The 56,115-nt window shown below is 68.9% G+C and carries 53 protein-coding genes, 5 tRNA genes and 5 pseudogenes (1 of these 63 only partly in view); 27 read left to right on the top strand and 36 right to left on the bottom strand.

The window, feature by feature from the left end; translation table 11 throughout:
* The 6 genes in view from D473_RS0110805 to deoC are tightly spaced (at most 43 nt apart) and all read right to left on the bottom strand, a layout consistent with a single transcriptional unit that may run on beyond the window.
* Positions 1–478: the 5' end (the start) of a phospho-sugar mutase gene (locus D473_RS0110805; RefSeq protein WP_017609086.1), read on the bottom strand. It extends 1,181 nt beyond the left edge of the window; only the first 478 of its 1,659 coding nucleotides appear in the window; the start codon lies at positions 476–478; its stop codon lies off the left edge, out of view.
* The gene (locus D473_RS0110800) at positions 475–1,284 is read right to left on the bottom strand and encodes a purine-nucleoside phosphorylase (RefSeq protein ID WP_017609085.1); all 810 of its coding nucleotides are present in this window, start codon (positions 1,282–1,284) and stop codon (positions 475–477) included. Before D473_RS0110800 ends, D473_RS0110805 begins: the two co-directional genes overlap by 4 nt.
* Positions 1,284–1,925 carry a GNAT family N-acetyltransferase gene (locus tag D473_RS0110795; RefSeq protein ID WP_017609084.1) on the bottom strand — a complete coding sequence of 214 codons (642 nt, stop codon included), beginning with the start codon at positions 1,923–1,925 and terminating at the stop codon, positions 1,284–1,286. Before D473_RS0110795 ends, D473_RS0110800 begins: the two co-directional genes overlap by 1 nt.
* A 43-nt stretch (positions 1,926–1,968) precedes the next feature.
* Positions 1,969–2,898, bottom strand: a complete 930-nt coding sequence (locus tag D473_RS0110790) for an aldehyde dehydrogenase family protein (RefSeq protein WP_017609083.1) — start codon at positions 2,896–2,898, stop codon at positions 1,969–1,971.
* Positions 2,891–4,327, bottom strand: a complete 1,437-nt coding sequence (locus tag D473_RS0110785; protein WP_017609082.1) for an aldehyde dehydrogenase family protein — start codon at positions 4,325–4,327, stop codon at positions 2,891–2,893. The genes D473_RS0110790 and D473_RS0110785 overlap by 8 nt, the downstream gene beginning before the upstream one ends.
* Positions 4,328–4,332: 5 nt before the next feature.
* Positions 4,333–5,280 carry a deoxyribose-phosphate aldolase gene (gene deoC, locus D473_RS0110780; protein ID WP_033353170.1) on the bottom strand — a complete coding sequence of 316 codons (948 nt, stop codon included), beginning with the start codon at positions 5,278–5,280 and terminating at the stop codon, positions 4,333–4,335.
* Between the two features lie 301 nt (positions 5,281–5,581).
* Between deoC and D473_RS0110775 the strand changes: the two genes are divergently transcribed.
* Positions 5,582–6,265 (top strand): hypothetical protein, encoded by a 684-nt coding sequence (locus D473_RS0110775; protein WP_017609080.1) that lies wholly within the window; start codon positions 5,582–5,584, stop codon positions 6,263–6,265.
* Between the two features lie 131 nt (positions 6,266–6,396).
* Here D473_RS0110775 and D473_RS0110770 read toward each other — a convergent pair whose 3' ends face one another.
* The 5 genes and pseudogenes from D473_RS0110770 to D473_RS0110750 form a co-directional block, all read right to left on the bottom strand.
* The gene (locus tag D473_RS0110770) at positions 6,397–7,656 is read right to left on the bottom strand and encodes a heparan-alpha-glucosaminide N-acetyltransferase domain-containing protein (protein WP_026126822.1); all 1,260 of its coding nucleotides are present in this window, start codon (positions 7,654–7,656) and stop codon (positions 6,397–6,399) included.
* Positions 7,657–7,737: 81 nt separating this feature from the next.
* Positions 7,738–9,735 (bottom strand): acetoacetate--CoA ligase, encoded by a 1,998-nt coding sequence (locus D473_RS0110765; protein WP_017609078.1) that lies wholly within the window; start codon positions 9,733–9,735, stop codon positions 7,738–7,740.
* A gap of 118 nt (positions 9,736–9,853) precedes the next feature.
* Complete coding sequence (locus tag D473_RS0110760; protein WP_017609077.1) at positions 9,854–10,528, bottom strand: HAD family hydrolase; 675 nt, start codon at positions 10,526–10,528, stop codon at positions 9,854–9,856.
* 41 nt (positions 10,529–10,569) lie between these two features.
* Positions 10,570–11,219: pseudogene (locus tag D473_RS25685) on the bottom strand (DUF4126 domain-containing protein).
* A gap of 75 nt (positions 11,220–11,294) precedes the next feature.
* Positions 11,295–11,540 (bottom strand): DUF2630 family protein, encoded by a 246-nt coding sequence (locus D473_RS0110750; protein ID WP_017609075.1) that lies wholly within the window; start codon positions 11,538–11,540, stop codon positions 11,295–11,297.
* A 306-nt stretch (positions 11,541–11,846) separates the two neighbouring features.
* Here D473_RS0110750 and D473_RS0110745 point away from each other — a divergent pair, with 306 nt between their 5' ends.
* Complete coding sequence (locus D473_RS0110745) at positions 11,847–12,137, top strand: metal-sensitive transcriptional regulator (RefSeq protein ID WP_017609074.1); 291 nt, start codon at positions 11,847–11,849, stop codon at positions 12,135–12,137.
* A gap of 43 nt (positions 12,138–12,180) precedes the next feature.
* Positions 12,181–12,837, top strand: coding sequence for a hypothetical protein (locus tag D473_RS0110740; RefSeq protein ID WP_026126821.1), 657 nt, complete (start codon positions 12,181–12,183; stop codon positions 12,835–12,837).
* Here D473_RS0110740 and D473_RS0110735 read toward each other — a convergent pair.
* Positions 12,828–14,198 carry an NAD(P)/FAD-dependent oxidoreductase gene (locus tag D473_RS0110735; RefSeq protein ID WP_033353166.1) on the bottom strand — a complete coding sequence of 457 codons (1,371 nt, stop codon included), beginning with the start codon at positions 14,196–14,198 and terminating at the stop codon, positions 12,828–12,830. The genes D473_RS0110740 and D473_RS0110735 overlap by 10 nt on opposite strands.
* Positions 14,199–14,495: 297 nt before the next feature.
* Between D473_RS0110735 and D473_RS0110730 the strand changes: the two genes are divergently transcribed.
* A complete protein-coding gene (locus D473_RS0110730; protein ID WP_152436814.1) occupies positions 14,496–14,912 on the top strand; it encodes a hypothetical protein in 417 nt (138 codons plus the stop codon).
* Positions 14,913–15,146: 234 nt separating this feature from the next.
* Here the strand turns inward: D473_RS0110730 and D473_RS0110725 are convergent, their stop codons facing one another.
* The gene (locus tag D473_RS0110725; protein WP_017609070.1) at positions 15,147–15,719 is read right to left on the bottom strand and encodes an SACE_7040 family transcriptional regulator; all 573 of its coding nucleotides are present in this window, start codon (positions 15,717–15,719) and stop codon (positions 15,147–15,149) included.
* A 116-nt stretch (positions 15,720–15,835) separates the two neighbouring features.
* Here D473_RS0110725 and D473_RS0110720 point away from each other — a divergent pair, with 116 nt between their 5' ends.
* From D473_RS0110720 to D473_RS27665, 6 genes and pseudogenes are all read left to right on the top strand, one after another.
* On the top strand, positions 15,836–17,446 hold the full coding sequence (locus D473_RS0110720; protein ID WP_017609069.1) for a carboxyl transferase domain-containing protein: 1,611 nt from the start codon (positions 15,836–15,838) through the stop codon (positions 17,444–17,446).
* 44 nt (positions 17,447–17,490) lie between these two features.
* Positions 17,491–19,535, top strand: a pseudogene (locus D473_RS25680) (ATP-binding protein).
* The gene (locus D473_RS0110710; RefSeq protein WP_017609068.1) at positions 19,532–20,656 is read left to right on the top strand and encodes an acyl-CoA dehydrogenase family protein; all 1,125 of its coding nucleotides are present in this window, start codon (positions 19,532–19,534) and stop codon (positions 20,654–20,656) included. The pseudogene D473_RS25680 and the gene D473_RS0110710 overlap by 4 nt, the downstream one beginning before the upstream one ends.
* 68 nt (positions 20,657–20,724) lie before the next feature.
* Complete coding sequence (locus tag D473_RS28410) at positions 20,725–20,856, top strand: PIN domain-containing protein (RefSeq protein ID WP_161626419.1); 132 nt, start codon at positions 20,725–20,727, stop codon at positions 20,854–20,856.
* Between the two features lie 225 nt (positions 20,857–21,081).
* Positions 21,082–21,741 carry a hypothetical protein gene (locus D473_RS0110700; protein WP_017609066.1) on the top strand — a complete coding sequence of 220 codons (660 nt, stop codon included), beginning with the start codon at positions 21,082–21,084 and terminating at the stop codon, positions 21,739–21,741.
* Positions 21,742–21,828: 87 nt separating this feature from the next.
* Complete coding sequence (locus D473_RS27665; RefSeq protein ID WP_193373268.1) at positions 21,829–21,978, top strand: hypothetical protein; 150 nt, start codon at positions 21,829–21,831, stop codon at positions 21,976–21,978.
* 84 nt (positions 21,979–22,062) lie between these two features.
* Here D473_RS27665 and thrS read toward each other — a convergent pair whose 3' ends face one another.
* The gene (gene thrS / locus D473_RS0110690; protein ID WP_017609064.1) at positions 22,063–24,036 is read right to left on the bottom strand and encodes a threonine--tRNA ligase; all 1,974 of its coding nucleotides are present in this window, start codon (positions 24,034–24,036) and stop codon (positions 22,063–22,065) included.
* A 401-nt stretch (positions 24,037–24,437) separates the two neighbouring features.
* Here thrS and D473_RS0110685 point away from each other — a divergent pair, with 401 nt between their 5' ends.
* The gene (locus D473_RS0110685) at positions 24,438–24,752 is read left to right on the top strand and encodes a PGPGW domain-containing protein (RefSeq protein ID WP_193373270.1); all 315 of its coding nucleotides are present in this window, start codon (positions 24,438–24,440) and stop codon (positions 24,750–24,752) included.
* A 104-nt stretch (positions 24,753–24,856) separates the two neighbouring features.
* On the opposite strand, the gene D473_RS0110680 is transcribed toward D473_RS0110685, so the two are convergent.
* Positions 24,857–24,930: transfer RNA gene (locus tag D473_RS0110680), tRNA-Val, on the bottom strand.
* A 470-nt stretch (positions 24,931–25,400) separates the two neighbouring features.
* Between D473_RS0110680 and D473_RS0110675 the strand changes: the two genes are divergently transcribed.
* A complete protein-coding gene (locus D473_RS0110675) occupies positions 25,401–25,820 on the top strand; it encodes an SsgA family sporulation/cell division regulator (protein WP_017609062.1) in 420 nt (139 codons plus the stop codon).
* 79 nt (positions 25,821–25,899) lie between these two features.
* On the opposite strand, the gene D473_RS0110670 is transcribed toward D473_RS0110675, so the two are convergent.
* A complete protein-coding gene (locus D473_RS0110670) occupies positions 25,900–26,742 on the bottom strand; it encodes an aminotransferase class IV (RefSeq protein WP_017609061.1) in 843 nt (280 codons plus the stop codon).
* A 382-nt stretch (positions 26,743–27,124) separates the two neighbouring features.
* Here D473_RS0110670 and D473_RS0110665 point away from each other — a divergent pair, with 382 nt between their 5' ends.
* From D473_RS0110665 to D473_RS0110645, 5 genes are all read left to right on the top strand, one after another.
* Positions 27,125–27,553 (top strand): roadblock/LC7 domain-containing protein, encoded by a 429-nt coding sequence (locus D473_RS0110665; protein WP_017609060.1) that lies wholly within the window; start codon positions 27,125–27,127, stop codon positions 27,551–27,553.
* A 157-nt stretch (positions 27,554–27,710) separates the two neighbouring features.
* A tRNA-Gly gene (locus tag D473_RS0110660) sits at positions 27,711–27,783 on the top strand.
* Between the two features lie 75 nt (positions 27,784–27,858).
* Positions 27,859–27,931, top strand: a tRNA-Gly gene (locus D473_RS0110655).
* Positions 27,932–27,981: 50 nt separating this feature from the next.
* Positions 27,982–28,056: transfer RNA gene (locus D473_RS0110650), tRNA-Cys, on the top strand.
* Between the two features lie 23 nt (positions 28,057–28,079).
* Positions 28,080–28,156 (top strand) — tRNA-Val (locus D473_RS0110645).
* Positions 28,157–28,252: 96 nt separating this feature from the next.
* Here the strand turns inward: D473_RS0110645 and D473_RS27860 are convergent.
* The 6 genes and pseudogenes from D473_RS27860 to D473_RS0110610 all read right to left on the bottom strand — a co-directional run bounded on the left by D473_RS27860 (position 28,253) and on the right by D473_RS0110610 (position 33,528).
* Complete coding sequence (locus D473_RS27860) at positions 28,253–28,558, bottom strand: hypothetical protein (RefSeq protein ID WP_026126819.1); 306 nt, start codon at positions 28,556–28,558, stop codon at positions 28,253–28,255.
* A 42-nt stretch (positions 28,559–28,600) separates the two neighbouring features.
* On the bottom strand, positions 28,601–29,461 hold the full coding sequence (locus D473_RS0110635) for a tyrosine-type recombinase/integrase (RefSeq protein ID WP_017609058.1): 861 nt from the start codon (positions 29,459–29,461) through the stop codon (positions 28,601–28,603).
* A gap of 19 nt (positions 29,462–29,480) precedes the next feature.
* A pseudogene (locus tag D473_RS26560) lies at positions 29,481–29,657 on the bottom strand (helix-turn-helix domain-containing protein); the annotation flags it as partial.
* A gap of 450 nt (positions 29,658–30,107) precedes the next feature.
* Positions 30,108–30,953 carry an aldo-keto reductase family protein gene (locus D473_RS0110630; protein ID WP_017609056.1) on the bottom strand — a complete coding sequence of 282 codons (846 nt, stop codon included), beginning with the start codon at positions 30,951–30,953 and terminating at the stop codon, positions 30,108–30,110.
* Positions 30,954–31,261: 308 nt separating this feature from the next.
* A protein-coding gene (locus D473_RS26930) for an IS5 family transposase (protein ID WP_241474762.1) occupies positions 31,262–32,058 on the bottom strand; the annotation gives its coding sequence in 2 pieces (ribosomal slippage) (positions 31,262–31,722 and positions 31,722–32,058; 798 coding nt in all).
* Positions 32,059–32,583: 525 nt separating this feature from the next.
* Complete coding sequence (locus D473_RS0110610) at positions 32,584–33,528, bottom strand: LysR family transcriptional regulator (RefSeq protein ID WP_017609052.1); 945 nt, start codon at positions 33,526–33,528, stop codon at positions 32,584–32,586.
* Positions 33,529–33,616: 88 nt separating this feature from the next.
* Between D473_RS0110610 and D473_RS0110605 the strand changes: the two genes are divergently transcribed.
* The 3 genes from D473_RS0110605 (at position 33,617) to D473_RS28400 (ending at position 35,066) form a co-directional block, all read left to right on the top strand.
* Positions 33,617–34,168, top strand: a complete 552-nt coding sequence (locus tag D473_RS0110605) for a sugar O-acetyltransferase (RefSeq protein ID WP_026126815.1) — start codon at positions 33,617–33,619, stop codon at positions 34,166–34,168.
* Between the two features lie 185 nt (positions 34,169–34,353).
* Positions 34,354–34,644, top strand: coding sequence for an AMP-binding protein (locus tag D473_RS28405; RefSeq protein WP_017609050.1), 291 nt, complete (start codon positions 34,354–34,356; stop codon positions 34,642–34,644).
* 233 nt (positions 34,645–34,877) lie between these two features.
* A complete protein-coding gene (locus D473_RS28400; protein WP_017609049.1) occupies positions 34,878–35,066 on the top strand; it encodes a hypothetical protein in 189 nt (62 codons plus the stop codon).
* Between the two features lie 158 nt (positions 35,067–35,224).
* Here D473_RS28400 and D473_RS0110590 read toward each other — a convergent pair whose 3' ends face one another.
* From D473_RS0110590 to D473_RS25670, 3 genes are all read right to left on the bottom strand, one after another.
* Positions 35,225–37,693 carry a glycoside hydrolase family 2 TIM barrel-domain containing protein gene (locus D473_RS0110590; RefSeq protein WP_017609048.1) on the bottom strand — a complete coding sequence of 823 codons (2,469 nt, stop codon included), beginning with the start codon at positions 37,691–37,693 and terminating at the stop codon, positions 35,225–35,227.
* 320 nt (positions 37,694–38,013) lie between these two features.
* Entirely contained in the window at positions 38,014–38,352 is a 339-nt protein-coding gene (locus tag D473_RS28115; protein ID WP_241474761.1) for a family 1 glycosylhydrolase, read from the bottom strand.
* 5 nt (positions 38,353–38,357) lie between these two features.
* A complete protein-coding gene (locus D473_RS25670; RefSeq protein WP_241474760.1) occupies positions 38,358–39,209 on the bottom strand; it encodes a family 1 glycosylhydrolase in 852 nt (283 codons plus the stop codon).
* Between the two features lie 244 nt (positions 39,210–39,453).
* Between D473_RS25670 and D473_RS0110575 the strand changes: the two genes are divergently transcribed.
* The gene (locus D473_RS0110575; RefSeq protein ID WP_017609046.1) at positions 39,454–40,398 is read left to right on the top strand and encodes a LacI family DNA-binding transcriptional regulator; all 945 of its coding nucleotides are present in this window, start codon (positions 39,454–39,456) and stop codon (positions 40,396–40,398) included.
* 141 nt (positions 40,399–40,539) lie between these two features.
* Here the strand turns inward: D473_RS0110575 and D473_RS28690 are convergent.
* From D473_RS28690 to D473_RS28110, 4 genes and pseudogenes are all read right to left on the bottom strand, one after another.
* Positions 40,540–40,851, bottom strand: a pseudogene (locus D473_RS28690) (MFS transporter); the annotation flags it as partial.
* A 400-nt stretch (positions 40,852–41,251) separates the two neighbouring features.
* Positions 41,252–41,446, bottom strand: coding sequence for a hypothetical protein (locus D473_RS0110560; RefSeq protein ID WP_017609043.1), 195 nt, complete (start codon positions 41,444–41,446; stop codon positions 41,252–41,254).
* A gap of 44 nt (positions 41,447–41,490) precedes the next feature.
* On the bottom strand, positions 41,491–42,150 hold the full coding sequence (locus tag D473_RS24655) for an IS3 family transposase (RefSeq protein WP_017609042.1): 660 nt from the start codon (positions 42,148–42,150) through the stop codon (positions 41,491–41,493).
* A gap of 951 nt (positions 42,151–43,101) precedes the next feature.
* Positions 43,102–43,335, bottom strand: coding sequence for an SbtR family transcriptional regulator (locus D473_RS28110; protein ID WP_017609041.1), 234 nt, complete (start codon positions 43,333–43,335; stop codon positions 43,102–43,104).
* Between D473_RS28110 and D473_RS28105 the strand changes: the two genes are divergently transcribed.
* Entirely contained in the window at positions 43,300–43,533 is a 234-nt protein-coding gene (locus D473_RS28105) for an aldo/keto reductase (RefSeq protein ID WP_241474759.1), read from the top strand. The two genes, D473_RS28110 and D473_RS28105, sit on opposite strands and share 36 nt — an antisense overlap.
* Positions 43,534–43,707: 174 nt before the next feature.
* On the opposite strand, the gene madM is transcribed toward D473_RS28105, so the two are convergent.
* Genes madM through D473_RS28100 form a run of 3 tightly spaced genes read right to left on the bottom strand, consistent with a single transcriptional unit; the run spans position 43,708 to position 47,909 of the window.
* A complete protein-coding gene (gene madM, locus D473_RS0110540) occupies positions 43,708–44,469 on the bottom strand; it encodes a malonate transporter subunit MadM (protein ID WP_017609039.1) in 762 nt (253 codons plus the stop codon).
* A gap of 1 nt (position 44,470) precedes the next feature.
* Complete coding sequence (madL, locus tag D473_RS0110535; RefSeq protein ID WP_017609038.1) at positions 44,471–44,872, bottom strand: malonate transporter subunit MadL; 402 nt, start codon at positions 44,870–44,872, stop codon at positions 44,471–44,473.
* Between the two features lie 28 nt (positions 44,873–44,900).
* Positions 44,901–47,909, bottom strand: a complete 3,009-nt coding sequence (locus tag D473_RS28100; protein WP_241474758.1) for an AMP-binding protein — start codon at positions 47,907–47,909, stop codon at positions 44,901–44,903.
* Between the two features lie 55 nt (positions 47,910–47,964).
* On the opposite strand from D473_RS28100, the gene D473_RS0110525 reads away from it, so the two are divergent.
* Entirely contained in the window at positions 47,965–48,633 is a 669-nt protein-coding gene (locus D473_RS0110525) for a GntR family transcriptional regulator (protein WP_026126814.1), read from the top strand.
* Between the two features lie 628 nt (positions 48,634–49,261).
* On the opposite strand, the gene D473_RS0110510 is transcribed toward D473_RS0110525, so the two are convergent.
* On the bottom strand, positions 49,262–49,498 hold the full coding sequence (locus D473_RS0110510; protein ID WP_017609034.1) for a hypothetical protein: 237 nt from the start codon (positions 49,496–49,498) through the stop codon (positions 49,262–49,264).
* Positions 49,499–49,651: 153 nt separating this feature from the next.
* Entirely contained in the window at positions 49,652–50,491 is an 840-nt protein-coding gene (locus D473_RS0110505) for a DeoR/GlpR family DNA-binding transcription regulator (RefSeq protein WP_017609033.1), read from the bottom strand.
* Positions 50,492–50,654: 163 nt separating this feature from the next.
* Here D473_RS0110505 and D473_RS0110500 point away from each other — a divergent pair, with 163 nt between their 5' ends.
* The 4 genes from D473_RS0110500 to D473_RS0110485 all read left to right on the top strand — a co-directional run bounded on the left by D473_RS0110500 (position 50,655) and on the right by D473_RS0110485 (position 55,413).
* Entirely contained in the window at positions 50,655–52,043 is a 1,389-nt protein-coding gene (locus tag D473_RS0110500; protein WP_017609032.1) for a hypothetical protein, read from the top strand.
* Between the two features lies 1 nt (position 52,044).
* Complete coding sequence (locus D473_RS0110495) at positions 52,045–53,433, top strand: GntP family permease (protein WP_017609031.1); 1,389 nt, start codon at positions 52,045–52,047, stop codon at positions 53,431–53,433.
* 85 nt (positions 53,434–53,518) lie between these two features.
* Positions 53,519–54,766 (top strand): 3-oxo-tetronate kinase, encoded by a 1,248-nt coding sequence (gene otnK / locus D473_RS0110490; protein ID WP_017609030.1) that lies wholly within the window; start codon positions 53,519–53,521, stop codon positions 54,764–54,766.
* A complete protein-coding gene (locus tag D473_RS0110485) occupies positions 54,763–55,413 on the top strand; it encodes a class II aldolase/adducin family protein (RefSeq protein ID WP_017609029.1) in 651 nt (216 codons plus the stop codon). The genes otnK and D473_RS0110485 overlap by 4 nt, the downstream gene beginning before the upstream one ends.
* On the opposite strand, the gene D473_RS28095 is transcribed toward D473_RS0110485, so the two are convergent.
* Entirely contained in the window at positions 55,355–55,804 is a 450-nt protein-coding gene (locus tag D473_RS28095) for a transposase (RefSeq protein WP_241474757.1), read from the bottom strand. The genes D473_RS0110485 and D473_RS28095 overlap by 59 nt on opposite strands.
* Positions 55,777–56,115 (bottom strand): annotated as a pseudogene (locus D473_RS28090) (hypothetical protein); the annotation flags it as partial. The gene D473_RS28095 and the pseudogene D473_RS28090, both read right to left, overlap by 28 nt.

The raw sequence follows: 56,115 nt of genomic DNA, 5'->3' as shown, positions 1-56,115 counted from the left end.
CCTTGTAACCGTTGTCCTGGGGAGGGTTGTGGCTGGCGGTGACCATGACCCCCGCGTCGGCACCCAGCTCGCGCACCGCGAAGGCCAGCACCGGGGTGGGCAGCGCCCCCGGCAGGACCGAGACCCGGTGCCCGGCCCCGTTGAGTACGGCGGCGGTGTCGACGGCGAAGTCCTCGGACCGGTACCGGGCGTCGTGGCCGACCACCACGTGGCGCGGTCCCTCACCGAGCCAGGAGCCCAGTCCGGCCGCGGCACGCATGACCACCACACGGTTCATCCGGTTGGGGCCCGCGCCCAGAGCACCGCGCAGCCCGGCGGTGCCGAACTCCAGACGGGCGCCGAAACGGTCCTCGAGGTCGGCGACGGCCTCGGGCACGTCCGCCTCCACCTGTTCCAGAAGAGCGGACAGCTCCTCACGGGTGCGGGGATCGGGGTCCTGGGCGAGCCACGTCCGGGCCGCGGTGAGGGTCTCGGTCATCGGACGGGCTCGATCTCGGCGACGATGTCGGCCAGCATGCGCCCGACCCGGCCGGCGGAGTCGCGACCGGTGGCCAGGACCTTCTCGTGGTCGAGGTCGGCCCCTTCCAGCCCGGCGGCGATGTTGGTGACCAGGGACATCCCCAGGACGCGGGCCCCGGCGGCCCGGGCCGCGATCGCCTCCAGGACGGTGGACATCCCGACCAGGTCGGCGCCCATGGCGCGCAGCATCCGGATCTCGGCGGGGGTCTCGAAATGGGGACCGGGCATCGCCGCGTACACACCCTCGGCCAGGTCGGGGGCGACCGAGCGGGCGATCCCGCGCAGTTCGGTGCTGTAGGTCTCGGACAGGTCGACGAAGGTGGCCCCGCTCAGCGGCGAGAGGGAGGTCATGTTGAGGTGGTCGGCGATCAGGACCGGCGAGCCCACCGAGTAGCCGGGGTTGATGCCGCCGGCGGCGTTGGTCAGCACCACGGTGCGGGCCCCGGCAGCAACAGCGGTGCGCACCCCGTGCACGACGGCGTCGGTGCCGTGGCCCTCGTACAGGTGCGTACGGCCCAGGAAGGCCAGCATGTGGCGGTCGCCGGCGGAGATGCTGCGGAGGGTGCCGCTGTGGCCTTCGACCCCGGGCGGGCGGAATCCGGGCAGCTCGGCGGCCGGCAGTTCGTGCTCGCACTCGCCCAGCAGGTCGGCGGCAGGGGCCCACCCGGATCCCATGACGAGCGCGACGTCGTAGGCGTCCACACCGGTGTGCGAGCGCAGTGCGGCTGCGGCCTCCTCGGCGGCGGCCTGAGGTGTGCGGGTCACTACGTGTTCTCCGTTCGTTCGTTCCGGTGGTTCGCTCCCCTGCTCGTCCCGGGGTCCATGGGACGGGACAGGATCTGCTGCGGCCCGTTCGGGCCGCCATGGTGGTCGCGGCCGGTCGGGGCGAACCCCGCGGCCAGGTAGGTGCGTCGGCCCGCTTCGTTGGCACGGTTGACGCACAGCACGATCTCGGTGGCTCGCGGTGCGACCTCGGCAACCAGGGGATCGAGTGTCGGAGCCGAGCAGGCCGCCCGTCCGATGCCGCGGCCCTGCCATTCCGGCGTGAGGTAGTAGGCGCGCAGCAGAGCGGCCCGTTCCGGTGTGTCGACCAGGTCGCGCAGGTGTCCGCGCAGGTCGACGATGCCGAACCCCGCACAGCGGTCCAGGGCTTCGGCCCGGTCACGGGGCCGGGCGCCGGCGAGCACCACCGCGAACGGGGTCCGGTCGGGGTCGGTGTCGGCCCGGGGCAGGGTGTGGACGGCCTCGGTGACGAACCGGCGCTGGTCCGGGGCGACCCGTTGGCGCACCACCGCCTCGCGCAGTGCCCGGGTCTGGTCGGTGTCGTGGTCCAACCGGACCAGGCGCAGGGCAGGGGTCCGCCCCGCGTCCTGGCCGGACGACGTATCGGTCGTCGAGGTCGACACGCCGCTCCTTCCCTCGGGCGGGCCGTCACCGGCCCGCGGACGCTCACACCCCGATCGGGTGCCAGACCGTCTTGGTCTCCAGGAAGGGTGACATACGCGAGGTACCCGGGTCGGGGTCCAGCCAGGCCCGTTCATCCCCGCCGGCCTCGGGCCCGGGACGCAGGACCCGGGTCAGGCTTTCGGCGGCGGCCTCCTCGAAGCCGGTGGCGTGTTCCCCGGCCCCGGCCAGGTCGAGGGCATCGACGTCGGCGTGCGCGGCCAGGTGCGGGCCGATCTCCCCGGCCCGCCCGGTCAGCAGGTTGATCACCCCACCGGGCACGTCGGAGGTGGCGAGCACCTCGGCCAGGTCGACGGCGGCCAGGGGCTCGGTCTCGGAGGTCACCACCACTGCGGTGTTGCCGGTGGCCACGACCGGGGCGAGGACCGAGGACAGCCCCAGGAGCGGGGCCTCCTGTGGGGCGAAGACCACGACCACACCGGTCGGTTCGGGCGCCGAATGGTTGTAGTAGGGGCCCGCGACCGGGTTGGAGCCTCCGATGACCTGGGCGAACTTGTCGGTCCAGCCGGCGTAGTACACCCAGCGGTCGATGGCGGCCGAGACGATCGTCTCGGCCTCGGCCCGGTCGGTGCCCCGGGCCACCGCTAGTTGGTCGGTGAACTGGGCGCGGCGGCCCTCCATGACCTCGGCGACCCGGTACAGGATCTGGCCGCGGTTGTAGGCGGTACGGCCCGACCAGCCGGTGAAGGCCTTGCGGGCGGCGACCACCGCGTCACGGGCGTCCTTGCGGGAGGCGAGCGAGGCGTTGGCCAGGTGGTCTCCGTCGGCGGAAGTCACGGGGTAGCTCCTGCCCGATTCCGAGCGGGGGAAGGCCCCGCCCAGGTAGAGCTTGTAGGTCTTGCGGACCGCGAGGCGGGCCGGGGCCCGTGTGGCCTTCCGGGCCGTCTTCTTCGCGTCGGTGCGCCGCTCAGCCAAGGTAGGCCTCCAATCCGTGCCGCCCGCCCTCGCGGCCGTATCCCGATTCCTTGTAACCACCGAAGGGGCTGGTCGGGTCGAGCTTGTTGAACGTGTTGGACCAGACCACACCGGCGCGCAGGCGCTCGGCGGTCCAGAGCATGCGTGAACCCTTCTCGGTCCACACCCCGGCGGAGAGGCCGTAGGGGGTGTTGTTGGCCTTGTCCACGGCCTCCTCGGGGGTGCGGAAGGTCAGCACCGACAGGACCGGGCCGAAGATCTCCTCGCGGGCGACCCGGTGGGACTGGCTGACGCCTGTCAGGAGCGTGGGCGCGAACCAGTAACCGTCCGTGGGCAGGTCGCAGGCCGGGGACCAGCGTTCGACACCCTCGGCCTCTCCGCTGTCGGTGGCCTCGCGGATACGGCGGAGCTGGCCGGCGGAGTTGATCGCACCCAGGTCGGTGTTCTTGTCGAGCGGGTCGCCCACACGGATGCGGGAGACACGCTCCTTCAGGCGGGGCAGGAGTTCCTCGGCGATCGACTCCTGCACGAGCAGGCGCGACCCGGCGCAGCACACGTGGCCCTGGTTGAAGAAGATGCCCTGGACGATGCCCTCGACCGCCTCGTCCAGGGCGGCGTCGTCGTAGACGATGTTGGCGCCCTTGCCGCCCAGTTCCAGGGTCAGTCGCTTGTCGGTGCCGGCGACCGCGCGGGCGATGCCGCGCCCCACGTCGGTGGAGCCGGTGAAGGCGACCTTGTCCACCCCCGGGTGTTCCACGAGAGCCTGCCCGGTCTCGCCCGCGCCGGTGAGGATGTTGACCACACCGGGAGGCAGGTCGGCCTCCTGGCAGATCTCGGCGAAGACCAGGGCGGTCAGGGGTGTGGTCTCGGCCGGTTTGAGGACCACGGTGTTGCCGGTGGCCAGAGCCGGGGCGATCTTCCACGCCAGCATGAGCAGCGGGAAGTTCCACGGGATGACCTGGGCGGCCACACCGAGCGGGCGCGGGTCGGTGCCCAGGCCCGCGTGGTGGAGCTTGTCGGCCCAGCCCGCGTGGTAGAAGAAATGCGCCGCGGCCAAGGGCAGATCGGCGTCGCGGGTCTCCTTGATCGGTTTGCCGTTGTCCATCGATTCCAGGACGGCGAGCTCGCGGGAGCGTTCCTGGAGGATGCGGGCGAGCCGGAACAGGTACTTGCCGCGTTCGGCCCCGCTCATGGGGCCCCACACGTTCTCCTGCGCGTGCCGGGCCGCCGCCACGGCACGGTCCACGTCGGTGGGGCCGGCCACGGCGACGGTGGCCAGTGCGCTCTCGTCGGCCGGGTTCAGGCTGGTCAGGTTCTCGCCGCTCTCGGCAGGGACGAACCCGCCGTCGACGAAGAGGTCGTAGTTCTCGCGCAGCGTGACGACGGAGCGGGACTCCGGCGCGGGCGCGTACTCGAAGATCTCTGCCACGTCTGTCAGTCCTGCGTGTAGTGGTCGGGGCCCGGATAGGTGCCCGTGGACAGCCTGGTGCGCTGCATGAGCAGGTCGTTCAGGAGGCTGGAGGCACCGATGCGGAACAGGTCCGGGGTGAGCCAGTCCGGTCCGGCGGTCTCGTTGACCAGGACCAGGTTGCGGATCGCGTCCTTGGTGTTGCGGATCCCGCCCGCGGGTTTGACGCCCACGTGGCGGCCGGTGTCGCGGTGGTGGTCGCGGACGGCCTCCAACATGACCAGCACCACGGGCGGGGTCGCGGCGGGCGAGACCTTGCCGGTGGAGGTCTTGATGAAGTCGGCGCCGGCACGGATCGCCAGGTGGGAAGCGCGGCGCACGTTGTCGAGGGTGGAGAGCTCACCGGTCTCCAGGATGACCTTGAGATGGGTGTTCCCGCAGGCCTCCTTGACCGCGGTGATCTCCTCGTACACCTTCGGGTAGTCGCCGGACAGGAACGCGCCCCGGTCGATGACCATGTCGATCTCGCTCGCGCCGTCGGCGACCGCTGCTCGGGTGTCGGAGAGCTTGGCCTCCAGAGGCGCGCGGCCCGACGGGAAGGCGGTGGCCACGGACGCGACGCCGATGCCGGTGCCGCGCAGGGCCTCCACGGCGTTCCCGACACGGTCGGGGTAGACGCACACCGCGCCGACGGAGGGCACCGTGCGGTCCTCGGGGTCGGGGCGGGCGGCCTTGGCGCACATGGCCCGGACCTTGCCCGGGGTGTCGGCGCCCTCCAGGGTGGTCAGGTCGACCATGGATATGGCCAGGTCGATCGCGCGGGCCTTGGCGGTGGTCTTGATCGACCGAGTGGAGAGGTCCTTGGCGCGGGCCGCGGCGCCGACCTCGTCCACGCCGGGGAGTCCGTACAGGTACGCCCTCAGTTCTCGGTCGGTCACCGCCTCGGGCACGGATGCTGTGTTGGGCACGGGCACCTTCAGGGTCGACGGTGTGCGGGGCTCCGGCGCGGGCCGGCGGGGTGGCGTGCACCACGTCCGACGCCGCCAGGCAGCACCCTAACGCCGGGGTGGGCGGCCGTCAGCACACCTGCGCTCCACACCCCCAAGGTTGGGTTCTTCTCCAGCCCGGATCCCGTCGTGTGCTTGTGCGTTCGTCCAACCAGACCGCCGAAATCCCCTCAAAACCGGCGCTTGTGCTCCGCGTGCGAGACGCGCCGCACAGGACCGGTCCAGACCGGACCACGCCCCTTCCCAGCTCTGGACTACCCTTGGGTGCATGGCGGAGTTCCGGATCAGCAGCGACGACGAACAGGTCGACCTGCGCAAGTTGGCGACGGCCCTGACCGAGTCCCAGGGATGGGCCCGCGACGAGGTGAGCATCTGGGACACGCGGCGCGGCGAGGTCATCGTCAACGTCGACGACACGCTGTTGCGTCCCCCCGAGGCCGACCCCCTGCACCGCCCGCGGCACACCCCCGCGGACGTGCACCGGGCCTGTGAACACCTGCGCCGCGAGGAGCCGTCCCTGCGCGGGGTGGACTTCGTGTTCCTGCGCGAGGAGACCGCCCGTTTCTTCTCGGCGGGATGGACCGTCGCCGACGTGCTCCACGCACTCGCCCACCGGCCCGACCACGTGGTGTGGCCGACCGGCCCCGAGCACCGCGGCGACGCGTGGCTGCGCCACCGCCTGACCGCCTGGCGCACGCCCGACGGCGACATCCGTCCCTCCCACTCCCAGGAGGCCGCGCAGCTGCGCGTGGTCAGCCGCGCGGGCCTGCCCATGGAGCTGGGCCTGCCCGAGGACGTAGAGCTCTCCGAGCGCCCCGTGGCCAGTCCCGAGGCCGCGCGCTCGGCCGCCGACGACGCGCGCCGTCTGATGCGGCAGAACTCCCGCACCACCACCAACTCCCTCGCCCACCAGGACCGGACCTCCGAGAACATCCACCGTCCGGACCGCTGAGGCCGCGAGGCCCCGGACCGCGCCCGCGCAGGCGCACACCTCGGCCCCGGGCGCACACCGGTGCGTGCGCGAGCGGCCAGGCGCTCTTCTGTGCGCGCGGGGGCAGGCGTCCCCCGGGTTCCGGGACGGAGTCAGGGAGCCGGCGGGCCGTGCCGTTCGCGGCGGTTCTCCTGGTAGAGGAGGGCGGTGTTGTCCGCGCACAGGCCCAAGAACCTCTCCAGCGGTCCGCGGCCGAGGAGGAGCCGCCAGGCCACCGCGAAGACCACCGCGCCAAGCACGAGCCACTCCAGGAGCCACGGCGTGTGCCAATCCATGGGTCCGAGCACACCGACCACCACGGCGAGCACGAACAGGTGCCCGGTGTAGACCGTCAGCGGCATACGCCCCACCGAGGTCAACGGATACATCAGGAAGCGCGCGCGCTCGGCGAGCCACAGGCACGCCACCAGCACCAGGAGGGCCTGGCCCACGGACTCGGCCATCTCGAAGTGGGTCCCGGTGTGCGGGGTGCCGACCGCCAACCACCACCAGGAGTCGGTGGGGACCTGGCCGGAGATCGAGTACGCCTCGTCCATGACCTGTTCACGCAGGTTCTCCCGCAGCTGCGGGTCCTCGGCGATCGAGGCCGGGTAGCCGAGGGAGGAACCGGACCCCTGCGCGAGCCGGTCCAGTCCGCCGAACACGTACAGCGCGGCCCAGGACCCCGCGTACCCGGACGCGGTCAGCGCGGCACCGGTCGCCAACAGCCGCACCCGGATCGCGGTCGCGCCCAGATCCAGCCGTCCCACGGCCATCCCCGCGAAAACGAACACCATGAAGGTGATCGCCGGATAATAACCGGTGAGCAGGAACTCCGACAGCGACGAGACCGCACCCTGCGGCGTGCGCGGAGGCACCAGGTCCTGCCGCAACAGGAACGACAACGGCGGCCCCACCGCAGCCAGGCCCGCGGCCACCGACACCAGAGCACCCGCCCGCAGCTTCGCCAAGGGCAACGCGAGCACGAAGAACCCGGCGTAGTAGGTGAGGATGACGGCCACCGGCACCGCCAGCGTATCCAGCATCAGCCCGAGCATGCCGATGACCAGCGCCCGGGTCAGCACCTTGACCACCACCAGGCGCAGGGGTTCACCGGAGACCGGCCGCGTGCGCCCGGTCATCAGCGCCAGGGACAACCCCGCCAGGAACGCGAAGAGCGCGGAGGAGTTGCCGCGCACCAGGTCGTGCACGGCCTGCCCCGCGCCGTCCGGGTCGAGCAGCCCGAACGAGTCCACGCTGACGTGGACCACGAACATCCCGAGGACGGCCAGGGCCCGTGCGGCGTCGATCCCGTCGATGCGGGTCCGTTCCTGTGTCTTCGGGGCGTGGGCGCCCGGTCGGTTCTCAGCCACGCCGGTCAGCCTACGCACACGTTCGTGCCCCGGCGCCCAGAGGCGCCGGGGCACGGGTCCGGGGGCCTTCCCGGCCGGGCCCTACCCGTCGGTGGTGAGGGAAGTGAAGTGGTCCAGCGCCTCAGGGTTGGCCAGGGAGTCGCGGCTGGCGACCTTCTCCGCGGGCTCGCCCATGAGGATGCGCTTGACCGGTACCTCCAGGACCTTGCCGGAGAGGGTGCGCGGCACCGACTCGATCATCCGCACCCGGTCGGGCACGTGGCGCGGTGAACAGTCGGTGCGGATCCGCCGGGCGATCTCCTTGGGCAGGTCCCCCTCCAGGTCGGCCCCTTCGCGCAGCACCGTGAAGAGTTCGATCCTGGAGGACCCGTCTTCCTGGGGCACGTCCACCACGAGCGCGTCGAGCACGTCCTCCAGAGCCAGGACGGCGCGGTAGATCTCGCTGGTGCCCATACGCACCCCGCCCCGGTTGATGGTGGAGTCCGAACGCCCGTAGATGACCGCGGTCCCGCGCTCGGTGATCTCGATCCAGTCGCCATGCCGCCAGACACCGGGGTACATGGCGAAGTAGCTGTCGTGCAGCCGCTCCCCCGACTCGTCTCCCCAGAAGAACACGGGCATGGACGGCGCCGGCTGTGTCACGACGAGCTCACCGACCTCGCCGGTGAGCGGGCGGCCCTCGGGGTCCCAGGCCTCCACGGCCATCCCCAGCGCCCGCGACTGGATCTCGCCCTCGTACACGGGCAGCGTGGGGGTCCCGCCCACCAGGCAGCTGCACACGTCCGTGCCGCCGCTGGTGGAGAACAGCCACAGGTCCGAACCGAACTCCTCGTAGACCCACGAGAACGCCTCGGGACTGAGCGGCGATCCGGTCGAGCCGATCCCCCGCAGCCGCAACAGGTCACGGCCGCGGGTGGGGCGCACGCCCTCCTTCATGCACGAGGACAGGTAACCGGCGCTGGTTCCGAACAGTGTCACCCCCGTGTCGGCGGCCAGGTCCCACAGCCCGTTGAGGTCGGGCGCGGCGGGGCTGCCGTCGTAGAGCACGATGGAGGACCGGGTCAGCAGCACGCTCACCAGGAAGTTCCACATCATCCACCCGGTGGTGGTGTACCAGAAGACACGGTCGTCGGGGCGTGCGTCCAGGTGCAGGTGGAGGTTCTTGAGCTGCTCGAGGAGGATCCCGCCGTGCCCCTGCACGATCGCCTTGGGCAGGCCGGTGGTACCGGAGGAGTACAGCACCCAGAGGGGATGGTCGAAGGCCACGGGGGTGAACTCCAGCTCAGCGCCCGCGCCGGAGGCCTCCAGGTCGGCCCAGGGGATGGTGCCCTCGGTGGTCTGCCCGGGACGGAGTTGGTCGAGGACGACGGTGTGCTCGACCGTGGGCATGGCCTCGCGCAGTTCGGCGACGACCCCGCGCCGGTCGAAGTCCTTGCCGCCGTAGCGGTAACCGTCGACGGCCAACAGGACCTTCGGTTCGATCTGCGCGAACCGGTCGATGACGCTGCGGACCCCGAAGTCGGGTGAGCAGGAGGACCACACGGCGCCGAGGGAGGCCACGGCGTAGAACGCGGCGACGGTCTCGGGCAGATTCGGCAGATAGGCGGCGACCCTGTCGCCGGGGCCCACCCCCTTCTCCCGCAGTCCGGCGGCGATGGCGGCGGTGCGCCGGCGCAGCTCGCCCCAGGTCCACTCCCCCAGCGGCCGCAGTTCGGTGGCGTGGCGGATCGCGACGGCGTCGGGATCGCGGTCCTCGAAGATCTGCCGGGCGTAGTTGAGGGCGGCCCCGGGAAACCACTCGGCTCCGGGCATGGCCCGTTCGGTGAGCACTCGCTCGTAGGGGGTGTCGGACTCGACCCCGTAGTACTCCCAGATCGCCGCCCAGAAGTCCTCGATGTCGGTGGTCGACCAACGCCAGAGGGCATCGTAGTCGAACGCCCCTTCCGCCCCCGTCTGCTCACCGAAGGCGCGCACGCCCTTGGTGCGCTCGGCCCAGCGGGCGAACTCGACGATGTTGGCGGACTCGAGCATGCTCTCGCCCGGTTCCCAGAGCACGCGGGGGACGCCGCTCTCCGTCATTGGTGCGCCTTCCGTTCGACGTGACATGTCGTGTTGTGAGACCCGTCTGACAACACATTATGGTCACGCTAACGTTCCGCCCGGCACCGGCGGAGACCGGGGTGGACGTCGGACCTGGTCAGACTCCCCGCAACGCTGCGACGGCAGCGACGGGGGTGTCCACGACGGGGGCCCCGGTGGCGACGAGCCGGTCGCGCGACATGAGCCCACTGGCGACCAGGATCGGCTGTGCCCCGGCCTGCTGTGCCGCTCGGGCGTCGTCGTCGATGTCACCGATGAGTACGACCTTGGCGGGGTCGATGCCCTGGTTGTCGAGGTGGTGGACCAGGTGCTCGGCCTTGGAGTCGTGCTCGGTGGTGAACCGGCGCCCGTCCATGCGGGTGAAGTGGTGGGCGAGGCCGCGTTCGGTCACCAGCGGGAGGAGGTGGTCGTGGCCCGCCATGGACAGCAGCGACTGGGTCCCGCCCCCGCCGGCCCAGGTGTGCAGCACGTCGGGGACCCCGTCGGCGAGCTCGCAGGTGGGCAGGTGGTGCCGGTAGCCCTCGTCGTAGAGCTGTTCGACCCGGTCCCACTCCCCGTCGGCGAAGGAGCGGCCGAGGAGTTCCTCGTAGCAGGAGATGAGGGGACGGCGGAACACCGTACGCCAGTGGTCCATCTCCACGGGTTCGCGGCCGAAGGTCGTGCAGACGGCGTTGACGGCGGCGAGGTTGGCGTGGTTGTCGTCCAGGAGTGTGCCGTTCCAGTCCCAGACGATGTGTGTGATGTCGCTTCGGTCAAAACTGAATTCAGTCATCGGATGAACTGTACGGCCCGGAGGCCGGGTGACGGTATGCGTTATCGGCCACTCCGGCCTCCCCCGGCTCCCGGGCCGTGGGGGCCGTAGGGCCCCGGGCCGTGCGGTCCGGGGCCGTCGGGAACGGGGGCCCCGTTCGAACGGAGCGCACGGGCACGGCGCCGCCGGCGCAGGAGGAGGAACCCGGCGAGCACCAGGAGCGGCAGGATCACGAGGACGAGCAGGGGGGCCACCACCGCGAACAACGCGGTCAGGAAGCTCACCACGTCCTCCACCGCGGAGAGCACAGGGGCGGCGCAGCCGAGCGTGGCGGTGTTGGCCGCGGGCCGGGCGAGGGTCTTGACGACGTGCAAGGCCAGGGCGACGAGGCAGCCGGCAAGGAGCGCGCCCCACGCGAGCCCGCCACTGTCCCCGACCGCTCCCGAGGCCTCCCCGACGATCTCGTCGAGCGGCACGGTCGCGGTACCCGCGGCGAAGGTGATACCGCCGGAGGTGGGGCGTACGAAGGTCTGGAGCGTGTCGTTGAGGCTGTCGAGGGCCGGAACCTTGTCGGCGNTCGGAGCCACTGCCACGTCGGCCCGAGAGGGAGGGCATCGGTGTAGCGGGCCATGAGGCTCACCATCAGGAGGGGGATGTAGGCGTTGAGCCCGGCCGAGGCCGACAGGCCGAGGCCGGTGAGGGTGGCGAGCATGCGGGGGCCCTTCGTGTGCTCCGGTCGTGTACTGGTAGGGACGCCTGAGGAGCACAGAAGGTTCGCCGCCCCCGGTTATTGCCAGTAACGCTCCACCTCGGAGACCGGGCGGGCCTGGGCCTCGTCGGGGTCCTGCCCGTACTCGGCGCGGGCGCGGCGTCGGCGCAGCAGGTCCCAGCACTGGTCGAGGGCCGCCTCGACCTCCTTCATCCGACGTCGTTCCTCGTTGTCCAGGCCCTCGGGGTCGGAGCGCAGGATGTGCTCCTCGTCGATCAGGCCCCGGATGGTGGTCATGATGTCCTTCTCGCCGGTGTCGCTCATAGGGCCATGGTCGGCGGGCCACCGGGCCCGAGCAAGAACCCCTGTACCGCGGTTGCCCGTCCCGTACCGAACATTTACGTGTGGGTGCGTGCGTGTGAGCACGACGCGCACTGCGCCCCGCACCGCCCGTCCCGCCAGGGCCGGGCGGTGCGCGCGGTCTGAGAAACTCCTCTTACGGACGGTTTTGGCGGACAACCACACGAACGGCGACCGGCTGCCGCGGAACAGGAGCGGGACCTCCGCCGTTTCATACCTTGAGGGGGTATTGTTATGGCACCTGATCAGGAACAACAGGGAAGCGGGACCATGGCGGGCAAGCACGGTTACAGCAACGACAAACAGAAGCACCTCAACCGGCTGCGCCGGATCGAGGGGCAGATCCGCGGACTCCAGCGCATGGTCGAGGACGACCAGTACTGCATCGACGTCCTCACACAGACCTCCGCGGCGAACAAGGCCCTGCGTTCGTTCGCTCTCTCGATGCTGGACGAGCACCTCAAGCACTGCGTCGCCCACGCTGTGGCCAACGGCGGCGACGAGGCCGACGAGAAGGTCCGCGAGGCCTCCGACGCCATCGCCCGCCTCGTGCGCTCCTGACCCGATCGGTACAACGGCACACGACCAGCGTTAGCGTTGTTGTATGCCCCCTGAGCAGCAACCTTCCCCAGAAGAAGCCAACCACCTCTCGCGCGTGCTGCAGCGCCGATTGGCCCTTCCCGTCCTGATCTCCGCGATCGTGTCCGTCCCGGCCGTGCTGTTGACCGTGTGGGCCGACGGCATATGGGCCGACATCGGATCCTGGGCCAACGTGGCCGCCGGGGTGATTCTGTGGGCCGAGTGGATCCTGCTGATCGTGTTCGCCGAGGACAAACTCCAGTGGCTACGCACGAACCGGTGGAGCACCTTCGTTGCGGCCGTGACCCTTCCGGCCGTGGTCTTCACCCTGGGCCCCGCCCAGCTGCTGCGTCTGCTGCGCGTCGCCGGGACTCTGCCCGTCATCCGTCTGACCAGGATCGTCGAGGCCGGAGGGGTGGTGCGCCGCCGCCTGGGCCTGTCCGGCGCCGCGAAGACCGCCGTGCTCGCCACCGCCGTGGCTCTGTGCATCCTCGCCGCGGGGGCCCTCCTGCTCGACCCGGAGTCCGCCACCCGCCGTTTCCTGGCCGATCTCGACGGCCGTTTCGAGCCGTGGCAGGTGATCACGGCCGTGACCGCACTCGGTGTGGCCACGACCGCCATCCTCCTGTTGTCCCGGAACGCACAGCGACGGGAACGGGCCGAGGACCAGAACTATCCGTAACGCTCCTTCATGTTCTCCATCAACCGCGCCCCCTCGGTCCGGGCTCTCTCGGCGTCCATGTACTCCACCTCCTCGTTGGCCACGAACGACGCGGGTCGCCCGTCGTCGGCGAAACCGAGCCGGGAGATCTCCCCGCCGGTGAGGCCGCGGATCGCCCAGTTGGCCATGATGCGGGCGCGGGCCGTGTTGGAGGGGGCCGCCATCACGTGGTAACCGCGTGTGGCCGCCAACGCCGGGTAACCGCTCAATTCCATTTTGAGGATCCGCGCGAGCGCGTCCTTGCCGCTGAGGTCCACCACCAGCCCGAGGTCCTTGTGCCGGAACTCCTGCAGCGGACGGCCGAGGATCGAATTGACGACGTTGTGTGCGACCGTGTCGGCCTGGCGGGTCGCGTACTGCGCCGTGGGCGGGCAGTACGAGCCGTTCGGCTCGGCGACGTTGGGCACGGAGGCCGCGTCACCGATGGCGAAGACCTCCGGCAGGCCCGGGACCCGCAGGTCGGTGCCGACCTCCAGGCGACCGCCCTGGGTGGGCTTGTCGAGCGTCCCCATGAGCGGGCTGGGCGAGACCCCGGCAGTCCAGATCAGGGTCCGGGACGGCAGGGCCCTGCCGTCGGTGAGTACGACCTTGTCGGGGGTCACCTCGCGCACGGTGACCTTGAGCTTGACCTCGATGCCGAGGTTGCGCAGAAGCGTGAGCGCCTTGCGGCCGAGGCGGTCACCGAGCTCGGGAAGGACCTTGGGAGCGATGTCCACCAGGTGCCAGCGGATCTCCGAGCGCAGCTCCGGGTAACGAAGGGCCGCCTCTTCGCACAAACGCTTGAGGGAGGCCGCGGTCTCCACGCCGGTGTAACCACCACCGACCACGATGAACCTGCAGCGTTCCTCACGTTCGGCCGGATCCCGGCTGTCGTTGGCCAGTTCGAGCTGGCCGAGCACGTGATCGCGCAGCAACACCGCCTCGGCGAGCGTCTTGTTGCCGTAGGCGAACTCGGTCAGGCCCGGGATGTCGAAAGCACGTGTGAGGCTCCCTGGCGCCAGCACGAGGCGGTCGTAAGGTACCGGCGTGAACTCCCCGGTGGGCCGTTGCACGACCACGGTCCGGTCCGAGGTGTCCACACCGACCGCGTGCCCGGGGATGAACCTGCTCTCCCGGGTCATCCTGTGCACGGACATGGCGACCGACTGCGGTGTGAGCATCCCGGAGGCCACCTGCGGCAGCAGTGGGCTGTAGAGCATGTAATCGTTCGGCGCGACCAAGGAGAGGTCGGCCGACCCGGTCGGGATGCGACGTTCGAGGTGCCGGAGCGTCTGCAGGCCGCCGAAGCCCGCTCCGACCACCACGATCCGAGGCCGAGACATATGTACACCGCTCCTTACTCATCGGGGGCGGGACGTCGTCCTGGACGGCTCGTGTGGGGCCGCTGGGACCTGGTGTACCCACCGGGGCCGAATGTACGGCCGAGTCGGTCGCTCTCTCTGCTCCCACACAAGACGTTCCGAGGGCTTTGCTGTCCATTGGAGAGCCCCTGAAAAGCCATACGACTTCTTGACTCGCCCAGGCCGCGGAACTGGCCGACGACAAAGGCACCTGTGTCACGCTGTGTAACGGCGCGATAACTTCGCGCGCTGACTCGAGTAGTGAAGGACTGGGGCACCATGCGTGCTTTTACCAAGATCACGGCCGCGACGATGCTGGCCGGTGGGATGAGTGTCTTCGGCGCCGGCGCTGCCTACGCCGCCCCGCAGGAGTTCGATGCACCGTCGATGAACGAGAAGCCGGTCAGCCAGGAGGCGGCCGAGCAGCTCCTGGGATCGCAGGAGGAAGGGGCGGAGAACCCTGAAGCCACCGGGGCCGCGGGCCAGGACGAGGCCCCGGCCGAAGAGGCACCCGCCGAGGAGGAGACCGAAGCGGGCAACCCGCTCGAGCAGCTCCCGATCGCCCAGGAAGAAACCCCCGCCGAAGAAGCACCCGCCGAGGAGGAGACCGAAGCGGGCAACCCGCTCGAGCAGCTCCCGATCGCCCAGGAAGAAACCCCCGCCGAGGACGCTGACGCCGCTCGGGTCGGGCAGTGAGGAATCATCCCCGCTCGGGAAGGGGCGGTCGGCCCGCGGGGTCGACCGCCCCTTCTCTCATGGGCCCGAAGGCCCGGGCCCCTCTCCCCGGCACACCGCTCCACTGCCCCGGCCCCGGATCCCCACCGGCCCGCGTCTTGTAAGAAACCCTGTCCACCGGACGGCACGGCACGGGACGCGCGGGACAGGCGCGTGCCGGTGGGCGTTTCGCGCGGGACGGGAGCGGGGTCCGCGTCAGGGGTCACGGACGAGCGCCGAGCGTCCCATGGCGAACAGCAGCTCGGCCATCGCGTCACGACCGACCGTGCCACGGCTGTGCGGTGTGGAGTTGAGCAGCCCGAATGCAGCGTGCACCGAGGCACGCAGGACGGCCCGGGCTTCCTTCGGGCGCAGGCGGGCCAGGACCCCGACCCACTGCTCGAGGTAACCGCGTTGCAGCCGCCGTACCCGCCCCCGGTCCTCGGGGGTGAGGTTGCCGAGTTCACGGTCGTGCACGGTGATGAGCGCCGGCTCGTCGAGCGCGAAGGCGATGTGCCCGCGCAGGAGCAGGTCGAGGGCGTGGTCGGGGCCCTCTGCGCGCGCGAGGAGCTCCTCCCCCTGGCGGGAGAGACGGGAGCTGATCTCGACCAGGACCTGCCCCAGGAGCGCCTCCTTCCCGGGAAAATGCCGGTACAGGGCCGGACCGGTGGTGCCGACGGCACGCCCGAGCTCGTCGATGGTCACACCCCGGTAGCCGTGTTCGGCGAAGAGCTCGGCCGCCGCGGCCAGGATGTCCGCTCGGCGCCCGCTCGCGGGTCTGGCCCCCATGTGCTCCCCACTCTCGTCCGTCCAAGGTCTGGACACCCATGTTAGTAGTCATTAACATCACCGATGTTAGTGACTGTTAACACCCTCCACGAGAGGACACCATGAACAGGGCACCTGTGCTCGGCTCGACGGTCGATCCCGCCGGGCCCGCGTTCGCCGCCAACGACGCCGCGAACCGCGCTCTGGCCACACAGCTGCGCGAACGCATCGCCACCGCGGCCCTGGGCGGACCGGAGAAGGCCCGTACACGCCACGTCGAACGGGGCAAACTCCTGCCTCGCGAACGTGTCGATCTCCTCCTCGACCCCGGTTCGCCGTTCCTGGAGATCGCGCCCCTGGCCGCGTACGGCATGTACGGCACCGACGGCCACGACGCCCCCGGCGCCGGGATCATCGCCGGGATCGGGCGGGTCTCCGGACGCCCGACCGTGATCGTGGCCAACGACGCCACCGTCAAGGGCGGCAGCTACTACCCGATGACGGTCAAGAAGCACCTGCGCGCCCAGGAAGTGGCGCTGCACAACCGGCTCCCCTGCGTCTACCTCGCCGACTCCGGTGGGGCGTTCCTGCCGATGCAGGACGACGTCTTCCCCGACCGGGAACACTTCGGCCGTATCTTCTACAACCAGGCGACGATGTCGCGTCTGGGCATCCCGCAGATCGCCGCGGTCCTGGGGTCGTGCACCGCGGGCGGCGCCTACGTGCCCGCCATGAGCGACGAGGCCGTCATCGTCCGAGAGCAGGGCACGATCTTCCTGGGCGGACCTCCGCTGGTCAAGGCCGCCACCGGTGAGATCGTCAGCGCCGAGGAGCTGGGCGGGGGCGACCTGCACTCCCGGGTCTCCGGGGTGGCCGACCACCTGGCCGACGACGACGCCGACGCCCTGCACCAGGTCCGGCGCATCGCCGACACCCTCGGCCCCTCCGACGCACCCGCGTGGGAGACACGCACGCCGACCCCACCGAAACTCGACCCCGAGGAGCTGTACGGGGTCGTGCCCTCCGACACCCGCACCCCCTACGACGTGCGCGAGGTCATCGGCCGTGTCGTCGACGGCAGCGAATTCACCGAGTTCAAGGCCGAGTACGGCACCACCCTGGTGACCGGGTTCGCCCACCTGCACGGCCACCCGGTCGGGATCATCGCCAACAACGGGATCCTGTTCGGCGAATCCGCGCTCAAGGGCGCCCACTTCATCGAACTGTGCGACCGGCGCAGCATTCCGCTGGTGTTCCTGCAGAACATCTCCGGGTTCATGGTCGGACGCGACTACGAGGCCGGGGGCATCGCCAAACACGGCGCGAAGATGGTCACCGCCGTGGCCTGCGCCCGTGTCCCCAAATTCACCGTCGTCATCGGCGGGTCCTTCGGCGCCGGCAACTACAGCATGTGCGGCCGCGCCTACTCGCCCCGGTTCCTGTGGATGTGGCCCAACGCCCGCATCTCCGTCATGGGCGGGGAGCAGGCCGCGTCGGTGCTCTCGACCGTGCGCCGCGACCAGATGGAGGCGCGCGGGCAGGAGTGGTCGGCCGAGGACGAGGAAACCTTCAAGGCCCCCATCCGCGACCAGTACGAGGAACAGGGCAGCCCCTACTACTCGAGCGCCCGCCTGTGGGACGACGGGGTGATCGACCCGGCCGACACCCGCGACGTGCTCGCCATGGCCCTGTCGGCCGCCCGCCACACACCGCTGGAGCCCGTGGGCTACGGCGTCTTCCGGATGTGAGTCCCGTGACCGAACCCAGCCCGAAGCTCCGCACTGGAGACCGAATGACCACAACACCACCCGCGACCGTCCTGGTCGCCAACCGGGGAGAGATCGCCCTGCGCGTGATGCGCACCCTGCGCCGCATGGGCATCGGCACGGTGGCGGTGCATACCGACGCCGACGCCGAGGCCCCGCACACCCTCGCCGCCGACACGGCCGCCCGGGTCCCCTCCTACCTCGACGCCGCGGCCGTGGTGGCCGCAGCGCGCGAGACCGGGGCCGGCATGGTCCACCCCGGATACGGGTTCCTGTCGGAGAACGCCGCGTTCGCGCGGGCCGTCGCCGACGCCGGCCTGGTATGGATCGGCCCGCCCACCGAAGCGATCGAGCAGATGGGCGACAAGATCCGCGCCAAGGAGACGGTGGCCGCCGCGGGGGTCCCGGTGCTGGGCGGGTTCACCGAGCACCCCGGCGAGCCCCTGACCGACGAGAACCTCCTACGCCGCGCCGAGGAGACCGGGTACCCGCTGCTGCTCAAGCCCTCGGCCGGGGGCGGCGGAAAAGGCATGCGGGCCGTGCACTCCCCCGACACCCTCCTCACCGACGCCGCGGCCGCCCGCAGAGAGGCCCGGGCCTCCTTCGGTGACGACACACTGCTCGTGGAACGTCTGGTGCAGCGGCCGCGCCACATCGAGGTGCAGGTGCTCGCCGACACCCACGGCAACGTCCTGCACCTGGGCGAACGCGAGTGCAGCCTGCAACGGCGCCACCAGAAGGTCGTGGAGGAGGCGCCCTCACCCCTGCTGACCGAGGACCAGCGCGCCCGGATGGGGCAGGCGGCCGTGGCCGCCGCCAAGGCCTGCGGATACGTGGGCGCCGGCACCGTCGAGTTCATCGCCGACACCGAGCCGGGCGGCGGGGTGTCCTTCTCCTTCCTGGAGATGAACACCCGCCTGCAGGTCGAGCACCCCGTCACCGAGGAGGTCGTGGCCGTGGACGGCGTGCGCGGCGTCGACCTGGTCGAGCTCCAGGTGCGGGTGGCCCGGGGCGAGCAGCTGACCTTCGGTCAGGACCAGGTGTCGATGCGCGGGCACGCGGTGGAATGCCGGGTCTACGCCGAGGACGCCGACCACGGGTTCCTGCCCAGCGGCGGCCCGGTGCTGTCGCTGACCGAGCCCCGAGGCGAGGGGACGCGCGTGGACTCCGGGATCACGGAGGGCACCGTTGTCACCTCCGACTTCGACCCCATGCTCGCCAAGATCATCACGTGGGGCACCGACCGTGCCGAGGCACTGCACCGGATGGACAGCGCCCTGGGCTCCTATCTGTTGCTGGGGTGTGTGACCAACACCGCCTACCTGCGGCGGCTGCTGCGCCATCCGCGGGTGGTGGCCGGCGACCTGAGCACCGACCTCGTCGAGACCGACCCTCCCGAGGCCGCGCCCGATCAGGTCCCCGAGCACGTCCAGNGGGGGAGGCTCCCCCCGCCGACCGCTTCTCCGTACCCGACGGCCGGCGCATGGGTGAGAGCGCATGGAGCCCGTGGCGGTTGCGGGCCCCGCGCCAGGACTCGACCGTTGTGCGGGTGCGGCGCAGCGGTGACGGGTTCGAGGTCGGAGTGGGAGGCGGTGATCCCGTTCCGGCACGGGCCCGCCGAAGCTCCGACGGCACACGTTTGAGCGTGACCCGTGCCGGACGCACCCGCACCTTCGCGCGGGCCGCCGATCCCGAGAGCGCACACCGCTGGGTGGGCTCCGACGGTGTCGCCTGGACCCTGCACGAGGAACCGGTGGCGGCGGCACTGCGTGAGGACGAGGCCGCCGCCGACGGCACCGTGCGCAGCCCCATGCCCGGCACCGTCCTGGACGTGCCGGTCGAGATCGGCCAGGAGGTCACCGCCGGGACCACGCTGGCCGTGGTCGAGGCGATGAAGATGGAGCACTCGGTGCCCTCCCCCGTCGACGGGACCGTCACCGCCATGGCGGTCTCCCCCGGAACCCCGGTGCCCATGGACGCCGTCCTGGTCACCGTCACACCCGCCCCCGGTCCCGACGCCCACGAAGCGTCGGCGGCCACCGTCCCCGCCGACAGCGAGGAGCAGCGATGAACCGCCACGAACTGTCCACCGAACACGCCGACCTCCGAGCCGCCGTGGAAGAGTTCGCCCGCACCGAGGTCGCCCCGGTCATCGGCGACTTCTACGAGCGTTCGGCCTTCCCCTACGACATCGTCGCCAAGATGGGGCAGATGGGCCTGTTCGGCCTGCCTTTCCCCGAGGAGCACGAGGGCATGGGCGGCGACTACTTCGCGCTGTGCCTGGCTCTGGAGGAGCTCGCCCGGGTCGATTCCTCGGTGGCCATCACCCTGGAGGCCGGGGTGTCGCTGGGGGCCATGCCGATCCACCGGTTCGGGACCGCCGAGCAGAAGAAGACCTACCTGCCGGACCTGTGCTCGGGCCGGACCCTGGGCGCGTTCGGACTGACCGAGCCCGACGGCGGGTCTGACGCCGGGGCCACCCGCACCACCGCCTACTTGGAGGAGGGCGAGTGGGTCATCAACGGCACGAAGTCCTTCATCACCAACTCCGGGACCGACGTCACCTCGCTGGTGACGGTGACCGCGGTGACGGGGCGGCGTTCCGACGGACGGCCGGAGATTTCCTCGATCCTGGTCCCGACGGGCACCCCCGGGTTCTCCCTCGGGCAGAAGTACTCCAAGGTCGGGTGGAACGCCTCCGACACCAACGAGCTGGTCTTCGAGGACTGCCGTGTGCCCGAGGCCAATCTCGTCGGTGAGCGCGGGCGGGGTTACGCCCAGTTCCTGCGCATCCTGGACGAGGGCCGTATCGCCATCGCCGCGCTGTCGGTGGGGTTGGCCCAGGGTTGTGTGGACGAGAGCGTGCGCTACGCACACGAGCGCGAGGCCTTCGGGCACCGCATCGGCCAATACCAGGCGATCCAGTTCAAGATCGCCGAGATGGAGTCCCGTGCGCACACCGNGCGGGGGGGGGAGCCGTTCAAGAAGGAAGCGGCCATCGCCAAGCTGGTGGCCTCCAACGCCGCCATGGACAACGCCCGCGACGCCACGCAGGTCTTCGGCGGGTACGGCTTCATGACCGATTACCCGGTCGGGCGCTTCTACCGGGACGCGAAGATCCTGGAGATCGGCGAGGGCACCAGCGAGGTGCAGAAGATGCTCATCGCCCGGGAGTTGGACCTGCCGGCGTAGGGATCGGCGCCGCCGCAGTACCGCGAAGGCCGGGGCGGCTCACTGTGACCACCCCGGCCCGAGGCCCCGTGGCGAGAGCTGCGCGCACGGAGCGGATCCGGCTCGCCGCGGCCGCCCCAGTCCAGGGTCTGGCCCTGTACACACGGAACATGGACAACTTCAAAGGCCTCGAGGGCGCACTGGCCGTCGTCGAGATCTGAGCAAGTTCCCGGCACCGGCAAGGGAAAAGACGGTCACGAGCTCCCCGGCCTTCGCGGGAACCACACCGGACGCAGGGAGTCCCCTTCCGGCCACGCCCGAGGGGTGACAACAGCGCCCGACCGGAACAGAATGGAGGCGAAGGCTGATCCGGGTCCCTTGCCCCCGAGGACCCACCACCCTCCAGGGGTTCCGCACCCCACCGCTCCCCAGCAGCAGGAGTACCGATGGAAGGCGTCCTGCCGACGATCGCGCTGGTCGTGGTCGTGGTCACCGTGGGTGCCATCACGGTCGCCGCGCACTTCCGCGAGGATCGGGGCGGCGAGTCACGCGCCTGGGCCCGCGAAAACGGCTGGACCTACACCGACCAGCACCCCGCACCCCTGGGCGAAGCCGTGCTGCCCACCGAACCCGGGACCCGTAAGTCACGCTGCCGGCACGTCCTCGACGGCAGACGGGGTGTGTACCGGGTGACCGCCTTCGAGCACGTGCAGAGCGTCCCGGTCACCACCGAGCAGGGCGTCGCCCGCATCGAGTACATCCACCGTGTGGTGGCCGTACGCACACCCGGGGTCGGCACCGACCTGGAGATCCGGCGACGCACGCACGCCGGGACCATCGACGGGGCCGCGCCCTTCGGGGCTGCCTTCCAGACCACGGGCGGCGACTCGGAGTTCGCACGCTCGGTCCTGGACGGGACACTGACCTCCTGGCTGCTCTCCGACACCAGGTCACGTTCCCTGCCGGTGCGGTTCACCGGAGGCTACGTGCTCACCTGGGCACCCATGCGGTTGGCCCCCGATCGCGCCCTCATCGCCGCCGATTACCTCATCGACCTGCTCGAACACATCCCCCGGCAGACCTGGGAGCGGTGTAGCGGACACTGAGCGGGCCCGGGCACAGCGGCACGCGTGCGGTGTCCGAAGGGAGCGATAGGATCCGGCATGCCCCCGATCCACAAGGAGTATGAGCTGATGAGTGACCCCAACGCGACGCATCGTATCTCCCGTGAGGACCTGTTCCGCGACGAGGAGGAGCAGGAGGAGACCTCTGATCCCAACGCCACCGCGCAGATCTCCCGTGCCGACCTGTTCGACGACGGGGACAGCTCCGAGGCCGAGTAGTGGCTCCCTCGTCCCCTCCCGGACACGAAAGCGGGGCGCCCACCCGCAGAAGGTGGACGCCCCGCGCCCGTATGGATCGGGCCATCAGCGGTGTTCACGCACCGCCGCCACGATCTCGGCGACCGCGTCGTCGACCGGTACACCGTTGTTCTGCGACCCGTCGCGGTAACGGAAGGACACCGCGCCCTTGGCGACGTCGTCGTCACCGGCCAGCACCATGAAGGGCACCTTCTGCTTCTGGGCGTTGCGGATCTTCTTCTGCATCCGGTCGTCGCCGGCGTCGACTTCCGCCCGGATACCCTCGGCGCGCAGCTTCGACTGGAGTTCCTGCAGGTAGGGCACGTGCTCGTCGGCGATCGGGATGCCGACCGCCTGCACCGGGGCCAGCCATGCGGGGAACGCGCCCGCGTAGTGCTCCAGCAGTACCGCGAAGAAACGCTCGATGGAACCGAACAGGGCACGGTGGATCACCACCGGACGCTGACGGCTGCCGTCGGCGGCGGTGTACTCCAGGTCGAAGCGTTCGGGCATGTTGAAGTCGACCTGGATGGTGGACATCTGCCACGTGCGGCCGATGGCGTCCTTGGCCTGAACCGAGACCTTCGGGCCGTAGAAGGCGGCCCCGCCCGGGTCCATGACCAGGTCCAGCCCCTGCTTGTCGGCGGCCTGGCGCAGAACCCGGGTGGACTCCTCCCAGATCTCGTCACTGCCGACGAACTTCTCCGGGTCCTTGGTGGACAGCTCCAGGTAGAAGTCGTCGAGACCGTAGTCGCGCAGCAGGTCGAGCACGAAGGTGAGCAGTGAGTCGAGCTCGTCGGCCATCTGCTCGCGGGTGCAGTAGATGTGGGAGTCGTCCTGGGTGAACCCGCGGGCCCGGGTCAGGCCGTGCACCACACCCGACTTCTCGTACCGGTACACGGTGCCGAACTCGAACAGGCGCAGCGGCAGCTCACGGTAGGAGCGTCCGCGCGCGTCGAAGATCAGGTGGTGCATCGGGCAGTTCATCGGCTTGAGGTAGTAGTCCTGGCCGCCGTCGAGCTGCATGGGCGGGTACATCCCGTCGGCGTACCAGTCCAGGTGCCCCGACTTCTCGAAGAGTGCGCTCTTGGTGGCGTGGGGGGTGTAGACGAACTCGTAGCCCCCCTCCTCGTGCCGCTTGCGGGAGTAGTCCTCCATGACCCGGCGCACGACGCCGCCCTTGGGATGGAAGACCGCCAGGCCCGAGCCGATCTCCTCGGGGATGGAGAACAGGTCGAGCTCGGAACCGAGCTTGCGGTGGTCGCGCTTCTCGGCCTCCTCCAGGAAGGTCAGGTAGTCCTTGAGCGCATCCTTGTTCTCCCATGCGGTGCCGTAGATCCGCTGGAGCTGCGGGTTGGTCTCCTTGCCCCGCCAGTAGGCGGCGGCGGTGCGCATGAGTTTGAAGGCCGGGATGGACTTGGTGGTGGGCACGTGCGGCCCCCGGCAGAGGTCCTTCCAGCACAGCTCGCCGGTGCGCGGGTGGACGTTGTCGTAGACGGTCAGCTCGCCGGCGCCGACCTCGGCCGATGCCCCTTCGGCCGCCTCGGCGGCGCCGCCCTTGAGACCGATGAGCTCGAGCTTGTAGGGCTCGGTGGTCAACTCGGCGCGGGCTTCCTCGTCGGAGACCTCGCGCCGGTCGAAGCGCTGACCCTGCTTGAGGATCTGCTGCATCTTCTTCTCGATGGCCTTGAGGTCGGCGGGGGTGAACGGTTCGGCGACGTCGAAGTCATAGTAGAAGCCGTTCTCGACGGGCGGGCCGATGCCCAGCTTGGCCTCGGGGAACAGTTCCTGAACGGCCTGGGCGAGGACGTGCGCGGTGGAGTGGCGCAGGATCGCACGCCCCTCCTCCGAGCCGATCGCGACGGGCTCGACGGTGTCACCGTCGGTGAGCTCGTGGGCGAGGTCGTGCGGCTCTCCGTTGACCAGGGCCGCGATCACGGTCTTGCCGTCGGCCTCCAGTGCCTGCCCCGCGGTAGTCGTGGCCGCCACCGCACGCGGGGTTCCGGCGAGGGTGATGTGCAGCTCAGGCGCGGCGGACACGATAACTCCTAGGGATCCGGAAACTCTGGAAGGTGCACGCCTTCCCCGGCGTTGTAGGGGCGGGGCGTGCTCCTTCGATGCTATCGGCTCCGCCGTGGCGTGCTGCTCGGCTGCCCACAGACACCTCGTCGGCCGTATGTGTCCGCAGCAGATGAAATAGGTCAAAGCAGGATTAGGTCGACATTGAAGAGCGTTGATCACGGCCAGAAGATCAGTGACAATCGACAGAAGTCGATCTTCTCCGCAGCCGTCACGACCGTCCACCGGCTTCGACTGAATGTGAGCGCATGTCTTCGAGCCCACCCCACGAGCACCCGCCGCCGGAGAGAACAGCGGTGCACCATGTGCACCGCCGCCGCTGGCGGCGGTTGCGGGCCCGGCTCCGGCTCTTCCGCCGACGGATGCACACCCACCCGGCCCTGCACCTTCCCTGGCGCGTCCTCGTCGGCACCGCGGGCACGGTCGTGGCCCTGGCCGGCGTCGTCTTCCTCGTGACCCCCGGCCCCGGCGTCGCGGCCCTGTTGTCGGGGCTGCTCATCCTGAGCACGGAATTCCGGTGGGCGCACCGGCTGCTGAAGCCGGCGCGGACCTGGGCTCGGCGCGCCGAGCAGTACGCCGAGCGCCGCAAGGACGAGTACATGCGCCGCCGCCAGGAGCGCAGGGCCGCCAAGGACCGGACGTCCCCGGACAAGGACGCCGACCCGGACCCGAGCTGAGGGCCACGTTCCGTGGCACCCGGGCACACACGTGGGCACCGACTCGACCGCGCACGGAAAAAAGCCGGGACACCGTCTCGAACGGTGACCCGGCTCCCTACTTGTGGGCGATACTGGACTCGAACCAGTGACCTCATCGGTGTGAACGATGCGCTCTAGCCAACTGAGCTAATCGCCCCGAGCTGCTGCTCCGCCCGGCCTCTCGGTCGGACATGTAAAACTCTAACGCATGTTTCGGGGTGCTCGTTCCACCCGGAGCCGCACGGGCGAACCTCGTAGTGTGATGGAGGTCACTAAATACTTCGTGAAGCGGGTCAAGACCCCACCAGGAGACCCCGAAGTCCCGCTCGCGAGGCGGTTCGCGCCCAAACAGCACCCCTCGAGGACCCCACGACATGACCAATCCGTGACGTGGGACACCCAATATGGGGAAATCTTTGGTTTCCCCTGGTCATTACAGTGACGAAGGATCTGGAGCCGCCCTGCGGCGCACGGGCCCGGACCACGGACCCGAGGAACCGGTCCCACTGACCGAAGAAAGTCTCCGTACTCACGTCATGATCCGCGGACCACCGCGTTGGAGCCAGTGAGACGGCACCACCGACCCGCGCCGCACAGCAGGGCCGGACAAGAAGAGGTTTGGCGAACATGAACAGTAGCGACACAACTGCCACCGCCGAGCTGGGCCTGCGGCTCGTCGTCCCCGAGCGCACCTCGGTCCCGCTGGCCGCGCGGCTCGACTACAGCGCCGGCGATCCCTACGCGATCCGCGTGGCCTTCCACACCGGCGAGGACGAGCCCGTCGAATGGATCTTCGCCCGTGAACTGCTCACGGTCGGGATCGTACGCCCTGTCGGCGAGGGTGACGTCCGCGTGTGGCCCTCGAAGGACGACAGCGGCGAACGCAGCGTCAGCATCGCGCTCTCCTCCCCCTTCGGGCAGGCCGAGTTCGACACCCACGTGTCCCCGCTGGCGGAGTTCCTGCACCGCACCTACGAGATCGTCCCCGCCGGCCAGGAGACCACCTACGTGGACCTGGACGAGGAGATCGAGCGCTACCTGGCCTGAGCCGGAGCGCACCGGAACACGAACAGGGGGCGGCGCACTCCGTGCGCCGCCCCCTGTTCGTGTTCGGACCCCGAGGCGGTCAGGGGTCGCTGTGGCGGGCGGCGTGCTCGGCGAAGACCTCCCGGGCCTTGCGCGAGATCGGGCCGGGCTCGGCGGAGACCTGTCGGCCGTCGATGTGCGTGATCGGCTGTACGTCGCGCCCGGTGGAGGTCAAAAAAGCCTCGGTGATCTCCGGAAGGCGCTCCATCGGCACATCCTCCTCCTCGGCGCCGTACCACTCCAGGACGAGCTCGCGCGTGATGCCGGCCAGGGGCCCCGACGACAGCGGCGGTGTGACCAGACGGTCGTCCAGCACCACGAAGATGTTGCTTCCTGTGCCCTCACACAGGTTCCCGCTCACGTTCGGAAAGATCGCCTCGCTTCCTCCCCGTGCGCGCGCGTACGCGAGGGCGCGCACGTTGTCCGCGTACGAGGTGGTCTTGAGACCGGCCAACGCCCCGAACTCGTTGCGCGGCCACGGCGAGAGCACCACGTCGGTCTGCTCGGGGATGGCCGGGAAGCCGCCCAGGGCCACGATCACGGTCTGCTCGCCCGGGATGCGGTCCGAACCCAGCGGCCCGGCTCCGTCGGTCACCGTGATGCGCACACGTGCGTCGTCCAGTTCCGGGTTGGCGGCGATGGCTCGGGCGACCCCGTCGGCGACCAGGTCCAGGTCCGGCTCCGCCATCCCCAGTCCTTCGGCCGAACGGGCCAGGCGCTTCAGGTGGCGGGTCAGCGCGAAGGGGCGTCCGCCGGTCGCCCGCACCGTCTCGAAAACCCCGTCGCCCACCGTGATCCCGTGGTCCACAGCGGACACACGCGCCTCGGCCTGGTCCACGACGGCGCCCCGGCCGAAGCCCGCGCCCGCGATCCACACCTTCATTGCACACCCCTCCATCGGTCATCCGCACTGGTCGAAGCAACCAGACCCAGATCTTCCCACCCCGGAGGGGGCGACCGCCCCTGCGGGGAACCCCCGCTTTACCTGCAGTACCACCCCCTTGGCAAGGGCCCTGTCCACCACTGGCCGCCGGCGCCCGCCCCGACTCCGGTTGTGCCGATCGTCCCCACTGGTCAGGGATACGGGAGATGGGGACGGTCCGCCCGTGCCATGTTGTGGGCCGGACAGGGATAAGTTACGAATGACTATCATCCGGGCAACGCTTACGCGGGGATGGTGGAAAGCAACCGGTGCTGCCCCACCACACCGGGCATCCTCCCCGCGCGACCCACCACGCCCGCCCACGGACAGAGCGAAGAGAGACATGACCCCACCGAGCACCACCCGCGGAGAACTGAGCTGGCTGCTGGACGACCTGCTCACCCGCGCACCCGGGACCCAGCACGCCGTCGTCCTGTCCACCGACGGCCTCCTCATGGCGACCTCCAGCGGCCTCGACCGTTCCGCGGCCGAGCATCTGTCGGCGATCGCCTCGGGACTGCACAGCCTCGCGGGCGGAGCCAGCAAACAGTTCTCCGCCGGCAACATCCGCCAGAGCATCATCGAGATGGACGAGGCCTTCCTGTTCGTCGCTGCCGCCGGCGACGGTGCCTGCATGGCGTTGATGTCGGAGTCCGACAGCGATGTGGGCCTGATCGCCTACGAGATGAACAAGGTCATCGAGCGGGTCGGCCAGTACCTGTCCGCTCCCCCTCGACCGGACATGCCTTCCTCCGCGCACGCGGAGAACTGACGCGGGCAATGCCTCCGGGGCGGGCCTCGGTGGGGCCGCCCCGGCCCCGGGGACCTCTCCACAGCGCCGATTTCGCACTCGACCCGTGTATGGGCTAGAGTTCTAACCGCAGCGAGCGAGGCGGAAGGCCCCGACCGGAAGCCCCAACGCTCGCCGCGCGGACGTAGCTCAGCTGGTAGAGCATCACCTTGCCAAGGTGAAAGTCGCGGGTTCGAATCCCGTCGTCCGCTCGAGATCGGCTGGTCGAAGCCCTCCACGAGAGGGTGTAGTCTGGCCGGGCAAGGGAGCCCACGGGTTCCCAGCGCGCGGACGTAGCTCAGCTGGTAGAGCATCACCTTGCCAAGGTGAAAGTCGCGGGTTCGAGTCCCGTCGTCCGCTCGACGAGGCCCGCATGGGGGTCGGCCACCGGTTCCCGGCGTGTTTCGCAGGCCGGAGTGTCCGAGTGGCTTAGGTAAGGGACTGCAAATCCCTGCACACGGGTTCGAATCCCGTCTCCGGCTCCATGTTCCTCATCACCCTCCGATGAGGGCGGTTAGCTCAGTTGGTTAGAGCGCTACCTTGACACGGTAGAGGTCACAGGTTCGAATCCTGTATCGCCCACCACAGCTTCTGCAGGTCAGAGGCCGTCCAACGGTCCTCTTCAGATTTTCTCGGCTTCGGTCATGGAGAGAATCTGGAGATGATCTTGCATCCCCACCCTCAGGAAGCCTTCTTCTCGCTCTCCACAGGGTAGTACTCACCCAGCCGCGGGAGCATCTCCATCAACCGGTCCCGCTCACCCGGGCCCAGCGCGCCAACACTTGCTTGCCACCTCCGCTCCAGCACGGTCAGTACCTGTTCCCGCATCTCTGGGGTGACGTGTTCGTAGACGTTGGCCATCCCCGGCATCCGGTGCCCCAGTCTCGCTGCCCGAGCCACTTCCGGGACCCCGTCCTCGGCCAACCACGTGCGGTGGGTATGGCACCCCTCGTTGAAGGTGAAACCCGGCAGGATCGGTGAGCGCAACCACGCCTGAGCGCTGTCGGAAACACCGTCCCAGGCTGGCCTTCAGAATCGGGAGCGGAAGTTGCCCCGGCGTAGCACTCCCCCGTGCGCGCCGGTGAACACCGATTCCGTCTCGCTCTGGGCGATCAGATCGGTGTAGAGGGCGTTGAGGAAGCCGAGAAGGTGCAGCCACCGCTTGCCCGCCGGGGTCTTGGGCCGGGCCGCCTTGCTCATCTTGCCGCCGGACTCGCGCAACGGGGTGCGCACCGGCACGGCCCTGTTCACCTCGTCGTACTCATGGGCTTGCAGGGCCACCAGCTCCGACCAGCGTGCCCCGGTGTAGGCGTTCATCAGCGCCAGCACGAACCCCGTCCGACCGAAGGTGTGGTGCAACCGCATGGCCGCGCGCACCACCTGCATGGGGGTGGCTACCTGCCGGTCGGCCTCGTAGGAGCCGGAGGAGACCCGGATCCCGTGGCAGGGGTTGGCGGGGATTTTGCGGGCGCGCACCGCCACGTTGAGGATCGTGGAGAAGAGGGCGAAGACCGAGGACACACTCGGCTCGGACAACTCTTCGTGCAGCTCGTTGACCCAGGCCTGGACGTCGAGATGGCTGTTGAAGATGCTGATCAAGGGCCAGTGTCCCCACTGCTCACGCAGGTGGTTGTCGAGGTAGGAGCGGTACTTGTCCCGGGTGGTCTCCGACAGACGCGCCTGGACGAGCCACTGTTCGGCGAAGTCACCGAAGGGGACCTCCCGCTCCTGGGGCGAGATCCAGGTGCGGCGCCGCACCTCAGCTTCTTGCTCCTGGCCCCAGTTCAGGGCCGCTTCCTTGGTGTCGAATCCGGACTTGGACGCCCAGGTGCCGTCTGGTTTCTTGAAGCGGGCCCGCCAGGTTCGGGCGAGCCGTTCGGCGTAAGCCATCTGTACTCCTTCTGTTGGTTCATTCCGGCGTTGCACGGCGAGCGCGCCCGGAGGCGGGGGCACGGTGTCCGGCGCGGATGATCTGCTCAAGGTCGCTAGAGCTGAAGCGCAGGTGCTTGCCGATGAAGGTGCAGGGCACCTGACGCGCGGAGACGCGCTTGCGCAGCCAGGATTCGGGGACCTTGAGCAGGGCGGCAGCCTCTTGGGGGTGAACACCTCCACAGGCGTGTTCGCAGCCGCATCACGCCGCTCGCCAGAGCTTGCAGAGTACTCACACTGGTCCTGTTCTGGGACGCCGGTGCCGCGCCGCGTCGAGGGTGTGTGCCGCTTACTCATCCGGTACCCCTTGCCCATACCGGGGTTCCGTGTTCAGTACCGCGGCATGCCGCCGGCGTGGGCCGTCTTTGCGCGCGTGCGTGCACACGCGCCTCCTTCGGGTGAGTCGAAGGTCGGGCGGTCGCCGCCTGCGACAGGTGGGCCTCTTCTTCGAGTGCGGCGGCCACACCCATGTCCAGGCCTGTGTAGCCGGTGCACAGCGATCCGATCGAACCCCCTCCCGAGGTGGCTCGTGCCGGGTGCTGGATGATCGCTGTTCCTCCTTGCCCGTGGTATCGGCGCTCATTTGTGTGGTCGTGGACCGGGTCGCTCATGCGTGATCACCCCCATTTCCGAAGCTGCCTGGGCGCTGTCCACGGCAGACGCGCGGCAGGCACCCCGGCACCGGGCCTTCCTGTTCCGGCGGCAGGTCGATGCCGCCCAAGGGGCGGCACGCGTGGTGGAGGTAGCCGGTCTGGGCGGGCGGCATGCCGTTTGTCGCGGTGTCGGTGGTGTGGTGCCGCACAGCCGTATCCAGGGCCACGGCCTCGTCCCAGGCGCCGGGGTCGGTGGCGCGCAGTTCGGCCCAGTCGGCATCGGAGCGCTCCGGGCACCCCAGGCAGGCCAGGCCCCGGACGCCGATGCCGTGGTGGTGGTTGAACGCGACGCAGTCCCGGTCGCGCCAGCCCAGGTCGAAGAGGGGGTAGTCCGGTCGTAGGCGCTGTGGCCAGGTGGCCGCACGGGGCACCCGGTGGGCGTACTCGGCGCCCAGGCCCAGGACCACCTCCACCTTTTCGTGCGGCTGTTCGTCGCCCCAGCTGCGTAGGTGGTCGGTCAGGGCCAGCAGTTGGGTGCCGGCGCACGCGTTGGGCAGGCGCCCCGCCGTGCCGTCCCGGGCAAGGGTGAACAGGGGCAACGGGCTCGGGCTCTCGGCCCAGGCGCGCTCGGCCAGCTCGGTGGCATCAGCTCGGACCAGTTCGGCGCCGGCCTGCTGGCACAGGGCGTGGAGGTGCTTGAGGTAGCGCTCGGCTGAGGCGGGATAGAGGCCGGTGTCGGCGTAGAGGACGTGGTCGATCCGGTCCAGCACGTGATGGGCGCTCAGCAACAGCACCGTGGTGGCGCCGGGGCTACCGTCCAGGAGCAGAACGCGCGTGGCCGGTCGGGGTGTGAAGGCCATGGGATGTGGTGTCGGTCTTGGTCATCGAACGCCTCACCCTCCAGGGGACCGGGATGGCGTTTTGCGCTCACTCCGCCACCGACGAGTTGCGTACGCACTTGGGAGCGTGCGTACGCAGGGCGCACGGTTTGGGTTCAGAGAACGACGAACCGCAGGCGCACCCAGGTCGATAGGTCGGGGTCACGGCCCTACCGCTAAACTCCGCACCCCTCGCTCCTCGGATGAAACGCCCCGGCTGCCCACTGTGAGGGCGGATGCGGCGGCAGGAGCGGGAACATCGGTATGAAAGCCCGCGCTAAGAGCTCATCTCATTTGGTGAGTCTGCGGTAGCAAATCAGTGTGCAGGCGATGCCGGTGAAGGCCAAGAAGTGCTCGGCCTTGCGTTCGTAACGGCGGTGCAGGCGGCGGCATCCGGCCAGCCAGGCCATGGTGCGCTCGACCTGCCACCGGTGCCGGCCCAACCGCTTCGAGGACTCCACACCCTTGCGGGCCAGGCGGTGGACGATGCCGCGTTCGCGGAGCCAGCGGCGCAGGTGGTCGTAATCGTAGCCCTTGTCTCCGTGCAGCTTGGCTGGCCTGCGCCGCCTCGGCCCGCGGCGGGAGCGGATCGGCGGGATCCCGCGGACCAAGGGCCGCAGGGCCTGGCTGTCGTGGGTGTTGGCCCCCGAGATCGCCACGGACAGGGGCAGCCCGGCCTGGTCGGTGATCAAATGGATCTTCGCGCCCTTCTCGCCCCGGTCGACAGGATTCGGACCCGTCAGGTCCCCCCTTTGAGGGCACGCATGTTGACCGAGTCGATCGCGCACCGCGACCAGTCCACCTCACCTCGGGAGCCGAGTTCGTCCAGGACCAGCCGGTGTGGTTTGGCCCGGGCCCGGGCGCGGGTCCACTCGGTGAAGCGGCGGTGCGCGGTGGGTCCGGACGGGCCGAACACCGGCGGGAGCTGCGCCCAGGTGCAGCCGCTGGTCGCGACGGAGATGATCGCGGCCAGCACCTCGCGGTCCCCGTGTCTGCGCCGGCCGCCGCCCTGGGGACGGGTGGGTGCCTCGGGCACCACTCGCTGGAACAGTTCCCACAGCTCATCCGGCACAAGGCGTTCAACCATCGACACGCGGCCAGGTTACCGAGAATCCAAATGAGATGAGCTCTTATGACAACAGCGGGCCCGGCCGCCGGCCGAGTGCACCCCGAGCACGCGACCGCCGTAATGGCGGTGTCGCTTCCCGTGTCCGCCGCGGCCCTGCTGACAGCCGCACATGCCATCACGCTGACCACCTACCTTGTCGCCGTCGCCATCTGTGGAGCGGGGCTAGGGGTCGCGAACGCGCTCACGTTGGTCGCTACACAGGGGATGGTCGACCCAAAGTGAGCAGGAGAGGCCTCTGGTGTGACAAAGACAGTCATCACGGTGGCGGCGGGGCTTGGCGTAGTCCTCGCAGCGCTGGTCGCCGACCCAAAAGCATCTGCCTCGACCGAGGCTGCTGTCCTTACTTCCGTGGCTCTCGGCGCCCTCGCAACCGCCATGGTCCTCGGCGCCGTGCTCACAGCAACCCGTCGCTCCTCTCATATACGACAGCGGTAAACAGCACCTGTCGGTGCTCATCGCGGCCGGTCAACTAGGACGTGTCTGCTACATCGGCGTCCGGTCAGGACTCACCCAGTTGGGGACCCACACCTCGTCGGCGACCTGCGGTTGTGAGGCTCGCAGGTAGTTGCGCAGGTCGGTCAGCACGGGATGCCGGTGGTCGGCACGCGTGAGCAGCAGATGCGGGTAGATCGGTGTCGGTTCTCGCAAAGGGATGTGTCGCAGGCCGTAGCCGTCGGGCCACAGGTACCGGTCGTCGGTGCCGACCAGGGTCGCCAGAGAGGCCGACCCAGCCAGTGCGTCCATGAGGGCCTCGTCCCCGAAATTGGGGCCAAGGGCGTCGATACTCAGCCCGAAGTCCTGCGAGAGCGACCGGTAGAACTGCTCCCACTCCGTGCCCGGCCTGATACCGGGGATCCAGATGCGGTGACCGACGAGGTCAGAGGGCCGGACCTGGTCCTTTGCCGCCAGCGGATGGGCGGGGCCGAGCAGGAGCTGCAGAGGAACGTCCAGGAGCCGTTCGGCTCTGATCCCCGCAGGGACCTGGTCTGCCGGCAGGGCCCGGAAGGAGGCATCGATGCTTCCTTCGAGCACGGCCCAGGCCACCTGAGCAGCGTTCTCCTCGCCGAGCGTGACCACGTCCAGAGCCGTGTCGGGGCGCGAGCGGTAGAAGCGGTGGACGGCCTGGGCCGGGGCGATACGCCGGTTAAGGACGTCCACGCGCAAGGGCCGGCTGCCGGGGCGCACGGCCTGCTCCGCCTCCTCGAGCGCTGCCAGAACCTTCTTGGCGTGCGGGAGGAAGACCTGCCCGTCCAGGCTCAGCCGTGATCCGCGGGAGGTGCGCACCAGGAGCGAGACTCCAAGGCTCTTCTCCAGGGTCACGATCCGTTTGGAGACCGCCTGCTGGCTGATCCCGAGTTCGTCGGCCGCGGCCTGGAACTGCCCGGCCTCGGCGATAGCCGCGAAGGTCCGTACCGCTTCGCTGTCCACACCACGACTCTACAGGCACAACCAGTGGTTGTATCTGGGGGTGTCGGGTTGTTTGACGGGGCTCTGTCGTGCTGCTGGGATCAGGAGCATGTCTACCCGCACAGAGCAGGTCATTTACGTCCGAACGCCTGAGTTCGCGCGCTATGCGGAGAGGATTGCTCAGGTCACTGACGCGACCTCACGGCTGAACGTGCTGCCGTTCAGCGACACCGAGGCCCGTGCGGAACTACTCTCGGTTGTCTTTGGTGGCCCGTTGCCGGAGTCAGTGACGATTTACCCGCCCTTCTTCACCGAGTACGGCCTGGGCACAAAGTTCGGCAAGAACGTCTTCGTCAACCAGGGCTGCACCTTCATGGACAACGGTGGCATCACCATCGGCGACAACGTCATGATCGCTTCACGGGTCAGCCTCATCACCGGTGGGCACCCGCTGCCGCTGGCCGAGCGGCGCGAGTACGTCACCAGCGCCCCGATCGTGATCGAGGACGACGTCTGGATCGGTGCGGCCGCCGTGGTCACCCAGGGCGTGACCATCGGTGCAGGCTCTGTGGTGGCCTCCGGGGCAGTCGTCACCCGGGACGTGCCCGCACGCACGCTGGCCGCGGGCGTGCCCGCCCGGATGGTCAAGAGCATCGACTGAGCTGCTCGCCCCGGACCGTCGGCCCGGGGCGAGCAGCGTCCCCTATCCGCTGTGCCTCGACATGTCCGACTGTCGGACGAGCGGTGGGAGCGCTACGTGCCCTGCTGCCCAGCAGCTCAGGACCACGGAAGCCCTAGGTCTACATCCTCTACACGTCCGGAACGACCGGAAAGCCCAAGGGGGTCGTGCGTGACTGCGGCGGCTACGCGGTCGCCCTGCACTGGTCGATGGGCGCCGTGTACGACGTAGGGCCGGGCGAGACGATGTTCACCGGCTCCGACGTCGGCTGGGTCGTCGGGCACTCCCGCATCGTCTACGCGCCCCTGCTGGTCGGCGCGACGACGGTCCTGTACGAGGGCAAACCGGTCGGCGCACCGGACGCGGGCCGGTTCTGGCGCGTCGCCGCCGAGTACCGGATCAAGACCGTGTTCACGGCGCCCACCGCCTTCCGGGCGATCAGGAAGGAGGACCCGTAGGGGGCGCTCACCGCCGGCTACGACCTTTCCCACCTGCGCTATCTCTTCCTCGCCGGCGAGCGCCTCGACTCATCGGGCGAGCAGGAGCCCGCGGGCGTCGACGGTGCGATCGTCGTGAGGCTCCCCCTGCCCCCGGCGCACTCCCCACTCTCTGGAAGGACGACGACCGCTACGTCGCCTCCTACCTGTCCGCCTACCCCGGCCACATCGACGAAGACGGCTATGTCTTCGTCATGGGCCGTACCGACGACGTCATCAACGTCGCCGGACACCGGCTGTCCACCGACGCCGACGACGGCCTTCCCGTGGTGGCCGCTCTGGTCGGCGCGATCCTGCTCGCCCGGGCCACGGCGGGCACGGAACTGTCGGAGAAGATCCTGGAAGCGACCCACGAAGCCCTGACCGCACCGCACCGGCGCTGACACCTCGACGAGTCCAGTAACGGTCCGGATGGTGTTGGTACGCGTCGTCATGTGGCGGATGACCGTGCTGTGTGGGGTGATGGGCTCATGGGCCCATTACCCCACCAGGAGAGCCCAGGGCTGTCCTCTCCGCAGCGACGTCCAGCGGCCGGGATGGATCAGCGAGCGGTCAGTGCGACCGTCGTCGGCTCGCAGCCCTCACACAGCGCCGTGACCGTGATCGACCCGGTGCCGGTCGGTCGGACGATGGCCAGCGCGCGTCCACCGAAGGTCAGATGCTTGCCGTCGGTGAACCCCTCCTCGGTAACGGGGTTGGCGCTGGCCAGGGCCTGGAGTACTCCCGCGCCGTCCACGGTGACCGAGACCGTGCGTTCGACGTCAGCGCGGACGACGCCATCGGCGTCGGTGAGCTCCAGGGCGATGAAGGCCAGGTCCCTGGTGTCGGCGTCCAGCCGGGTCCTCTCGGCTCGGGCCCGCAGGTGAAGAGCGTCCCCGGCCGTGACGAGGCGTGACCTACCGGTCTCCTCGCCGCCGGAGTAGGAAACGGCGATAAGCTCCCCCGGCTGGTAGATAAGCTCGAAGTCGGCCTGATGGCTCTTGGTCCCGCCGACCGGGGCGCGGCCGATCACGGTGCCGTCCAGGAGGAGTTCGACCTCCTCGGCGTCGCTGTAGACCTCGACATGTACGGGTCTGCCCTCACATCCGGGCCAGGTCCAGCTGTCGGTCACGTCGTTCCAGGCCCACGGAGTGGCGACCTTGACCGCCCTGCCGTTGCGAGCGGGGTCCTGTACCGCGATGTAGGGCTCGGTGCGCAGACCGAAGACGGTCTCCCGGTAGAAGGACATCGGACGCCGCCGACCTGTGATGTCGATGTCACCGCACCAAGCCGTCAGCGCGGGATAGCCCGCGGAGAAGGCGACGTCGGCGGAGGTTCCGCTGTCCTCCTCGTATCTGACCAGGCCGACGCCGGTCTCGCCGAGGTAGTCCCAACCGGTCCAGGTGAAGTCGCCGAGTACGTGGTCGTTGGCCTTGACGAGTTCCCAGTTGGCGTCGATCTGTGATGGCCACGTCTCGGTTCCGATGATGACGCGGTCGGGGAAGAGCTGCCGGTCCAAGGTGTAGCGGGCGTCCCCGTAGTTCATGCCCGCCACGTCCAGGACGGCGTAGGACTCCTCGGTTCGCCGTGTGGCGTGTTCGGAGGCCTGGATCTGTCCCATCATCTGTCCGAACCCGGCCATCATGGTGTTCACCCCGCCTGCGGCGGCCTGCTCCTGTTCCTCCTCGCGCGCCTGGCTCTGCCGCTGCATTTCGGGCAGGACGGTGTCCAACAGGGAGACGAAATTGTTGATGCCGTTGGTGACGAACCGTGTCGGGTCCAAAGACCGGACCTTCTCCGCGAGGCGTCGGCCCCAGGCCGCGCCGACACCGGTGCCGGTCTCGGGGATTTCGTTGCCGATGGAGTAGAACACGACGCTGGGGTGGTTGAAGTCCTTGGCCACCAGGGCCTCGACATCTCGTTCCCACCACTGGGCGAAGTCGGAGGCGTAGTCGAAGTCGGACTTACCCGACGTCCACATGTCGAAGGTCTCGTCCATCACCAGCATGCCCAGCCGGTCACAGGCGTCGAGCAGCGCGCTGCCGGCCGGGTTGTGGGAGATGCGGACGGCGTTGAACCCGGCCTCCTTCAACAGGGCGATGCGTCGTACCTCCGCCGCTCCGACCGCGGCCGCGCCCAGAGGACCGTTGTCGGAGTGGATACACGCTCCGCGAAGCTTGACCGGCTCCCCGTTGATCCGCAGGCCCCTCCCGGGATCGAGCTGGAGTGTACGGATACCGAAGGTCACCGCTTCCTCGTCGACGGTCTCCCCGTCTTCGTCCAGACGCAGACGCACCTCGTACAGATGCGGGGACTCGACGCTCCACCGCGCGGGGTGGGGCACGAACAGGCGGCGGCGGACGATCCCTTCATCAGAGGGCAGCAGCGTGACCGGTGAGGTGGAGGTGGCCACCTCTCGGCCCTCGCCGTCGATGATCACGGCGGTGACCCGCGCCGTGGTCGTGACCGCGCCGGTGTTGGCCACCCGCGCGGCGACCTCGACGACGGCACGCTGGTCGTCCACGTCAGGGGTGGTGACCGTGACGCCGTCGTGCGCGATGTGCAGGGAATTCTTCACCACCAGGCGCACGTCGCGGTGGATGCCCGCCCCCGAGTACCAGCGACTGTCGAGGTGGGCGCGGCAGGCGACACGTACCTCGTTGTCGGCGCCGAAGTCCAGATAGGGATCGACCCGCACGGTGAACCGGGAGTACCCGAAGGCGTGCTGTCCGGCCAGGTGTCCGTTCACGTACACCATGGCATCGCGGTAGACGCCGTCGAACTCCAGCAGGATCCGCTTGCCGCGGTCCTCGCCGGGGACGGCGAACGTCTTGCGGTACTCGAACGCGCCTCCCGGAAAGTAGGCGGTCGTCTCCCCACGTGGAGTGTCGGGGCGCCGGGCCGCGGCGATGAGGGCGTCGTGGGGCAGGGTGACCTCCTGCCACTGGCTGCCGGCGGTACCGCCAAGCTCCTGGAACGCCGTGACCTTGGGACGGAAGCTCCAGCCGCGGTTGAAGTCCTCATACCCCATCTGGTTCACCCTTCCAGGAACGGCCTCCGCCGGATACGTGTGTCATCGCAGATCCTTCCTCAATCAAAGTAACGCGCGTTACTAACGACATCACATCACGTAACGCGCGTCAATCGAGTAGTGCGGACACCGGAATCCGGGCCTGCCGTTCGGGCCCGGTCACCTGGTCAGTAGGTCGCTCGGCCGCCGCTGATGTCGTAGACGGCGCCGGTGGAGAAACTAACCTGGTGGAGGTTGTCGATGACCACCCCGCCCGTTCGGGATCCGTTGAGGCCGCCCATCACGGCGGCCCGCGACGAGCCGTGATCACGGACCGCTCGTCAGGCCGGCGCTCCCGCACGCGCGGTCTTCCCCAACCACGCCAGGCTCGGTTTGGGATGGCGCCCGAAGGTCGCACGGTCCACCGCGATCGGGCCAAAGGTGGGTTTCCAGTGGCCCCACTCGAAGTTGTCCAGCAGGCTCCAGTGCAGGTACCCACGGACATCGATCCCGTCGGCCATGGCAGAGGACAGGTGCCCCAGAGCCTCACGCGTGTAGGCGATACGCCGGGTGTCGTCCGCGGTGGCGATTCCGTTCTCCGTGACGATGACCGGCACACCTCCGGTCACTTCCCAGGTGTGGCGCACCGCGAGTCCGAGGGCGTCCGGCCGATACGGCACACCGGTCAGCGTGTTGTCCGGGCTCGGGGGTGCGGGACGATCCCGTTCTCGTCGACGACCTGGCTGGAATAGGACTGCACCCCGATGAAGTCGTCCTCGCGCGCGGCCTCCAGGTAGAGGTCCTCACGGACGCAGCGCTCCTCGCGCAGCCTGTCCTCGTTGCCGGGTGTCGCGGTGAACGCGTTGTTCGCCACCGTCCACCCGACGCGGGCGTCGGTGTTCTGTTTCAGGACGTCGCGGACGGCTTGGTGGGCCTCGACCAGCCTCCGCCCCACCTGGGGATCCGGCGCGGGCAGAGCCGAGCGCCGTTCGTCCTCGACGGTGGGACTGGCCCATTCCTCGGACAGATCCGTTTCCGTCTGCTTGCCCATGGCGACCATCAGGCCGAGGATGTTGGGCTCGTTGATCGTGCAGATCCAGGGAACGTCCTCCAGGATGGTGGCCGCGGCGCGCGCATAGGCGGCGAACCGCTCCATCTCGTCCTCGGCGAGCCATCCTTCGGCTTCGGAGAACCAGCGAGGACTGGTGAAGTGGTGCAGCGTGACGACCGGAGTGAGGCCGAGGTCGATCGCGGTGTCGATCATGCGCCGGTAGTTGGCCAACGCGGCGTGTGACACGTGCCCCGGGCTGGGTTCGATGCGGGCCCACTCGATGCCGAACCGGTAGCAGTTCAGCCCGGCTTCGGCCACCAGCCGCATGTCCTCGGGGTAGCGGTGATAGCTGTCCCCCGCGTCACCGCTGCGCTCCATGCCGGTGACGCCCTGTTCGTGAGCCCACCAGTCACTGTTGACGTTGTTGCACTCCACTTGGTGCGGTGCGGTCGCCGCGCCCCAGAGGAAGCCGTCGGGGAAGTTCATACTCGTGCTCCTTCTCAGGTGCCACACCGACACGGACACCGCAGCTGTTAATGCGCGTTACTAAGTCACTCACAGGCGCCCGAGACCCAGCAAGACGAAGGGAGGCACTGCGCGGGCCGACGGCCCTGCGGTGTTGGATTCGACCGAGCGGGCGTGAGGTAACGTGCGTTACCATTGGCTCGGATTCGGCTGATAACACGTGTCACTTCTCAGTGGGACACAACTCGAGAGCAGGGAAGACGGCGTGGTCACCAAGAGCGAGGACGTCGCCAGGGCCGCGGGCGTCAGCCGGGCGACCGTGAGCCAGATCCTCAACGGACACGGCCGGCGCTTCTCCAAGGCCACTCGCGAACGCGTGCTCCAGGCCGCCGAGGAGCTCGCCTACCGACCCTCCGTCGCGGGCCGCGCGCTCGCCACGGGGACGAGTGACATCGTGGTCGCGCTACTGCCCTACACCACGCTGAGCATGAATCTGCAGCAGGTCCTCGAGCGCACGACCGAGGAACTCGCCAAGCACGGCATCACGCTCGTCCTGCGCCTGTCGACGCGGGCCGTGGCCCCCCTCGAACGCCTCGTCACCACGCTCCGGCCGCGCGCGATGCTCTCGCTCACGCCGTTCGGCGACGACGAGCGGGCCCTGCTCGAACGGCACAGCACCGCCGTGGTGAGCCCAGCCGACTACGACGACGGGTTCGATCAGCGCGTGGGCCGCGCCCAGGCCGAGCACCTCATCGAACGCGGCTTCCGACGCCTCGCCTTCGTCCACATCGACGACGAGCGGTACGACCCGTTCGGCCACCTTCGAGAGGTCGGCGTACGCGAGGTGTGCCAGGAAAACGGCCTTCCGGAACCCGTCGTCCTCAAACCGAGGCTGGCACACGCCGACGTGCTCGACGTCGTCGACGCACTCGAGCCCGGCACCGGCGCCGCGTGCTACAACGACGACATCGCTGTCGCCCTCATGCACGCGGCGGCCGAACGCCGGCGTGAGGTGCCCGACGCGATCGCGATCATCGGCATGGACGGGACGCAGCTCTCGGAGGCCGTGGGTCTCACGACCCTCAGTGTGGACGTCGACGCCGCCGCCCGGGCCTCGCTGGACTCGCTCCTCGCCGGCCTGGGCCTGTCGACCGAGGGTCCGGCGCGCCCGCCGGTGGAACCACACGTCGTCGCCCGCCGGACCACCTGATATCGCCCCGGTACTCACAGCTTCAGATCGCTGGTGTCGGCATGGACGCCCGCCATCAGGTCGCCTTGGAGCTTCCCCGTGTGCTTGTCGAGGGTGTAGAAGAAGGTCAATACGAGCATGGCGAGGCAGAGGGACGACGGAGTACAGGGCGATGATCACGCTCTCGGTCCCAGGTGACTGGGTCCGCGCCGTCCCGTCATACGCCGCCAGGCTCATGACGGCTCCGACGAGGGCGGAAGCCAGGCCGGCTCCGAGCTTCCCGCAGAAGCCCACCACCGAGTTGGCAGCCGCCTCGATCCGTTTACCGGTCTTCCACTCGTTGTAGACCATCGTCTGGATGACGAAGTAGCCCACGAGCATGGTGATGATGCTCGCCATGCTGCCCATCAGAGTGCCACCGATGACGGCCGCGGGTACGCGCGGAAAGAGGTAGACAATCGCGTAGCCGATGATCGCCAGGACTAGGTGTACTGACCTGAGAGGTTAGGTACGCGGGAGGCGGGAGGGCCGCTGATCGCGGTGATCGCCTGGACCGCACATTTGTCAGACATGCCCTAGCCGGCGAGCGCTCGCGGACGACGAGGCGGCGAGGCGGACGCTTGTGGAGTGCCTGGAGCGCAACAGGCCGCAGAGACGCCACAAGGCCCCGCCTCCAGCCCTGCGGCGTGCAGAGTCCAGAGACGGGGCCTTGTGATGCGGGCGGCTCATGCGTGCGCCCATAAGGGGCAGGGGGAGGCCCTCGCCCGGCGGATTCCCGTACCGCCCGTGGATAGCGAAACGCATCGTGTACGGGTTCTAGAGGGGATGAACGCCCGCAAGCGCCGCGGGTCACACGGCGGCTGTCCCAGTCGTCCTAAGCATTCGGCTTCTTCTGCGCGGCGACAGCAGCGCCGATGAGCGCCCCCACGGATGCCAGCAACAGGAGGGCTCCGACGATCATCACGATCTCAACCGGCATCGGCAGTTCCATCGCTACCGACAGTCCGCACAGCAGAACCGCGAGACCAGCAATGCAGGCGGCAAGAGTACCGAACGCCTTCGTGTTCATGCCCGCACTCTACCAACCGCGGCAATTGTTTCGTACCGGAGTTTTTAGAGACTCGGAACCAACGCATCGACAGGTGCCGATGCCGGATTGTGCTGGTAGAAGTCGTCTTCGAACTCCGACGGCGGGACCAGGCCGATCTCTCCGTGCAAGCGGCGGTGGTTGAACCAGTCCACGTACTCGGCCACAGCGATCTCGAGGTCCTCGATGCCCTTCCAGGGACCCTTGTTGCGGACCAACTCGGCCTTGAACAGCGAGTTGAACGCCTCGGCCAGTGCGTTGTCGTAGGAATCGCCGGTGGACCCGACCGAGGCGAGGGCCCCGGCCTCGGCCAGGCGCTGGGTGTAGCGCACCGCGACGTACTGCACGCCGCGGTCGCTGTGGTGGACGAGCCCATCGACGCTGTGGCCCCGGTGCCGGCGGGCCCACAGGCCCATCTCCAACGCGTCCAGGGCCAGGTCGGTGCGCAGCGACTTGGAGACCTGCCAGCCCACCACCCGGCGGGAGGACACGTCGATGACGAACGCGGCGTAGACCCACCCGGCCGCGGTGCGCACGTAGGTGATATCGGCGACCCACAACTGGTTGGGCTCAGTGGCAGTGAAGGCGCGCTCGACCAGGTCCGGGCGCTCGTCGGACGTCGCAACCGGGATGGTGGTGCGCGGGGACTTGGCCCGGGTGATGCCGCACAGCCCGGCGGCCTCCATCAGACCCGGTACGAACCAGCGGCCCGGTCACGCAAGTGACGGGGGGCGGCCCCGGCACATATCAGAGCCTTCGCCACACCAGGGCTTCACGGCTACTATCCCTAGAGATGCCTACTCCTGAAGAGATCGACGCAGCCCGTACACCCGACGGCGGTTGGACCCGGGACCAATTGGCCGCGTGGGGGGTTCCTTGGCCTCCCCCAAAGGGATGGCGCAAACGACTTGCAAACGGACTGCCGATCGAGGACGGCTCGGAGGACGGAAACGGCGAACTCCCTGAAACTCTGTTCTGAAGTTTGCCACCAGGGAGCTGGCGTGCCCTTGCTTATACCGGTACGACACCGTAATTCCGTGCCCGCCCCGCAACGGCAGCGTTCGCCCCTGACGTTCGGCCCCCACCAGCCCTGAGGTTTGTCCCTGTGCCTTCCACAGACATGACCGTTCCGTCTCCTGGTGTCCTCCCTCGCGCCCCGCGATGATCCTACGTACCTGGGTCCGTACCGGATCATCGACCGCCTGGGGCCGGAGGCATGGGAGTGGTCCATGCGGCGGTTGACCGCGCCGACCGCCCACTGGTGGTCAAACTCGTCCGTGCCGACCACGCTACCGATCCCGATTTCCGGGAGCGCTTCGCACGCGAAGTGCGCATGGTCCGCCGCGTCAGCGGCACCTGCCTTCCCGCGTTCCTGAACGGCGACAGCACACAAGTTCTCACACGCATGCTGGACCGCACCTGGCAGGTCGAAGCGAGCCAGGACACCTCCACGCGGGGGAAGGCCGTACCCCGCCGTAAGCGCCGCATGCCTCTCTACGCGGCCGCTGCGGCAACCGTCCTCGTATCGGCTTCCCTGGGCTGGAACGCCGGGGACCGGCTCTCCCCCTCGCCGGACCCACCCGATGCCGCTGAGGAACGGCCCGCGGATAGTTCCGCGCCCGCGGGATCCGACGACGTCAGTCCGGTCGGCGCAGCCCTGCGAGGAGGAGACCGACCACTCGGCGTGCGTCGTACCGGGGGTCCTCCTCCGCGCCGATGCAGATGTTGCCGACCCCGCGCATGAGCTCGTAGGCCTCGATGCCGGAGCGGATCTCGCCGGCCCGGGACGCGGCGTCGAGGAGCTGGCCGCGGTCGCCGACGAGGCCGGATTGAGCATGATCCAGCTCGCTCTCGGGTTCGTGACCTCCCACCCGGGCGTGACCAGCGCGCTCATCGGTCCCCGCGCGCCGGACCACCTGAACGCGCAGCTGGCCGCAGCAGAGACCGTGCTCACCACCGACGTGCTCGACGCGATCGACTCCATCGTCGCTCCCGGCACCGACCTGGCAGCACACGAGAAGAACGACACCCCGCCCGCGCTCCTGGACCCGTCACTGCGACGCCGCTGAACGTCCGGGGTCGGCTTCCGTCCGAGAAACCGGCCCCGGACATGCCTCAGGCCAGAGCCTTCGGCTCTGGCCTTTGCTGTGTCCGGGGCCCGTGGAGAACAAGCGCTCGCGTCCGACCGGGGTCAGAGCCCGCAGCCTCTGTTCCCCTGCTCGGTCTCGAGCATCTACCGGCTGCTACCCCAGCAGGGCATACAGGCCGAAGTAGAACACTGACGGGCACAGCAGGCAGCCCAGCCCGGTGTAGAAGGTGGCCGTCATCGCCCCGTAGGGGACCAGTCGTTTGTCGGTGGCCGCAAGTCCGCCGGCCACGCCCGACGTCGTGCCCATCACTCCTCCGTAGGCCATGGCGGCCTTGGGGTTGTTCAGGCCGATGAACCGGGCGATCAGCGGGGTACCGACCATCACCACCACGGACTTGACCAGGCCGGCCGCCACAGACAGGGCGATGACCTCAGTACTGGCACCCACAGCGGTCCCGGTGACCGGTCCGACGATGTAGGTGGCAGCGCCGGCGCCGATGGTGGCCAGTGACTCCGGGTCGGTGTAGCCGAAAGCGGCCGCGACGAGGGCTCCGACCAGGAAGGAGAGGGAGACTCCCAAGAACAGGGAGAGCACACCGGCCACACCCGACTTCTTGATCTCCTGGAGGTCGACCCCGTAGGCGGTGGCAACGATGGCGAAATCCCGCAGCATCGCCCCGCCCATCAGTCCCAGTCCGCTGAAGACGGCGATGTCGGCCAGTCCGTCCTCTCCCCCGGTCTGGACACCACCGAAATAGGCCAAGACCAGGCCAAGGACGATGGCGACGGCCGAACCCTGGAGTCGGCCGCGGGTCAGCGTCTTCGACAGCCAGCCCGAGACCAGCATCATCGCCGCGATGACCACAAAGGCGAAGAGCAGATCGTTTCGCTCGAGTAATGAGCTGATCAGATCCATCTCAAGCCTCCCGCTTCTCTTCTTCAGCCATCTCCGGCAGCGGCTCGGATCGGCCGCCGATCCGTGAGAGCACCGGAACCAACGCCGCACCCACCAGCAGGGCACTCAATCCGGCGAGGAACGCCATAGGGCCCCCCGTGACGGCTTCGGCCACATTCTGTGTGGAGGCCATGGCAATCACGATCGGGATGTACAGCGAACTCCAGAACAACACACCCTGCTCAGTGGGTTTGGGGAACAGGTCCCTCTTGCGAAGCCAGTCGGTGGCCAGCACCAACATGATCATCGCGAATCCGACGCCACCGACATTGGCGTCGACGCCGACCAGGACTCCAAGAACATCTCCGACGAACATGCCGACGAGCAGGCAGAACGCTAATGCTGCTACTCCGTATAGAATCATCGTCTTCTCCTGACCGTTGCCTTACCGGTCACTGGCCCGCTGTGGTGAACAGGTCTGCGAACTGCTTGCGGAGCTCGGCCTTCTGGACCTTGCCCATGACGTTGCGCGGCAGCGCGTCGACGAGCCGCACAGCACGGGGCTGTTTGAAGCGCGCGAGGTCATCGGCGATGAAGCAGGAGATCTCCTCGGCCTCCGGCTGCCCTGCCCCCTGTTCGGACCCTTGGTCCTTGGGGACGACGACGGCGACCACCGCCTCGCCGAGATCGGGGTGCGCGACCCCGATGACGGCCGACTCCAGGACGTCGGGATGGGCGTCGATGTGCTCCTCGATCTCCTTGGGGTAGACGTTGTAGCCCCCGGAGATCACCAGGTCCTTGTCCCGCCCGACGATGCAGAGGTAGCCGTTCTCGTCGATGCGTCCCAGATCGCCGGTGATGAAGAACCCGTCCTCGCGGAACTCGGAAGCCGTCTTCTCCGGCATCTGCCAATAGCCGGAGAAGACGTTGGGGCCCCGGACCTCCACCAGCCCGGCCTCTCCCTGGGGAACCTGGCGGGCAGTCTCACGGTCGACCACCCGGACCTCGACCCCGGGCAGCGGCATGCCGACGGTGCCGGGCCGGCGCGGGCCGCCGCGACAGGGGTTGGTGGTGTTCATCCCGGTCTCGGTCATGCCGTAGCGCTCCAGGATCGCGTGGCCGGTCCGGGTTTCGAAGGCTTCATGGTCGCTGGCCAGCAGGGGTGCGGAGCCGGAGACGAAGAGCCTCATCCGAGCACAGGATTCGGCGGTGAGCCGTTCGTCCTTCATCAGCCGGGTGTAGAAGGTCGGCACGCCCATGAGCACCGTGGCCCGGGGCAGCAGGTCGATGACGGCCTCGGCGTCGAACTTCGGCAGGTAGTACATGGAGGCCCCGGCCGCCAGCGTCATGTTCGCGGCCACGAAGAGTCCGTGGATGTGGAAGATCGGCAAGGCGTGGATGAGCTTGTCCTCGGAGGTGTACTCCCAGGTCTCCAGCAGCGCCTGGCAGTTCGAAGCCAGGTTCCGGTGGGTGAGCACAGCACCTTTGGAGCGGCCTGTGGTGCCGGAGGTGTAGAGGATCGCGGCCGGGTCCTCCGCACCGGCGTCGTAGACCTCGGTGTGACGGCCGTCCTCGCTGAGCAGACTGCCGTCTCCGTCTGTGCCCAGTGTCTCGACCAGCGTTCCAGAGGCCTCACGGTGCTGGTGCTCCTGGGCGGCCTCGGGCGTGCAGACCAGCACACGTGGTGAGGCGTCGGCGATGAAGTAGTCCATCTCCTTGCCGGTGTAGGCAGTGTTCAGCGGCAAGAAGACGCCGCCGATCTGCAGGGTGGCCAGATACAGGCTGATGGCCTCCGGGGACTTCTCCACCTGCATAGCGACCCGGTCTCCGGGTGTGACGCCGCCGGCAGTGAGCTTCGCGGCGATCTGGTGGACCCTGTCCTGGGTCCGGGCGTAGGTGATGCTGTCTCCGCCCGGCAGTTCGAAAAGGGGCTTGTCCGGTCTCGCCTCGGCTTGGGCGGCGAAGGAGCCGTAGATGGTCGTGAACTCCTCTGACATGGGTCCGGTTCCTTTCGCGAGGGTGGAGTCCGGTTCTGCGTCTGGGTCGGTGTCGTCGCGGGCGTCGGCGAGCAGCTCACGGAGCTGATCGCCGAGCGCGACGGAACGACGTCGGACGAATTCCTCGTGCTGTTCCTCCAGAACGTCGGGCTGGTAGCGGTAGTTGATCATCGCGCCGTAGGACTGGTTCCAGGCATATTCGGCAGTGTTGGCCGGCCAATGGAGCTGCCAGGCGGTGGCTCCGTTGCCCAGATGGAAGCGGGCCACCGGGTCGACCGGTCGTCCGTCGCCGTCCCGCTCGTCGGCGACGTAGCGAGCGAGCACCGGCAGCAGCCGGGCGCGGATGTCCTCGGTGGTCCCGTCGTCGAGTTCCTCGGCTCCCTCCGGGCCGCTGAACTGCTCCAGGTCTGTTCGGAGCCGGGTCAGCGCGGTGTCACCGACTCGCTGCTTCGCGCCGGCTTCGGCCTCCAGCCAGGAGCGGAACCCGGGGATCGGCGAGAGGGTCACGAAGTTCTCCAGGTGGGGAAGCTCCTCTTCCACCTGCTCGATGACCTGTTTGATCAGGAAGCTGCCGAAGGAGACACCGGCCAGCCCTTCCAGAGAATTGTTGATGGAGTAGAGTGCCGCGGTGTCGGCCTTGGCCGGGTTCACGGCGGGACCGGGCTCCAACAGCGGCCCCATATGGGAGGGGACCCCTCTGACCAGGGCGACTTCCACGAAGATCAGCGGCACTTCACCGGTGGCGGGGTGGAAGAAGGCGTAGCAGCGTCGGTCCTTGGGCTGCAGCCGGCGCCGCAGCTGCGAGCGCCCGCTCATGGGGTGGACCTTCTCGTACTGCAGCAGGTACTGGTGGAGCTCCTTGGGCGAGTCCCAGGTGATCTCCTCCATCCGCAGGAACCCACGGTTGAACCAGGAGACCAGCAGATGGTGGAAGTCCTGGTCCAAGGGGCGCAGACGGGGGTGACGCTTCTGCAGACGCCGCAGGTCGGCGCGCATGTTCACCAGGGCCAGGGTCGCGTCGGGGGCGTGGTTCATCCGGCGCAGCAGCTGCTGCCGGGCGGGTTCGACGGCGGTGAAGAGCTCGGCCAACTCCGCATGGCCCCGGGTCCGTTCCCAGTGGTGGTAGGCCGCGGTCAGTGCATCGTCGTCGACTCCGTAGTCGTCGAGCATGTGGCGGAAGAAGGTGTGCTGCTCCTCTTCGGTGAGCTGTTGGTAGGCGCTCAGCGCACTGGTGGCGACGGCGCGCACGGAGGCCTCCCCGACGTCACTCATCAGCACCTCGCAGGCGGCCAACAGCTGCTCCAACGCCTCCGGCACCGGCTGCTGACTCTGTTTCCCTGTGCGGCGCTGACGCAGCAACTTGAACAGGTCTGCCAGCAGCCATCCCTCGTTGCGGTTCATCCCCCGCCCTTCGTTGAGTACATCAGCGCTCGTGATGTATATAACATGGAGCATATTGGTCATATGTGACTCAGTCCATAGTTTTCAGTCAGTCAAATAACGTGGAACTGGAAGTGTGATGACACGGATACCGGAGTCCCATCGAGTGCGGGACGCCTTGGAGGATGCGATCGTGGACGGGCGGCACCGCCCGGGTCAGCGGCTGGATCCTGCCCAGCTGGAGGCGCAGTTCGGCTGCTCCAGGACGCCGGTCCGGGAGGCGCTGCAAGCTTTGGAACGCTCCGGACTCGTGCAGATCCGACCAAAGCAGGGCACCTACGTCACCGCCCTGGGCATCACAGAGCTGGCCGAACGCTTCGAACTGATGGCTGAACTGGAGGGAATGGCGGCCCGGCTCTCCTCCCGGCGGATCGGCAAGGAGGCACTGGCCCAGCTCCACCAGGCACTCGAGGAGTGCGAAAGCCACGCGACGGCCGCCGACTCCGACGGCTACTACTACGCCAACGCCTGGTTCCACGGCGTGGTGTACGACTCCTGCGGCAACGAGTACCTCAAGCAGCAAACCCACTCACTACGGCGCGCGCTCCAGCCCTACCGCCGCCTGCAGCTCCGCGTGCCGGACCGCATGCGACGCTCACTGAGAGAGCACCGCATGATCGCCCAGGCCATCGAGGCCGGAGAGGCCGAGACGGCCGAGAACGCCGCCCGCGAGCACGTGCTGGTCCAGATCCACGAGTTCAGCCACCTGGTCCACACCTGGTCCAGACTCCGCGAGGAGGCCGAATAGGTTTCAGCGCGCCCTCGTTCACCTCAGTTCTGCTCGGCCCGTCGGGCGCGCCCCAGCAGCACATGGCCGCCAGGAACGCCGGAGCACCATAGCGCCGGTGACCAGCAGAAAGACGACCGTCATCAGGGAGAGGTCGGAGCAGGGGCCGGCCGGCCCAAGGTCGCGCTGCCGATCGCCGCACACCCGACACCGGTTCCCTCACCGGATCCAACACCTACTCGACCGGGCTGTACTGGATGAGACCTCCCTGGTCAGCGCCCTGCGCAGCTACGTCATCGACCATCTGGGCACCGAGAACGTGGTTCTGGCCGTGGAGGGGACCGGTGACGTCAAGAAGGGCGGCCCGCCAATACACGGGTACGACCGGCCAGGCGGTCTGCCTGGGACGGGACTCGAGCGCACGAGGTGGCGTGGTTGCGGCGTCCGTTCCTGCCGGGGATCACCTTCGAGGAGGCCGGTCGGCACCCGTTGTGTACGCAGCTGAGCCTCCGGTGTCCCGGAGGTGGCCCGGCTCGGCCGTCGAACGGAAGCTGTCGATCTCTGTGAGACGTTCTATGTGGTTGGTTGTCCCAGGTCGGTCGGGCTCATCGTCACGGGTCGGGGTGTCCTTGTCTCGCCCTGAGTGTTCTCACCCCTCGAGGCTGCGATGGCGGAGGAGCCCGTGCGCGAAATCCGATACCAGCGATGTGCCGGCACGCAGATCCTCACGGAACCGCCGGTAGGCGTGTGCCACCGAGTGCGCGGCCGATTCCGAGGCGGGGTCGAGCAGGTACCGGCCGCGCGGATCGGGGCGGGCGCCCCACGTTCCTCCCGTACCGACGACCGTGGTCGACAGCACCACCTGGCCGACATACCCGTCCGCCACCAGGTCGCGAACGCAGACCGGCGCCGGGTTGGATCGGGCCTGGAGGCCGACAGCGTTGGGCAGTCCTCGGCTGTGCGTCAGACCCGCGGGTTCCTCGGCCTCCGCGCCCCCGAAGGCACGGGGTACGTGAGGGCCGATGGAACAGGTGGTTGTTCAGACGGTCCGCGTGGGCACAGGCCGCTCCCCCGGATCCTGGATCCCAGGATCTTCCTCGTAGTTCTTCCCCTGGGTCTCCACCACCCCGAGGTCGACGCCGCGTTCCCGGATCGCACGCACGGACGCCTCCGGCAGCCGGTCGTCGGTGATCACCCGGGAGAAGCTCTCCAGGGCGGCGACCTTGAAAGTCCCGAACGTCCCGTACTTGTCGGCGCCGGCCACCAGCAAGGACATGGACGCGGCTGCCATGGCCGCGCGTTTGACCGCCACCTTCCCGCGCGAGGGCGTGGTCGACCCGCGGTTCAGGTCCCATGAACTCGTCGACATGAAAGCGATGTCGATGTTGAACTCCGAGATCGTCTGTGCCGCGATGTCCCCGATCGCCGAGCGGTTCTCCCGGTCGATCTGCCCGCCTACGAGGAACAGGTTCACGTCGGGGTGATCGGTCATCGACGCGGCTGTAGTGAGGTCGTTGGTGATGACCGTGAGCCCGGAAACGTCCCACAAACAGGGAACGAGCTGCCCCAGGGTCGTACCCGCGTCCAGGTAGAGGGTCTGCCCCTCCTCCACCAGAGCGGCCGCGGTCCGGGCCATGGCACGTTTCTCGTCCAGGGCCACACGTGACTTGTCGCGGTAGGAGGGCTCGGAGCGCACCTGGGTGGCGAGTTCGACCCCCCCGGGGACCGAGCGGACCCGGCCCTCCTCCTCCAGAGTGATGATGTCGCGCCGCACCGTCATGTGCGAGACCCCGAGGATGTCGCACAGATCTTTCACACTCAGCACGTTCGTGCCGCGCAACTCCCTCAAGAGGAGTTCACGTCGTTGTGCCGGGATCATGGTCCTCCTTCTCGCCCGTTCGGGGATCCATGGTAGCGAGTGTTACCAAATGATCCCAAGCGTGATAATTATTGACTCTCATGTTCAGCTGCTGTTAAACAGGGCGGGCCGTTGCCGTGATGCGACGCACACGTGTGCCCCACGGCGCGAGAGAGGGAGAACCATGCAAGCCATCAACACCACGAAGCCCCCATCGGCCCCCGTGCGTTACGCACTCACGGGAGCGCGGGGCGGTTTCGCGCGCACTCTGCTCGCCCAGACGCTGCATATGCCGGGTCTGCGCCCGACAGTCCTGTGCGACCTGGACACCGAGGGCACGATCGCGATGTGCACCGAACTCGGCTACCCGCCCGAGTCGCTGAGGACATGCTCGCGTCCGGACGATCTGGCTGCCCTGAGCCACGACGAGATCGGGATCATCCATGAGACGGCCCTGCTGGAACAGGGCCCCTTCGACGTGCTCGTCGAAGCCACCGGAAACCCGCGTGCGGGCACCTCCGCCGCCAGGACCGCCATCGAATCGGGACGACACGTCGTGATGATCTCCAAAGAGGTCGACTCCGTGGCCGGCGTCGCCCTGGCCTCACTTGCGGAGGAACGCGGGGTCGTGTACACACCAGGACTCGGTGACCAGCCGGCCAACCTCGTCGAGTGGTACGAGCGTGCCGAGTTCCTGGGCCTGGACGTCGTCGCGATCGGCAAGTCCGGTGAGTACGACCTGGTCTTCGACCCCGACACCGGTCGGGTGCGCCATCTCGACCAACAGATCACGGCCCCGGAACTGGAGCAGGTGCTCACCCTCGGCGAGGACGTGCCGGCCACACTGGCGGCCCGGGAGCGCGCGGTCTCCGGCATCCGGCGTTCGGCCGCCGCCGACCACTGCGAGATGGCGGTCGTGGCGAACTGGACCGGTCTGCCCCCGGACGTCGAGACCATGCACTACCCGGTCGTGCGCACCGCGGAGCTGGCCGACGTCTACTCACTGACCACCGACGGCGGCATCCTCACCCGTTCCGGGACCGTGGACGTCTTCACCGTGCTGCGCCTGCCCGAGGAGGCCTCGTTCGCCGGAGGGGTCTTCGTCGTCGTCCGTACCGGGGACCGTGTCTCCTGGGAGACCCTCGCGCAGAAGGGCCACGTGGTCTCCCGTTCGGGGAACCACGCCTGCCTGTACCTGCCCTACCACCTCATGGGCGTGGAGACCCCGCTGAGTGTCTTCAGGGCCGCCGCGTACCGTTCCGCGGTCGGGTCACGCCCACCTCGCACCCACGCGGTCCTGGCCGGCCGTGCCTCGGAGCCGCTCCGGGAAGGCACCGTGCTGGACATGGGCGGGCACCACCACGAAGTCAGCGGGTTGGCCCCGGTCCTGTTGGACGCCGAGGACGCTCCCGACGACGTCGCACCGCTGTACCTGGCCGCCCACACGACCCTGGCCCGCGACGTGGCCCCGGGCGAGCTGGTGCGCCTGCACGATCTGTCCGATCCCGACGAAGAACTCCTCGCTCTCTGGCGTGAGGGCACCGGGAACCCCACGGACCGGAGAAAGGGTTGACATGCCGGACCTCTACGCCCTCCTGGCGTTCCTGTGCGCCATCGTCCTGCTCGTGCTCTTCATCGCCCGGTTCAAGGTGCATCCCGTGGCCACGCTGTTCATCGTGGTCATCACGCTCGGGCTCGTCCTGGGCATGGGCGGGAGCGCATCCGTCGAACTGGTCAAGGAAGGGTTCGGCAGCACACTGGCCGACGTCGGCCTCCTGATCATCTTCGGCTGTGTGCTCGGAAAGATGCTGGAGCTGAGCGGTGCGGCCATGAAGATCACCGAGACCGCGCTGCGCCTCTTCTCGGAGAACAAGGTGCCCTGGGCGATCGCCCTCGCCTCCACCGTGCTCGGCATCCCCCTCATCGCGGACACCGCGGTCGTGATGCTCATCCCCATCGTGTCCGCCCTCGCCTACCGCACGGGCATCTCGATGATGAAGCTCGGCCCTGCCCTCTACTTGGGCGCTTACGTGATGACCTCGGTCATCCCGCCGGGCCCCGGACCGCTGGCCTCGGCGTCGCTGCTGGGTGTGAGCACGGGCGAGGCGATCCTCTACGGCCTGGCCGTCGGGGTCCCCGGCGTGTTCGCCGCGACCCTCTACCTGTCCCGCCTCAAGACACACGTCGAGCCCAAACCGGAGTTCGTCGCACACATGGCCGACGGTTCGAAAACCGGCACCGGCGACGGCGACGGTGGAGACGGCCCGGCGGGCACGGAAGAAGGACCGGAGGAGCCGAGGGTCTCGCTCATCGGCGCGCTCGCACCGATCCTGGCTCCCATCTTCTTCATCGTGACCGCCTCGTTGGCGGCACCGGTGCTGCCGGAGGGCTCCTGGTTCACCGAGACCGTGCTGTTCCTCGGCACACCCACCCTGGCGCTGTTCCTGGCCTGCCTGCTGGCCCTTCCGTTGTTCCGCGGACGGTGGCGGGACAAGTCCACGCTGAACGACCTCTTCGAGTCAGGGCTGCGTATCGCGGCCATGCCCATGGCACTGACCGGTGTGGGCGGGGCCCTGGCCACCATCGTCCGGGAGACCGGGGTCGCCGAGAACGTGGCCGGCACCATCGAGAGCACCGGGCTCTCCCCGGTGATCATCCCGTTCCTCATCGCTGCGGCCGTCTGCACGATCACCGGGTCCAACATTCTGGGCGTGATGACCTCGGCCGCCATCATGCAGCCGCTCCTGCCGGCGCTCGACCTCCAGCCACTCGTGGTGTACCTGGCGTGCGCCACCGGAGCGCAGATCATGAAGCATGCGAACTCGTCGGGGTTCTGGGTCACCACGACCCTGTCGAACATGACGGTGGGCCAGGGTATGCGCTCGATCGGTATCGCCTCGGCCATCTCCGGCCTGACCGGTTTCGCCGTCCTCAACATCATGATCGCGGCGGGCGTCCTCTGACCGGCAGGGGACGGACGGCGTCCCTGCCACGCCCTTGCCGCTGACCCACGATCCACACGAACGATCCGACCACTCTGGAGCACACATGGCCGTTCTCGGCGCCATCGCCGACGATCTCACGGGGGCCACCGACCTGGCGATCACACTCACCTCCGCGGGTTACCGGACCACCGTCGTCCTCGGCATGGAGGACCTGGGAGAGGTGACCGCGGGCGACCTGCGCGAAGAGGCCGACGCCGTGGTCGTGGCACTGAAATCACGCACCATGCCCGTCGACCGGGCTGTCGACGTATCGCTGCGGGCCCTGGAACGGCTGCAGCGGGAAGGGTGCGAACGGTTCTACGTGAAGTACTGTTCGACCTTCGACTCGACCCCTCGAGGCAACATCGGACCGGTGTCCGAAGCGGTGATGGATGCTCTCGGAGAGGACCTCACCGTCGTCGCTCCCGCGTTCCCCACCAACGGGCGCACGGTCTACCGCGGGCACCTGTTCGTGGGGGAGGATCCGCTCGACGAGTCCGCCATGCGCCACCATCCGCTCACCCCCATGAACGACTCGAGCCTGCCGCGGCTACTGGCCCCGCAGGTCAGCGGCGGCGCGAAGGACATCGCCCTCGTGCCGTGGCCGGTGGTCGGACAGGGGGTCGAGGCCGTGCGCGGTGCCATCACCCGGGCCGGCGAGACCGGCGCACGGTTCGTCGTGGTCGACGCCCTGACCGACGAGGACCTGCGGACCCTGGCCGAGGCGACCGCCTCCCTCCGTGTACTGACCGGGGGCAGCGCCCTTGCACAGGGGCTCCGCGGACCGAGGGAGCCCGACCACGCCACCTGGGCGCTGCCGGAGGGGCCGCACGTGGTGCTCTCCGGCAGCGCGTCCCGCGCGACCCAGGGGCAGGTCCAACACGCTCTCACGGTCGGCACGGGGCACCACCTGCGCGCAGCGGAACTGCGCGAGGACTTCGACGGGACGGTCTCCTCCATCGTCTCGGCCGCACTCTCCGCGGACACCTCACCCTTCGTTGTGTACGCGACGGCGTCCCCGGAGGACGTGGCCGAGACCGCGGACGCCTCCGTCATCGAGGAGGCCTTGGCGGCAGTCGCCGAGCGTCTGGTGGCCGGCGGGACCCGCGCACTCCTGGTCGCGGGCGGCGAGACCAGCGGGGCGGTCGTGCAACGCCTCGGCGTCGGCGCGCTCACCCTGGGCCGGGAGGTCGATCCGGGGGTCGCGTGGACCCGCGGCCACCGAGCTGACGGTGATATCCATCTGATGCTGAAATCAGGCAACTTCGGCGGAGAGGACCTCTTCGTCCGAGCTTGGGAAGGGTCCCAGTGAACGCAGAGACACGTGAGGCCGCGCTGCGCCTCTGTGATGCTGGACGCCGCGCCGTGGACCTCGGGCTCAGTCCCGGGGCCTCCGGCAACGTCTCCGTACGCGTCGCGGACCTCACTCTCATGAGCCCGACCGGGATCTCCCTCGGAGAGCTGGAGCCCGAAGTACTGTCGGTCCTCGACTCCGGCGGAACACATCTCGACGGTCCTCCTCCCTCGAAGGAGTACCCGTTGCACTTGGCGCTGTACGGGCGGGTGGAGGAGGCCGGTTCGGTCGTCCACCTGCACTCGCCCCACGCGACCGCGGCCTCGTGCCTGCCCCCCTGGTCGGACACGTCCGCGCTGCCACCGGTCACGCCCTACCTCGTGATGCGCGTCGGCCAGGTACCCCTGGTCCCCTATGCCGCGCCGGGCAGTGCGCGGCTGGCGCACAACGTCTCCGCACTGCCCGGGACGTTCCGCGCAGCACTGTTGGCCAACCACGGTTCGCTCGCGGCGGGCCGGGACCCGGCCGCTGCCTTGGCGGGCGCGATCGAGATCGAGGAGGCCGCTCGGTTGGTGGTGTCGCTCCAGGGGCACGAGTTCTCCGTTCTTACTGCGGAGGAGGTACGTGAGCTGACCGATCAATACGGAACCCCTTGGGGGTTCTGAGACAAAGATTCGCCGGGGCCCGCGCCTCTGCACGGTCTCTACCGTCATGGGCGCGCCCGGCGCGGCCCAGAGCCTGCCCGGTGGGCGCCGGAACCTGGTCGTCGACTCGACCCGGCTCTGAAAACCGGGCTCGGAAGTAGTGCCCAGTCGGCTGCCGGGTGGGTTCTTCCGTCCAGACACCCCTGATCCATGGGGTGGCAGGGGCGCGTGGCTCACGCCCCGCGTTCCACACACTCTGGCCGCGGGCGGCGAGGTCGTGGGAAGCGTTCCGGTCGGCGTGGGCAACGACCCCGCGCCCCCGGCAGAGAAAAAACCCCTGGCCCACACGGTTGCGCGTATCGACGTGCTCGCACTCGGCGCACGTCAGCGAGGTGTAGGCCGGGTCGACCACGACCAGGGGCACACCCGCCCGCCGGGCCTTGTAGAGGAGGAAGCCGGCGAGCTGGGCGAAGGCCCAGGAATGGAGCGCGACCCGTTGGGGCGCCGGAAAGAGGCTGCGGCCGCAGGCCGTCGTTCGAGGGTGGTGGCGGGCGACGGGCGGGACGGCCCCGGGAGCGGATGCCCTGAGCCGGTGGAGGTCGTGGCGATGTTGGCGATGCCCAGATCCACGCCGATGAACCCGTCCGGCTCGTGCTGCTCGGCCTCGTCCACCTCGCAGGTGGCCAGGGGGTAGAACACCCCCTCGCGCTCGATCAGAACGGA

Source organism: Nocardiopsis xinjiangensis YIM 90004 (genome assembly GCF_000341145.1).
GTDB lineage: Bacteria > Actinomycetota > Actinomycetes > Streptosporangiales > Streptosporangiaceae > Nocardiopsis > Nocardiopsis xinjiangensis.
The sequence above is the reverse complement of the archived record's forward strand: the minus strand, read 5'-3'. Positions and strand labels throughout refer to the sequence as shown.

What these genes read in the sequence shown, in the direction of transcription:
- D473_RS0110775 (WP_017609080.1), top strand. Translation starts at nt 5,582, where the DNA reads ATGGCGGAGTTCCGGATCAGCAGCGACGACGAACAGGTCGACCTGCGC.
- D473_RS0110765 (WP_017609078.1), bottom strand. Translation starts at nt 9,735, where the DNA reads ATGACGGAGAGCGGCGTCCCCCGCGTGCTCTGGGAACCGGGCGAGAGC.
- D473_RS0110760 (WP_017609077.1), bottom strand. Translation starts at nt 10,528, where the DNA reads ATGACTGAATTCAGTTTTGACCGAAGCGACATCACACACATCGTCTGG.
- D473_RS0110750 (WP_017609075.1), bottom strand. Translation starts at nt 11,540, where the DNA reads ATGAGCGACACCGGCGAGAAGGACATCATGACCACCATCCGGGGCCTG.
- D473_RS0110745 (WP_017609074.1), top strand. Translation starts at nt 11,847, where the DNA reads ATGGCGGGCAAGCACGGTTACAGCAACGACAAACAGAAGCACCTCAAC.
- D473_RS0110740 (WP_026126821.1), top strand. Translation starts at nt 12,181, where the DNA reads ATGCCCCCTGAGCAGCAACCTTCCCCAGAAGAAGCCAACCACCTCTCG.
- D473_RS0110735 (WP_033353166.1), bottom strand. Translation starts at nt 14,198, where the DNA reads ATGTCTCGGCCTCGGATCGTGGTGGTCGGAGCGGGCTTCGGCGGCCTG.
- D473_RS0110730 (WP_152436814.1), top strand. Translation starts at nt 14,496, where the DNA reads ATGCGTGCTTTTACCAAGATCACGGCCGCGACGATGCTGGCCGGTGGG.
- D473_RS0110725 (WP_017609070.1), bottom strand. Translation starts at nt 15,719, where the DNA reads ATGGGGGCCAGACCCGCGAGCGGGCGCCGAGCGGACATCCTGGCCGCG.
- D473_RS0110700 (WP_017609066.1), top strand. Translation starts at nt 21,082, where the DNA reads ATGGAAGGCGTCCTGCCGACGATCGCGCTGGTCGTGGTCGTGGTCACC.
- D473_RS27665 (WP_193373268.1), top strand. Translation starts at nt 21,829, where the DNA reads ATGAGTGACCCCAACGCGACGCATCGTATCTCCCGTGAGGACCTGTTC.
- D473_RS0110685 (WP_193373270.1), top strand. Translation starts at nt 24,438, where the DNA reads ATGCACACCCACCCGGCCCTGCACCTTCCCTGGCGCGTCCTCGTCGGC.
- D473_RS0110675 (WP_017609062.1), top strand. Translation starts at nt 25,401, where the DNA reads ATGAACAGTAGCGACACAACTGCCACCGCCGAGCTGGGCCTGCGGCTC.
- D473_RS0110670 (WP_017609061.1), bottom strand. Translation starts at nt 26,742, where the DNA reads ATGAAGGTGTGGATCGCGGGCGCGGGCTTCGGCCGGGGCGCCGTCGTG.
- D473_RS0110665 (WP_017609060.1), top strand. Translation starts at nt 27,125, where the DNA reads ATGACCCCACCGAGCACCACCCGCGGAGAACTGAGCTGGCTGCTGGAC.
- D473_RS0110635 (WP_017609058.1), bottom strand. Translation starts at nt 29,461, where the DNA reads ATGGCTTACGCCGAACGGCTCGCCCGAACCTGGCGGGCCCGCTTCAAG.
- D473_RS0110630 (WP_017609056.1), bottom strand. Translation starts at nt 30,953, where the DNA reads ATGGCCTTCACACCCCGACCGGCCACGCGCGTTCTGCTCCTGGACGGT.
- D473_RS0110605 (WP_026126815.1), top strand. Translation starts at nt 33,617, where the DNA reads ATGTCTACCCGCACAGAGCAGGTCATTTACGTCCGAACGCCTGAGTTC.
- D473_RS28400 (WP_017609049.1), top strand. Translation starts at nt 34,878, where the DNA reads ATGGGCCGTACCGACGACGTCATCAACGTCGCCGGACACCGGCTGTCC.
- D473_RS0110590 (WP_017609048.1), bottom strand. Translation starts at nt 37,693, where the DNA reads ATGGGGTATGAGGACTTCAACCGCGGCTGGAGCTTCCGTCCCAAGGTC.
- D473_RS25670 (WP_241474760.1), bottom strand. Translation starts at nt 39,209, where the DNA reads ATGAACTTCCCCGACGGCTTCCTCTGGGGCGCGGCGACCGCACCGCAC.
- D473_RS0110560 (WP_017609043.1), bottom strand. Translation starts at nt 41,446, where the DNA reads ATGAACACGAAGGCGTTCGGTACTCTTGCCGCCTGCATTGCTGGTCTC.
- D473_RS24655 (WP_017609042.1), bottom strand. Translation starts at nt 42,150, where the DNA reads ATGGAGGCCGCCGGGCTGTGCGGCATCACCCGGGCCAAGTCCCCGCGC.
- D473_RS28105 (WP_241474759.1), top strand. Translation starts at nt 43,300, where the DNA reads ATGATCCAGCTCGCTCTCGGGTTCGTGACCTCCCACCCGGGCGTGACC.
- madM (WP_017609039.1), bottom strand. Translation starts at nt 44,469, where the DNA reads ATGGATCTGATCAGCTCATTACTCGAGCGAAACGATCTGCTCTTCGCC.
- madL (WP_017609038.1), bottom strand. Translation starts at nt 44,872, where the DNA reads ATGATTCTATACGGAGTAGCAGCATTAGCGTTCTGCCTGCTCGTCGGC.
- D473_RS28100 (WP_241474758.1), bottom strand. Translation starts at nt 47,909, where the DNA reads ATGACCAATATGCTCCATGTTATATACATCACGAGCGCTGATGTACTC.
- D473_RS0110525 (WP_026126814.1), top strand. Translation starts at nt 47,965, where the DNA reads ATGACACGGATACCGGAGTCCCATCGAGTGCGGGACGCCTTGGAGGAT.
- D473_RS0110505 (WP_017609033.1), bottom strand. Translation starts at nt 50,491, where the DNA reads ATGATCCCGGCACAACGACGTGAACTCCTCTTGAGGGAGTTGCGCGGC.
- D473_RS0110500 (WP_017609032.1), top strand. Translation starts at nt 50,655, where the DNA reads ATGCAAGCCATCAACACCACGAAGCCCCCATCGGCCCCCGTGCGTTAC.
- D473_RS0110495 (WP_017609031.1), top strand. Translation starts at nt 52,045, where the DNA reads ATGCCGGACCTCTACGCCCTCCTGGCGTTCCTGTGCGCCATCGTCCTG.
- otnK (WP_017609030.1), top strand. Translation starts at nt 53,519, where the DNA reads ATGGCCGTTCTCGGCGCCATCGCCGACGATCTCACGGGGGCCACCGAC.